Consider the following 55,164-nt stretch of genomic DNA (forward strand, 5'->3'; position numbering starts at 1 on the left):
CCGAATGCCACGACATTGACGATCGACTACGAAGCCCTGCAGCAGGCTGCGGCCTTCCAGTCGCTGTTCGAACTGCGCGGCATTCTCGAAGTCGAGGCGGCGGCCCTTGCCGCCAAGCGCCGGACCGGCGACGACCTGACGGCGATGAAGGATGCGCTGGTGACGATGCGTGATGCACCCTACGGCAGCGTCATGTGGCTTAAGACCGATCTCGAATTCCATAAAACCGTCGCTGCGGCGACGGGCAATCTCTACATGGTCCAATTCCTGATGTTCGTTTCCGAGCGGGTGCGCGAAAGCATTCTGGCCTCCGGCAACCAGCAGCGTTCCGAAGATCTGGCGGCCGTGACCCTCGGCGAGCATCAACGCATTCTCGATGCCATCGAAGCGGGCGACGGCGACGAAGCCCGTGATGCCATGCGGGCGCACCTCCATGGTGCCGCAAACCGCGTCGGGCTGGCCGGAGAACAACCCGAATAATCTGTTGAGGACATGACATGACTGGAAGACTTGAGGGAAAAACCGCTGTCGTGACGGCAGCCGGGCAGGGGATGGGACGTGCCACGGTGCTCGCCTTCCTGCGTGAAGGCGCGCGCGTCTGCGCCACCGATATCGATGCCGCAAAGCTCGATACGCTGCGCGATCAGGCGGGCGTTAGCGCACGCAAACTCGATGTGCTGAACCCGGCGGAGATCAGCGCCTTCGCCAAGGAGATCGATGCGCCGGACATTCTCTTCAACTGCGCCGGTTTCGTGCATCACGGCTCGATACTCGATTGCGACGAGGATGCCTTCGACTTTTCCGTCAACCTGAACATCCGCGCCATGTACCGGATGATCCGCGCCTTCCTGCCGGGCATGATCGCCCGCGGCGGCGGCTCGATCGTCAACATGGCGTCTGTTGCCTCGACCGTCATCGCTGCGCCGAACCGGTTCATCTACGGCACCACCAAGGCTGCGGTGATCGGGCTGACGAAATCGGTGGCGCTCGATTATGTCGGCCAGGGCATCCGCGCCAACGCGATCTGCCCCGGCACCGTCGAAAGCCCGTCGCTGCAGGACCGCATGCGGGCGCTCGGCGATTACGATCAGGCCCGCGCCAGCTTCATCGCCCGCCAGCCGATGGGACGCCTCGGTACGCCCGAGGAAGTCGCCGACCTCGTCGTCTACCTCGCCAGCAAGGAATCGGCCTTCATGACCGGCAATGCCATCGTCATCGATGGCGGCTGGGCGAACGCCTGAAGACACATCTTGAAAAACGGACAATCGATATGAAGCTTCTGAGATACGGTGAGCGCGGCGCCGAAAAGCCCGGCATTCTCGACAGGAACGGCAAGGTCAGGGACCTCAGCGGTCATGTCGGCGACATATCAGGTGACAGCCTGACGGCTGCGGGTCTGGCAAAAATCGCCGCGATCGACATCGAGAGCCTGCCCCTCGCTGCCGAGACCGGCCGGTATGGCCCCTGCGTCTCGCGCACCGGCAAGTTCATCTGCGTCGGCCTGAACTATGCAGACCACGCTGCCGAGACCGGTGCGGCCATTCCCGAAGAGCCGATCCTGTTCATGAAGGCCACCAGCGCCATCACCGGCCCGAACGACAACGTCATCATCCCGCGCAAGTCGAAGAAGACCGACTGGGAAGTCGAGCTCGGCATCGTCATCGGCGACGAGGCCCGCTATGTTTCGGAAGCCGACGCGATGAAACATGTTGCCGGCTACTGCCTGATCAACGACGTTTCGGAGCGCGAATTTCAGGCCGAGCGCGGCGGGCAGTGGACCAAGGGGAAGTCGGCCGACAGCTTTGGCCCAATCGGCCCATGGATGGTAACGCGCGACGAGATCGCCGATCCGCAAGACCTGAAGATGTGGCTGTCCGTCGATGGCACGATGCGCCAGAACGGCTCGACGAAGACGATGATCTTCGGCGTCTCCTTCCTCGTTCACTACATCTCGCAGTTCATGAGCCTGCAGCCGGGCGATATCATCTCGACGGGCACGCCGCCGGGCGTCGGCCTCGGCATGAAGCCGCCGCTGTTCCTGAAGGCCGGGCAGACGATAAAGCTCGGCATCGACGGTCTCGGCGAGCAGACGCAGCTGACTGTGGACGCTGCCTGAGAAAGCCTCGGGGAGCCGCTCGACGGCTCCCTGATCAGCGAAGCTTCATGACACCAAGCATGCGGAGCACCGCGCAGGCGGCGCCGTAGCCGTTGTCGATATTGGTGACGACGATGCCCGGCGCGCAGCTGGCCAGCATGGCGTTGAGTGCGGTGCGGCCCTCTTCGGCCGCGCCATAGCCGACCGAGGTCGGCACGCAGATCAGGCTGCCGCCGTACAGACCGCCGAGAACGCTTGCGAGCGCCGCGTCCATGCCGGCAACGGCGATGACCACGGGAAAGCGGCGGATCTCCTCGATCCTGTCCATCAGCCGCCAGAGCCCGGCAACCCCGACATCGATGATGACGGATGCCTCGACGCCTGCGTGGCGAAGGGTCCGCTCGGCTTCCCGGGCGGCCGGTGCGTCCGAGGTTCCGGCTGCGACGATCGCGACGGTTTGGGTCAAGGATACCGGCGGAACCGGGCCGAAAAATGCGGTTTGCGACAGCGGGCACCAGTCCGTGGCGGGCTTCAATTCACTCGGGAGCGCCGCGAACTTCTGGTCGTCGAGGCGCGTGAGCAGCAGACCGGCATCCCGCTCGCTGGCGCTTCGAAGGATCGCCGCAATCTGCTGCGGCGTCTTGCCCGCACAGAATACGGCTTCGCTGAGGCCGATGCGCTCGGCCCGGGCGAAATCGAAGACGGCATCGCCGGTCATGGCCTGGCACCGACGAAAGCGCTGCCATTGCGGTATGGCTCGAAGGTCAGCGGACCGTTCCTGTAGGCGCCGGGCAGCATGCCGCGCAGGTCGTTGCCGACGTCGTTCATTGCCGTTGCCAGTGCCAGCGCATCGCGATCAAGCTCGATGGCGATGCCGCTGCGCCTGATGCGGCAGCGGACGGTTTGAGGTCTGAGCGTCTCGGTCAGGAACGTCTCGATCCGGTGCACGGCCTCCAGCATTTCCGGCTCGATGGCGATCGTGGTTTCGATCCGGCTGGAGAGGCAGGGGGAGGCCGGCAGCTCCGACAGCGCGCCGAGGCCCGCGTCGCGCGCCAGCTGGCGCACAGCCTGCTTGCCGATACCGGCCTCGACGAAGGGATGGCGGACGGAGAAATTCTTGGCCGCCTCAAGCCCCGGCCGGTACTCGCCGAGATCGTCGAGATTGGTCCCCGACAGCAGCTGACGGTTCGACCGGGCGGCGATGGCACCGTAGAGATTGCCCTTGCAGAAGAAGCAGCGGTTGACGGGGTTCCGGAGATAATCCGGATCGGATAATTCGCCGGCATCGATAATCTCGAGGTCAAAGCCCTCGCTGTCCGCCAGCATCCTGACGCGTTCGGTGGCCTCTCCGGGGACCGCCGCCGAGACCGCGTGCATGATGTTGACGCGTGCGGGTCCGAGAAGCCGGGTTGCAATGACCGCCAGCGTCAGCGAATCGATACCGCCGCTGACCGCGATCGAGACGTCGCCGAGCGAGGCGAGACATTCCTCCAGAGCCTTTCTCACAACAGGTCTCCTCTCTTTTGTTTCAACAGCCCCTCCAGAAGACTCCTCAGGCTGTTGCGTGCCGCGACACCCGGGGTGGATGTCAGGTTGTCGGCTTCGAGCTTGGCGGTGCGGCCCGAGGGGCGGTCGACGAGCTTGAAGGCGTAGATCTTTCCTGCGTGCTCGACCGTTTCCTGCTCGCGGCTCAGCGTCATCCGCTCAGCCGTCGTGGCGCGCACGCCGATGGTTGTCGTTTCGTCGAGCATGGCGGCGGCGACATCCCTGCTTTTCGATGGGTCGGCAAGCACCCGGAGATGGGTCATCATCCGGCCCTTCTTGCCGAAGACCGGCATCTGGACGACGTCGCGCACATCCGGCCGGTTACGCAGCCGGTCGACGGCCTGGGCGATGTCTTCGCCAGTCTGGTCGTCGATCTCGCATTCGAGCACCGCCACCGTGCCGTTGAAGCCTGATACCTCGTCGCGGCGCTCGAAGGCCAGGAGCCGCAGGCAGTTGCTGATGCCGGGGAGCGGCTTGGTGCCGAAGCCATGGCTTGATGCCTTCAGGACCCTTCGGCCGGGTGCGGTCTTTGTCCCGCAAAGATAAGCAAGGATAGCGGCACCCGTTGGCGTCACGCGCTCGCCGCCGATCCCGTCATCGATGACATCGAAATCCTTTAGCAGGTGCACGGTCGCCGGCGCCGGAACCGGGAGCAGTCCATGCGAGGTCTTCACCCGGCCGCTTCCGAGCGGGACCGGACCAACGCTCCAATGCGCTGCGCCGAGTTGCGTTATCAGCCAGGCGGCAGAGACGATGTCGGCGATCGAATCCCAGGCGCCAACCTCGTGAAAGGCAATGTCTTCGGGTGTCGTGCCGTGGACCTTGGCTTCGGCTTCCGCCAGCTTTTCGAAGATGCCGGTCGCGTGGCGGATGGTGTCTCCGCCGAGCGCCGAACGGCTCAGGGCATCGCGGATGTCCCGCCAGGCGACGTGATGGTGATGCCCTGCATGGCTGTGATCGTGCTCCGCATGACCGTGATCATGATGATGGTGGCCGTGATGGTCATGATGATGGTGATCATGCGGGTGATCCGTCCCATGCTCAGTATGATGCACCTTGAAGCGGCTGCCGGTCAGCACGCCGTCGTGATGCGCCACAAGTTCGCACCCGACGTCTTCGATCAGCGGGCAGCGTTTCAGCGCCGCCTGCAAGCCGGTATTCAGGTCCGGCCTGAGATCGAGCAGGGCTGCGACGAACATGTCGCCTGCAATGCCGCCGACGGGGTCGAGGTGAATTTCCAGCACGGTCATCCGCCCTGTTTTCCGTCCGCTGCTTCAGTCAGCGAGACACCGTTTGCAGCCGCGATGACATCCGAAAGGGCCGGCACGAAGGATTGGCCATGGCCAGCGGCGACCGCCGTCGCAAAGCTGTTGCGCACGGCTGCGCCGACCGGATTTACCGCCTGAAGCGCTTGGGCCAGCGATGCCAGATAGGACATGTCCTTCAATGCGTTGGCCATGGCAAAGCGCTGAGCGTTTTCGTTGCGGTTCAACACGAATTCGAAGAAGGCCTGGTAGAAACCGCAATCCATGCGGCTGCCGCGCAGCACGCTGTCGAATACCTGAGGCGTCAACCCGGCCTTCGCGGCGATCATCAATGCTTCCGAATAGATCGCCGAGTAACCCATCGACACGAAGTTGTTGAGCAGCTTCATCGTGTGCCCGGTGCCAGCAGGGCCGGTCTCGATGATGCGGGCGGCGAAGGCTTCGAGGATCGGCCGGGCGCGGGCAATGCCATCGGCAGAGCCTCCCGCCATCACATCCAGCTTGCCTTCGGCTGCTTCCTTCGGCGTTCTGGCGAGTGGCGCATCGACGAGCGTGATGCCCTGCTCGGAAAGTTCGGCAGCGAGCTTGATCGTCACGGCGGGGTTGGAGGTCGAGCAGTCGATCAAAAGCATCCGCCTTCCGGAGGCGAGCAGGCCATCTGGACCGGACAGGAGTTGCTGAACTTCCTCGGAACCGGTGACGCAGAGCACCACCACATCCGATGCCAGCGCCAGTGCCTTGGGCGTCGCCGCTTCGCTGGCGCCCTGCGCCTTCAACTGCTCGACGGCCTCGCGCTTTCTGTGGGCCATGACGGTCAGCGGCCAGCCTTTCGACAGCAGATTGGCCGCCATGCCTGATCCCATTGCACCGAGACCGATGAAGCCGATTTTCTCTTTCATTCTTTCCTCCCCGTTCGTTCTGGTTATCCCCGCCGGGCGGGCTTTTGCTTTTTGTGCTGGTATGCGGTAGCAACGGCATTATTCCCCGGCCGCCGCCTGACGGCGAGAATGGACGTCGCGACAGCATGAAGGACAGGGACAACGCCGTTTTCAACACCATCCCGCAGACGCCGAATCTGCGCAGCGGGCTGGCTGACAGCCTGATCGCCCAGATCGAGTCCGGCGATCTGAAGCCCGGCCAGCGGCTGCCGACCGAGCAGGCGATCATGGAAGCGACGGGCGTCAGCCGCACGATCGTGCGTGAGGCGCTTGCGACGTTGCGTGCGAAAGGCTTGATTACGACCCGCCAGGGGCTCGGCGCCTTCGTTTCCAACGATCCGACGCCGCGTTCCTTTTCGATCATCCCCAACGATCTGGAATCGATCGACGAGGTGCTGCGGGTTCTCGAATTGCGCCTCGGCATCGAATATGAGGCTGCCGGTCTCGCGGCGCTCCGGCGCACGCCGGAGGATATCGTCCGCATGCAGGACCGGCTCGATGCGCTGGACCGGGCGATAGCCGAAGGCGGCTATGGCGCCGAGGAAGACTTTGCCTTCCATCGCTCGATCCTCGTTGCGACGCAGAATTCCTATTACGGACGGCTGTTCGACACGTTCGGCAATGCGATGGTGCCGCGCCAGTGGGCCCGGCTCGACAAGATGACGGCGGCCGGGCGCGAGCAGCATGCCGAGCGGATGCGCAAGGAGCACCATGCGATTTTCGCCGCGATCCGCGACGGCAACGAAGCGGCCGCCCGCAAGGCGCTGCGCAATCACCTGTCGAAGAGCACCGCGCGCTTCGAAGAGTTGCGCGACGCCAACCTTCATCGTTAAGCACTCACGCCGCATATCGAGGCACGACATAAGGCCCCTCCGGGATGATGGCGACATCGGCATCGCCGTTGGCGCTGATGCTGCGGGCGATTGCCGTCTCGATATCGTCGATCATGCCGACGCCTGTCAGCGTCCGGTCGTCGCCCGAAAGACCGGTCGTATAGAGCTCGACGCTGCCGAGCCGCATCGGCTTCAACTGCATCTCCGTCTGCCACTCGTCGATCTCTGCTAGGCTCTTTGCCGTCAGCGTCGCCAGGAACCGATCGGGTCCGAGCTCGACCAGTCTTGCCTGCGCCTCGCGGAATTCCGGTGAACCGAAGCCTTCCGAACATTCCGACGCGATGATCAGCGTGCCGCCGGGCTTCAGGATATCGAGCGGCGTCACCATGCCCTTGATGGTCTGATAGTAGGTCTTGTCGAGCGGATAGCCGGCCGAAGAGGTGATGACGGTGGAGAACTTCCGGTCGAGAGGGATCTGTGTCGCGCCGCTGACGAAATCGACCGCCGCCTGATGGCTGGCGATGATCTCGCCGAAGGTGACGCAGACGAGATCGCGATCCTCATCCAGCACGGTATTCAACGCATAGACCTCACCGAGCATCCGGACGATTTCCAGCTGCTCCTCGTGCAGTGGATTGCCGATCAGATTGCATTGGACGGCCAGCGGGTCTTCCATGAAGCGTGCCGAGTGGAATGTCCGGATCGTCTCGTGATGGGCAACGCCCGGGGCAATGACCTTTCGTCCGCCCGACCAGCCTGCCATGAAATGCGGCTCGACAAGGCCGGTGGCGATCCTGAGATCGGCCTCGGCAAACAGCCGATCGAGCTTGACCGGCGTGTTCCGCGTCTTGGTGAAGCCGAAATCGATATGGGCGTCCTCGTCTCTGGCATAGTGGTTTTCGACGCGGACATTTTCGAGCACCCAGGGATCGCCGACCAGTTCGGCCAGCTCATCGCCGAGATTCGGCCGGTGCAGGCCGGTGGCGACCAGCACCGAAATCTTCTCCTGCGGAATGCCCGACGCGATCATCGTCTCGATCATCGGGCGCAGAAACAGCCGGTTCGGCACCGGCCGGGTGATGTCGCAGATCAGAATGCAGGCGCTTTGGCGGTTCTTTGCAAGGTCAGCAAGAGGTTTGGAGGCAACCGGATGGCGCAGCGCCTCGATCACCGCCGCCTTGCCATCGGCGAGTTTCGGCAGTTGCTGCTTGCGGATCACCGTCGGCCGGGCGCCCGGCGGAAGCGTGATGTCGAGATGGCCGCGGCCGTAGGAAAGAGCGATCGTGTCCATCGTCACACCTGCTCCGCCACGCCGCCGAGATAGAGCTCGCGCATCAGCGACATGTCCTTGAGTTCTGCGATCGGCCCCGACGTCGCGATGCGGCCGTTCTGCATCAGATAGCCGCGGGTGGCGACGGAAAGCGCCAGGCCGGCATTCTGCTCGACCAGTAGAACGGAGGCGTTGAAGGTCTTGCCGATGTCGAGAATGATCGTCTGGATTTCCTTGACGAGCAGCGGGGAAAGCCCGAGCGACGGCTCGTCGAGCAGCAGCACGCGGGGTCTCGCCATCAGGCCGCGGGCGATCGCCAGCATCTGCTGCTGGCCGCCGCTCAGCGAGCCGCCCTTCTGCTGCCGCTTGGTGGCAAGGATCGGGAAGAAGCGCTCCATCGTCTTGACGTCGGCTTCGACAGCGTCGGTGTCACGCCGCGCATAGGCGCCAAGACGCAGGTTTTCCTCGACGGTCATGTCGCCGAAGATCCGCCGTCCTTCCGGCACGAGAACCACACCGCGCTTGGCCATGATATCGGGCGTACGGCCCGTCACGTTTTCGCCGGCGAAGCTGATCGTTCCCGCGCGCGGTTTGACGAGGCCGACGATGGTGCGCAGCAAAGTCGATTTGCCAGCGCCGTTCGGGCCGAGAATGGTGATCACCTCGTTCTCGCCGAGCGTGACGGAGACATCGCGGTTGACGACCGTTGGGCCATACCCTGTTGTTACATTGGAAACATCGAGCAGGTTCACAGCGCACCTCCGAGATAGACTTCGAGCACCTTCGGATTGGAAAGAACGTCCTGTGTCGGCCCGTCGGCGATCTTCGAGCCGAAATCGAGGACGACCAGCCGCTTGCAGAGCATCTGCATCAGCTTCATGTCGTGATCGATGACGCAGACGCTGATGCCGTGGGCCGGGAACTGCTTGACCAGCCCGACCAGCGTTGCGGTTTCCTTGTCGTTCAGGCCTGCCGCCGGCTCATCAAGCAGGATTAGCGAGGGCCGCGTGGCGAGCGCCAGCGCGATGCCGAGGAGACGCAGATTGCCGAAGGGCAAAACGCCGGCGCGCTCATTTGCGAGCGCCGTCAGTCCGACGAAATCGAGCAGGGCGGCGGGCGTTGTCCAGGGATAGGGTCGGCTCGTCTTGCGCGCATGCTCGCAGGCGATCTGGACGTTTTCCCAGACGGTGAGGCCCGGAAAGGCCATGGCCTGCTGGAAGGTGTAGCCGATACCGGCGCCCGACACTTCATGGGCGGCGAGACTGGTGATATCCCGCCCGCGCCAGCGGACATGCCCCTCGGTCGGCCGGTAGACGCCGGTGATGACGTTGAAGAGCGTCGTCTTGCCGGAACCGTTCGGGCCGACGATGCCGAGGATCTCGCCCTCTTCGATCGACAGGTCGACACCGGATAGTGCTGTGACGCCGCCGAACTGCTTCTTCAGTCCGCTGATCTCAAGAATGGCGTTCATCGGCCTGCCTCCGAAGCATGCGTGGCAGTTGCCGCCTGGCGCGACGCCTGCTTTTGCGCCGGGCCGCGAACGAGCCTGTTCCAGCCGTCGATGAGGCCGGCGATCAGGCCGTTCGGGAGCAGCAGGATGACGGCGATCAGGCAGACGCCGTAGAGGATTCGGGATTCGACGGGATCGAGGTTCAGGACCTCAGGCAGGAAGGAGACGAGAATGCCGCCGGCGATCGGCCCGAGCAGCAGGCGCGCGCCGCCGATCATCACCATCAGCGCCAAATAGATGCTCGGGAAGGAGGAGAACTGGCTGGGCGAGATGTGCCGCAGGAAATAGGCGAGCAGCACGCCCGAGACACCGGCAAAGACGCCGCTGACGATGAAGGCGCCGATCTTGTGGCGGCCGACATTGATGCCGAGCGAGGCGGCCAGTTTCTCGTTTTCGCGGATGGCGCGCAGCGTCCGGCCATAGGGCGAGTTGATGATCCCCCAGCTGGCGATGGCGCTGAGTGCCACGAAGGCCAGCACGACGAAATAATAGGGGACGAGATCATCGAGACGCATGCCGAAGAAGCTGACCGGCAATTGCAGGTCGAGCCCAGTCGCGGCACCGGTGAAATCACCGCCATTTGTCAGAACGATGGTCAGCAGCTGGCCGAAGGCGAAGGTCATGATGACGAAGTGGTGGCCGGAGACGCGCAGCGAGGGGACGCCGATGATGGCCGCGAAGGCGGCAGCGGCGATGCCGCCAAGCGGCAGTGCCACCCAGAAGCTGATGCCGGTATCGCGGGCAAGCAGCGCCGCCGCATAGGCGCCGACGCCGACAAGGGCCGCATGGCCCATGGAGAGGATACCGGTCTGGCCGAACAGCACCGAGAGGCCATAGAGCGCGACGATGTTGATGCCGGCCGAGATCGCCAGCGACAGCATACGGTTGCTGGCGCCAAGCGTCGGGACGAAGGCAAGGATCGCCAGCACGACCAGAGCCGGTATCAGTGAGCGGAGCGACGAAAGTGAATTGTTCATAGCATGTGCCTTTCGCGCGTCAGGCCATTTTCGGGCCGCTCGTGCCGCCGAACAGTCCATTCGGGCGGAAGAGCAGAACCAGGATCATCAGGGCGAAGGAATAGGCGTCTGTCCAGGCGGAGAAGCCGTAGCCGGCGCTGAAGCCTTCGACGATGCCGAGAATCAGGCCGGCGACGACAGCACCGGTCAGGTTTCCGAGGCCGCCGATCAGCGCCACGGCAAAACCCTTCATCACCATGGTGCCGCCGGTGAACGGCGTGATCGGGAAGAGGGCGATGAGCAACGCGCCGCCGAGACCGGCAAGGGCGCTGCCGAGCACGAAGACACCGGTGATGTAGCGACGGACCGGGATGCCCATCAGTGCAGCCGTATCGCGATCATCGACGGCGGCGCGCAGCGCGCGTCCATAGCGGCTGCGGGTGACCATGGCGAAGGTCAGTGCCACGACCGCGATGGTGACGAGAATGACCATGACGCGAACCGAGGCGATGCGGACGCCGCCGATATCCCAGATGCCGGTCAGCGGGCGTGGAATGCTCTTCTGGTTCGGATCGTAGAAGAAGATGACGATGTGCTGCAGCACGACGATCAGCCCGAGCGAGACGATGAAGCCATTGGTCGGCCGCGTCAGCGTGAAGCGAAACAGCCCGCGTTCAAGCACGAAGCCCATGACGCCGACGGCAAGGACGGCGAGCACGAGAGCGATGAAGAATCCGAGGCCGGCTTGCACGGCAAGCCAAGTGACGATGCTGCCGACCATCAGGAATTCGCCATGCGCGAAATTGATGATGCCGGTCAGGCCGAAGATCAAGGTGACCCCGACGGCGATCAGCGTGATGACGCTCGCGATCGACAGGCCGTTGAGGATTTGCTGAATGAGAATGTCCACAGCTCTGTTCCGCTGTTACGGGGACTGCGCGTCAGGCGCGTCCGCTTTCAATGACGAAAGTCCCGCCGGCGCAGGGGGCCGGCGGGAGGCGCATCGGCAGTTTATTCCGCGGGGGCTTCGGCGGGTGGCTGCTGCATCGCGCAGGAGATGTCGCCGCCCGGTGCTGCAGCGCAGACCTCGGTTGCGTGCGTCACCTGATGGCTCTTGTTGAAGGAGAGGTCATCGGAAACCACGCCCTTGTGATGGAGCGATTCCAGGGCTGCGACGGTCTTGTCCGGATCGAGCGAACCGGCCTTGGTCCAGGCTTCGGCGAGCATATGGACATAGTCGTAGTAGAGCAGCGAGACCGAGGAAGTTACGCCCTTCGGTGCGCCGGCAGCGAAGTAGGCCTTGAAATAGGTCTTCGCATTGGCGTTGGAAGATTCACCCCAGCAGATCGGCACGCAGCTCATGGCGACCGGCACGTCGGCGGTCAGGCCTCGTTCCTTCCAGATGCCCGGGTCGACGCCGAACAGGAAGTAGCTGGGGGCAACGCCGAGTTCGAGCGCCTGCGGCAGGGCCGTCAGCGTCGAGTCGCCGTTGTACCAGAAGTGCACGACGTCAGGGTTCAGGCTCTTGGCGCGCGTCAGGAACGGCGAGAAGTCGGTGGTGTCGGGCGGATAGGAGATGACTTCAGGCACTTCCTGTCCTTCGGCCTTCAGTGCCTTGACGTAATAGGAGGTCAGGAACTGGCCGGTCGCGTCATTGCCGACGATGACCACAGACTTTTTCAGCGGGTGGCCGACGAGCGGGGTCAGCAGGCTGAGAACGCCGCGGGCCGTTGAGCCGGAGCGCTGGAATTCCTGCGGCTCGGACTGGAAGAGGTAATGGTCTTCGGCGCCGGGGGCGACGGACTGCGGGTTCAGGATTTTTGCCAGCGTGCTGTTGCCGGCAAACTGGATCACCTTGGCAGGCTGGGTGATCTTGGTCATCGCCAATGTAAAGTCGTGGGTTTCCGAACCGAAGATCGCCGAAACCTTTTCATCGCGAACCAGTTCCTGGGTCGCGGCAATGGCGGTGGAGATGTCTGTGCGGTCGTCGCGCTTCACCATCTCGACCTTGTAGGTCTTGTCACCAACCTTGACGCCTCCCGCGTCGTTGATTTCCTTGACCGCTAGGCCAACGCCCGCCGGCAAGGTGTGACCGGCCGAGACGAAAGCGCCGGATTCTGCGGCCACGACACCGATCTTGATCGTGTCTTCAGCCGATGCCATTTGCAGTGACGCGCCGAGGCTAAGCGCTAGAGAAATGCCTCCCAAAACAAGTGATCGCACGGTCTCATCCTCCCGATGCAGATTTTGCGTACTTACCGGGTTGTCGTACAACCCTGTTTTCTGATAATTGGGTTGACGGAGAATGTCAAGCAAGTCTAACCAGACAGTACCGGCCCGCCGGTCACCGCAAATCAGGGAGTGAGAGATGCGAACGAAGGAGTTCGGCCGGACAGGCCGCAAGGTCAGCGAGATCGGATTTGGCGCGTGGGCGATTGGCGCCGCATGGGGAGAGGTCAACGATACGGAGGCGCTCGCCGCCCTGCACGCCGCTCTCGACACCGGCGTCACCTTTATCGACACGGCCGATGTCTATGGCGACGGCCATTCGGAACGCCTGATCGCCAAGGTGATGAAGGAACGCGGCGGCGAACGCCCGTTCATCGCTACCAAGGCCGGTCGCCGCCTGCCCGAACAGTCCGTCGAAGGCTATAGCGCGGAGAACCTGAACGGCTGGATCGATCGCAGCCTCAAGAACCTTGAGACCGATTGCCTCGATCTCGTCCAGCTGCATTGCCCGCCGACGGATCTCTACTATCACCCTGAAGTTTTCGGACGTCTGGACCGGCTGGTGGAGCAGGGCAAGATCCGCAATTACGGCGTCAGCGTCGAGCGCGTCGAGGAAGCGCTGAAGGCGATCGAATATTCCGGCGTCGTCAGTGTCCAGATCATTTTCAACGCCTTCCGCCAGCGCCCGATCGAGCATTTCTTCAAGCAGGCGGAGGAAAAGAAGGTGGCGATCATCGCCCGCGTGCCGCTGGCAAGCGGGCTGCTGTCGGGCAAGTTCAAGAAGGACACCAAGTTCGAGAGCAATGACCACCGGCTCTTCAACCGCAACGGCGAAGCCTTCGATGTCGGCGAGACCTTCTCCGGCGTACCCTATGAGGTCGGTCTGGAGGCGGTCGAAAAGGTTCGTCCCCTGGTCTCCGGCGATACGACCATGGCGAAATTCGCGCTCCGCTGGATCCTGATGTTCGACGCCGTCACGCTCCCCATTCCGGGCGCCCGCAATCCGGCGCAGGCGAGCTCCAATGCCGAGGCCGCCAGCTTGCCGGCGATTTCCGACAGCGCGATGCGGGAGATCAGGTCGATCTACGACACCTACATCAAGCAATATGTTCATCAGCGCTGGTAGGGAGCGTCAACCATGACAAGCCCGATCATCGATTCCCATCATCACTTCTGGGATCCCAAAAGCGGTGGCGATTATGGCTGGCTGAGCGGCCCCTTCGAACCGATCAACCGCGTGTTCGAGCCGGACGACCTGCGCCCGGCTCTACAGAAGAATGGCGTCAACGGAACCGTTCTGGTGCAGACCTGGAACGATCTCGGCGAGACCTGGGATTTCATCAGGACGGCGGAGGCGACGGATTTCGTCGCCGGCGTCGTCGGCTGGGTGGATCTGACCGATCCGAAACTCGTCCAGACGCTTGCCGAACTGCAATCGTCGCCTCAGGGCAAGTGGCTGGTCGGCGTCCGGCACCTTATCCAGACGGAAAGTGACCCGAACTGGCTGCTGCGCGATGACGTGAAGAAGGGCCTGGAAGCTGTCGAGGCTGCCGGGCTCGTCTATGACCTCGTGCCGAACCTGCCGCAACTGCCCTCCTGCATCGCGACAGTGGAAGCCTTCCCTGAAACGCGCTTCGTGCTCGACCACATCTCGAAGCCAGAAATCCGCAATGGCGGTTTCGACGAATGGGCGGTGCTGATCCGCCAGTTCAAAGGGCAACGTGACCACGTCTGGTGCAAGGTCTCCGGCATGGTGACGGAAGCCAACTGGCAGAGCTGGACGCCTGAGGACCTGAAGCCCTACGTCCATGAAGTGCTCGATGTCTTCGGCACCGATCGCTGCATGTTCGGCACCGACTGGCCGGTTTGCCTGGTAGCGGCAAGCTACGACCGTGTCGTCGAGGCGCTGCAGGAATGCCTCAAGGATCTGTCGAGCGCCGAGCGGGAGCGGATCTTCGGACTGAACGCGATCGAGGTCTACCGGCTTCCAGGCTTTGGGGAGGACCGGGCATGACGGCGGTTATGACTTCGAGCAAGATCGGCTTTGCCTCCCGCCTCGGCTTCGGCGCGAGCGGCATCGGAACGCTCTACCGGGATGTGACCGAGGCGCAGGCGGCCGATGTTCTGGCTGCCGCCTTTGACGGCGGGATGCGCTATTTCGACACCGCGCCGCTCTATGGCCACGGTCTCAGCGAATTGCGCCTTGGCACCTTCCTGCGAACCATCGATCGCAAGACCGTCACGGTCTCCACCAAGGCCGGCCGCTATATGGCGCCGCCCTATGGCGAGAAGGTCGATTACGGTCTGTGGGCCTCGCCGCTGCGCCTCAAGCCGTTCTTCGACTACAGCTATGCCGGAACGATGCGTTCGCTCGAGCAATCGGCAAACCGGCTCGGCATTGCCGATTTCGATCTGGTCTATATCCATGATGTCGATCGCTTCACCCATGGGGATGCCTATGAGCGGCGTTTCAACGAGGCCGTCGAAGGCTGCTACCGGGCGCTCGACGATCTCAGAAAGGCCGGTCACATCAAGGCGATCGGCGTCGGCGTCAATGAGAGCGATGTTGCAACACGGTTCATGAAGGCCTGCGCGCTCGACGCTGTCATGATGGCCGGGCGCTATACCCTGCTCGACCGGGCGGCTGAAGCCGACCTGCTGCCGGAAGCTGCTCATCGGGGTGTCGAGATTGTCGTCGCCGGGGTGTTCAATTCGGGCATTCTCGCCACGGGTCCGGGCAATTCAGGCACGACCTTCGATTACGGTGCTCCGCCGGAGGAAGTCGTCGCCCGGGCCAAGCGGATCGAGGCGATCTGCGAGCGTCACGGCGTCCCCCTGCAGGCGGCAGCGATCCAGTTCGCCTTCCGCAATCCACACGTCTCCGCCGCCGTTCTCGGCATGAGCCGGCCGGAGCGCATTGCGCAGAATCTCGATTGGGCGAAGCTGCCGATCCCTGATGCCCTGTGGCAGGAAACCGACGCGCTGTTCGAGCGCGAACGCTAGGACAGAGCGCCCGCGCAAACCGCGCGGGTGCCTTTCAGCGCCTTGTGGTGCCGACCCGCGAGAGCAGGATGACGGGCAGGAGGCTGACGAGGACGATTGCGAGAGCGGCGATCGATGCCTCCTCGTATGTTCCCCTCGCTGCCTCGCCGTAGAGATGCGTGGCGAAAGTCTCGACATTCAGCGGGCGCAGCAGCAGGGTCGCCGGCAGTTCCTTGACGCAATCCACGAAGACCAGCAGCGCAGCGGCGGCAATCGCCGTCTTCGACAGCGGCAGATGCACGAGGCGGAAGGTGCCTGATGGTGTCTGGCCAAGTGTGCGCGAGGCGTGGTCGAGCGTGACAGGAATGCGCGCCAGTCCGGCGTCGATGCCGCCCGCCGAAATCGCCAGGAAGCGAACCGCCAGCGCATAGACGAGGGCCGCTCCCGATCCCATGAAGAACAATCCGGTGACGACGCCCAACCATTGAGTACCGGCATGAAAGATCATCCTGTCCGCACTGCCGAGGACGATCAGCACGCCGATCGCCACGACTGTTCCCGGTGCGGCATAGCCGGTTGCCGCAATCCGCATCAGCAAGGATGAGCCTGCACCCGGCCATAGACGGCCGGCATAGGCAAGCAGAAGGCCGAGAAGGATGACCGCGGCGGTGGCGACCGAGGCGAAGAGCACTGTGTATCCGGCTTCACTGAGGAAATTGGCGGAAACCCCGGCGAAGCGGAAGCGCTTCCAGGCCTCCGAGGCCAGATAGACAGCCGGCGCCGCGAAGCCGAGGATAACAGGCAGGAAGCCGAGAGCAGAGAGAAGGAGACCCTTGGACGGAGAGACCTTTTGCGGCTGCAGGCCGCGGCTGCGGCGGCTGTCGGTTGCGTAGCGCTGATTGCGCCGGGCCCAGCGCTCGATGGCAATCAGGGCTACGACGATGAAAAACAGTGCCAGCGCGATCTGCGATGCGCCGGGCAGGTCGGTGCGGGTGATCCAGGTCGTGTAGATCGAGACCGTCAGGGTCCGCACGCCCAGAAATTCGGCGGCGCCGACGTCGTTCAGTGTTTCCATCAATGCCAGGCTGACGCCGACGGCAACGGCCGGGCGGGCAAGCGGCAGGGCGATATGCCAGAAGACGCCGCGCCTGCTAATGCCGAGCATCCGTCCCGCTTCGATGAGATTGGCCGACTGCGTCAGGAACATCGCCCGGACAGGAATATAGACATAGGGATAAAGCACCATGCCGAGCAGCAGGATGCAGCCCGTCATCGAACGGATATCGGGCAAGCGGAACTGCCGTGGGCTCTCATAGCCGAGCAGCCAGCGGATCGCGCCCTGCACGGAGCCGATCGGATGCAGGATATCGAGATAGGCGTAGGCGATGATATAGGTCGGCACCGCGAGCGGTAGCAGCAGCGCCCATTCCAGCACGCGGCGGCCGGGAAAGTCGTAGGCTGTCACCAGCCAAGCCGTCAGCGTACCAATTGCCGCCGTCATCAGGCCGACCCCGCCGAGCAGGATCACCGTATCCGCAAGGGCGACCGGCAGGATCGTCGAAAACAGATGGCTCCAGAGCGACGGCGAGCCTTTGAACGCTTCGAAGGCGAGGCCGCCGAAGGGCAGGATGACGAGAAACGCAACAAGCCCGGCTCCGGAAAGCCAGGCGCTGACCGGCCGCCTTGCGGGGCGATCTGCCACTGATGTCAGGGACATGCAATCATCCGAACGGAAAGGGGCGCCCGCAGGTGCAGCCGCCCCGATCGCCTTAGTTGTCGAAACCGACCTTGTCGACGAGCGCGCTCGCCTCCTTGCGGTAGCCGACAATTTCGGCCAGCGGCTTGCTGTCGATCTTCAATTCGCCGAAGGAGGCGATGATCGGATCGACAGAGGCGCCGGCCTTGACCGGATACTCGTAATTGGCTTCGGCATAGATCTTCTGGGCCTCGTCGGAGACGAGATATTCCAGAAGCTTCACGGCTTCTTCCTTGTTTGGCGCATGCTTGGCAACGGCCGCACCGGAGATGTTGACCTGCGTGCCGCCGTTCTTGAAGGTCGGCAGGACCACCTTGATCGCCTCACCCCACTTGACCTGGTCTTCGCCGCCCTTTCCGGAGCGCATCAGACCGACATAGTAGGAGTTGGCAATGGCGATGTCGCAGACGCCGCCGAGGATATCCTTTGCGCCGTCGCGGTCACCACCGGCCGCCTTGCGGGCGAGGTTGTCCTTGATGCCGGAAAGCCACTTTTCGGTTTCGGCTTCGCCGTAATGGGCGATATAATCCGCAAACAGCGCCGTGTTGTACGGATGCTGGCCAGAGCGGATGCAGATCTTGCCCTTCCACTTGGGATCGGCGAGATCCTCGTAGTTGAAGGCCGTCAGATCGACATCCTTGGCGGCATAGAGCACGCGGGCGCGCATCGACAGGCCGAACCAGTAGCCCTTCGCATCGCGAAGCTGTTCTGGAATGGCGGCGTTGAGCGTTGCGGACTCGATCGGCTGGGTGACGCCCTTTTCGGCGAGATCCACCAGATTGCCGGCATCGACGGCCATCAGGATATCTGCCGGAGAGGCAGCACCTTCGCTTGCCACACGTTCGGCAAGACCGTCCTTGAGAAACACGGTGTTGACCTTGGTGCCGGTCTTCGCCGTGTAGGCTTCCAGAAGCGGCGCGATCAGCGCCGGCTCACGTGTCGTGTAGAGATTGAGCTCGGCGGCCGAAACGGTGACCGGAAGAGCGCACAGAGAAAAAGCGGCGAATGCCGCGGACATTTTGGTTTGCATCATACTACCCCCGTAAATGACTGCGCTCCGTAGCTGCAGTTCTTGAGGGGGATAGTCAAGTTTAAGTCGCCGCCATCACGGCTTCGTGATGGCGTTCTCACCCGTTCAGGCGAAGGCGAGCACCCGTTCGGGAGCGATCGAGATTCGCACGCTCTGCGCATCGTCCGGCAGGCGCCGCATGGTGCGGGTCCGGATCGGAGCCTGGAGACCCTCGACATCGAGCGTCAGTTCCTCGATTTCCCCCTGGAAGGAGCGCCTGATGATGCGGGCCGGCAGGTCACCTTCATCGACCGAGACCGTGATATCCTGGAAGCGCACATAGACGGTGCCGCTTTCCTCGTCGCGCAGGTCGAGCCCATGCGCGAAGCTGCCGATTGCCGTTTCCATGCGGCCGTTCCTGCTGATGCCGGGAATCTTGTTCGCCAGCGAAAAGAATTCGGCGGCATAGGCGCAGTTCGGCCGGTCGTGGAGATCGTAGCCGGTTCCCACCTGAACGATCTCACCCGCCCGCATCAGCACCACCCGGTCGCCCGCCGACAGCGCCTCCTGCGGATCATGGGTGACGATGATGGCGGTGGTGCCGAGTGTTCTCAGAAGTGCGATCGTCTCGGTGCGGACCTGCTCGCGCAGCCCCTGGTCGAGGTTGGAGAATGGCTCGTCCATCAGCAGGATGCGCGGCCGCGGCGCCAGCGCCCGGGCAAGTGCCACGCGCTGCTGCTCGCCGCCAGAGAGCATATGCGGGTAGCGGTCCGTCAGATGGCCGATCCCGGCAATGCTGATGACTTCCGCCGCCATCGCTGCCGCTTCGGCCTTTGGCCGCCTGCGCAGACCGAAGAGAATGTTCTGCATCGCCGTCAGATGCGGAAAGAGGGCATAGTCCTGGAAGACGAAACCGATCTTGCGTTCTTCCGGCTCGACGAAGCGGTCCGGCCCGGACACCATCTCGCCCTCCAGCACCACTGCTCCGCCATCCGGCCGCTCGATGCCTGCGATCACCCGGAGAAGCGTGGACTTGCCGCAGCCGGAATGGCCGACCAGGGTGACGATCTCGCCACGGGCGACGGTCAGCGACAGGCCGGCAAGTGCTGCCTGGGCGCCGAAGCTGCGGCGGATCGCTGATATCTCGAGCGCGGGTGAAGAGGCCTTGTCCTGCATGCGGGTCCTTGGAAGCTTGGTTCGAACCGCCTTACTTTAGGGAGCCCAAGGCCCGCGTACAACCACCGCCCGAAATCCCGCGTTCAACGCCAGTCTTCGGAGGCGCAGCAAAAATGGCGCAGGCGCGCAAATTTTAGGCATTGGCGTACCGCTCTTGGCCAAAGCGGGCTGTGCCGGACGCAGAAGTTGCGATAGATGCTGTGCTAGCGAACGCCACCGGGAGGATTTCACCCGGTCCCGAACGCTTCCATTTCTTCATCACATGACCGCAGCAGGCAAGGAATCCTGTTGCAGGAGGATATATTCATGGCCGTAGTGAGCGAAACCGCGCCGCGTTTCCAGAAGACGACAATGTCGATCCTGATGGCAGTCAGCTTCTGCCACATGCTGAACGATATCATGCAGTCGCTTCTTGCGTCGCTATATCCGCTCTTCAAGGCCAATTATAACCTCGACTTCGTACAGATCGGCCTGCTGACGATGACCTTCCAGGTCACCGCGTCGCTGCTGCAGCCTTTCGTCGGCATCTTCACCGACCGCTGGCCGATGCCCTATTCGCTGCCAGTCGGCATGGCCAGCACCTTCTGCGGCCTGATCCTGCTGGGCAATGCCGGCAGTTTCGAGCTGCTGCTCGTTGCGGCAAGCCTCATCGGCTTCGGCTCCGCCGTCTTCCATCCGGAGTCCTCGCGCGTCGCGCGGCTGGCCTCCGGCGGCCGTCACGGCTTTGCACAGTCCTTCTTCCAGGTGGGCGGCAATGCCGGTCAGGCGATCGGCCCGCTGATCGCCGCGTTCATCGTCTTCCCGCTCGGCCAGCACAGCGTTTCCTGGCTATCGGGCATCGCGCTGATCGGCATGATCGTGCTCGGCTGGGTCGGCAACTGGTACATGAGCCACCGCCGCCAGAATGCCGGCAAGCCGGCCGTCAGCCGCACCCTGCCGTTGCCGCAGAACAAGGTGGTGATCGCGCTGCTGATCCTCGTGCTTCTGACCGCGACGAAGAACGTCTACATGGCAAGTATCTCGAGCTACTTCACCTTCTATGTCATCGACCGTTTCCAGCTCGGCGTGCAGCAGGCGCAGCTGATGCTATTCCTGTTCCTGGGCTCGGTTGCCGTCGGCACCTTCCTCGGCGGCCCGATCGGCGATCGTCTCGGCGCCCGTTTCGTCATCTGGTTCTCGATCCTCGGCGTCATTCCCTTCGCGCTGATGCTGCCCTATGCCAACCTCTTCTGGACATGCGTTCTCAGCGTCGTCATCGGCCTGATCTTCGCTTCGGCCTTCTCGGCGATCGTCGTCTTCGCGCAGGAGCTGGTGCCGGGCCGCGTCGGGCTGATTGCCGGGGTGTTCTTCGGCTTCGCCTTCGGCGCCGGTGGTCTCGGCGCCGCCTTCCTCGGCGATTTCGCCGATAGCCACGGCATCGAGTTCATCTACAAGATCTGCTCCTATCTGCCGCTGCTCGGCCTGCTGACGATCTTCCTGCCGAAGATCCCCAGACACGCGCACGGGTGACCGGGCACGCGGAAGCGTGACGGGAAGGCTCGTGTAAATTATCCTAAGGCCCTATCGCGCCGCATGCATTCCTGGTGATAGCGTGCGGCGCAATGACATGCCGGAGGATGACATGACGAAGAAGACCGTGGCCGATTGGCAGGCGCTTGCCGCGAAGGAGCTGAAGGCTTCTCCGGATGTGCTTGTCTGGCACACGCCTGAGGGCATCGACGTCAAGCCGCTCTATACGGCCGAGGATATCGCGGGCGCCGGTCATCTGGACAGCATTCCGGGCTTTGCTCCCTTCACCCGCGGACCGCGGGCGACGATGTATGCCGGACGCCCCTGGACCATCCGCCAATATGCCGGCTTCTCGACCGCCGAAGCCTCCAATGCCTTCTACCGCAAGGCGCTTGCCGCCGGTCAGCAGGGCGTCTCGGTTGCCTTCGATCTGGCCACCCATCGCGGCTATGACAGCGATCATCCGCGCGTCGAAGGAGATGTCGGCAAGGCCGGCGTGGCGATCGACAGCGTCGAGGACATGAAGATCCTGTTCGACGGCATCCCGCTGGAGAAGATCTCGGTGTCGATGACGATGAACGGCGCCGTCATCCCGATCCTCGCCTCCTTCATCGTCGCCGGGGAAGAGCAGGGTGTTTCGCGCGCGGCTCTGTCCGGCACCATCCAGAACGACATCCTCAAGGAGTTCATGGTCCGCAACACCTATATCTATCCGCCCGAGCCCTCGATGCGGATCGTTGCCGATATCATCGAGTATACAGCGCGCGAGATGCCGAAGTTCAATTCGATCTCGATCTCCGGCTATCACATGCAGGAGGCCGGTGCGACGCTGGTGCAGGAGCTTGCCTTCACGCTGGCCGATGGCCGCGAATATGTGCGGGCGGCCATCGCCAAGGGTCTCGACGTCGACGAATTCGCCGGACGCCTCTCCTTCTTCTTCGCCATCGGCATGAACTTCTTCATGGAGGCGGCAAAGCTGCGTGCCGCCCGTCTGCTATGGACGAAGATCATGGAGGAGTTCCAGCCGAAGAAGGCCTCGTCGCTGATGCTGCGCACCCATTGCCAGACGTCGGGTGTCTCGCTGCAGGAGCAGGATCCCTATAACAACATCATCAGGACCGCCTTCGAGGCGATGTCGGCCGTGCTCGGCGGCACGCAGTCGCTGCACACCAATTCCTTCGACGAGGCGATCGCCCTGCCGACGGAATTCTCGGCCCGCATCGCCCGCAACACCCAGCTGATCCTGCAGCACGAGACGGGGGTGACCAAGGTCGTCGATCCCCTGGCTGGTTCCTATTATGTCGAGAGCCTCACAAAGGAATTGGCCGACAAGGCCTGGGCGCTGATCGAGGAGGTCGAGGCGCTCGGCGGCATGACCAAGGCCGTCAACGAAGGCCTGCCGAAGCGGCTGATCGAGGAAGCCGCGACGCGCCGTCAGGCCGCTGTCGACAAGGGCGACGAAGTGATCGTCGGCGTCAACAAATACCGGCTCGAGACCGAGGAAGAGCTCGACATCCTGGCGATCGACAATGCGGCTGTGCGGACCGCGCAGGTCAAGCGCATCGAGGACACGCGCCGCCGCCGTGATGGCGTCAAGGTTGCCGAAACCCTGAAAGCCCTTGCAGACATCGCCCGCACCGGAGAGGGAAACCTGCTTGCCGCCGCAGTCGAGGCAGCGCGGGCGCGCGCCACCGTCGGTGAAATCTCCGATGCGATGCGCGCGTCCTTCGGCGATCATGCGGCGGTACCCGAGGTGATCAGGGACGTCTATGGCGAGGCCTATCGCGATCAGCCGGAGCTTGCCGTGCTGAAGGGCCGCATGGCGGATGTGACGGAGAGCCTCGGGCGCAAGCCGAAGATCATGGTCGCCAAGCTCGGCCAGGACGGCCATGACCGCGGTGCGAAAGTCATCTCTTCGGCCTTCGGCGATGTCGGCTTCGACGTGCTGGCCGGGCCGCTGTTCCAGACGCCCGATGAGGCGGCCGGGATGGCGATCGGCGAGAAGGTCAACGTCATCGGCGTCTCGTCGCTGGCGGCTGGTCACAAGACGCTGCTGCCGCAGCTGGTCGAGGCGCTGAAGGCAAAGGGTGGCGGCGATGTCATCGTCGTCTGCGGCGGGGTCATTCCGCGCCAGGACTATCAGTTCCTCACCGACCACGGCGTCGCCGCCGTCTTCGGGCCGGGGACGAATGTGCTCGATGCCGCAAACTCCGTGCTGGATCTGCTGCAGGGCATCAGGCGAAATACCTGATGCTACCGGCCGGGGCCGTTACCGCCCCGGAATCGCCACCCGCATTTCGATGAAGCGGAAGATCCGGCCGAAGACCGCACCCATCAACAGATAGAGCGTACCGGCGATCAGGAAGGTTTCGAAGGGCGCGTAGGTGCGGGCGACGAAGACGCGGGCGGCACCGGTCATTTCCATCACGGTCACGGCGCTGGCGAGCGTCGAGCCCTTCATGACCAGCACCAGTTCGTTGGCGATCGCCGGAAGGATGGCACGGTAGGCCTGCGGCAGGATGATCTTCAGCAATAGCACCACGCGATGCAGCCCGAGCGCCTGTCCTGCCTCCCACTGACCTGCCGGGAGTTGGCGGATCGCACCGGCCAGCAGCTCGGCGGAATAGGCGGCCGAATTCAGGCCGATTGCGAAGATGGCGCAATAGATGGGGCTGCGCAGCACCGGCCACAGGAAGCCGTGGCGGATCAGATCGATCTGGCCGAGGCCGTAATAGACGATGAACAGCTGGACCAGCAGCGGGCTGCCGCGGATCAGGAACGTATAGGTCGAGACCGGCACGCGCAGAGAACGGCGCGAGGAGGTCACCGCCAAAGCCAGCGGCAGGGCCAGAACCTGGCCGAGCGCGAAGCTCGCCACGGTGATCAGGACGGTGAGGATGAAGCCGTCCTTGACGGTCAGAAACGCCGGAAGAAACAGATCGAAGGAGAGCATGGTCACCTCATATGCGGCGTGAGGCGCAGCTCATACGCCTTCAGGAGAAGGGACGAGATGCCGGTGATGGCAACATAGAGGCCGGCAGCGGCCAGATAGAAGGCGAGTGGTTGATGCGTCGCGCCGGCGGCGACCACCGATTTGCGCATCAGCTCCTCAAGGCCGACGACCGAGACGAGGGCACTTTCCTTGAGGATCACCAGCCACTGGTTTCCAAGGCCGGGAAGGGCGCGCACCATCATCTGCGGCAGGATGACGAGAAGGAAGGCGCGGGGCTTGCGCAGCCCGAGCGACAGTGCTGCCTCCCACTGTCCCTGCGAGACGCTGAGCAGAGCGCCGCGCAGGATTTCGGTTAGGTATGCGGCGGCAACGACCGACAGCGACACGACACCCGCGGTCAACGCATCGACTTCGACATAGCGGCCGATCATCTTGGTCAGCAGCACCGTGCCGCCATAGAAGACCAGGAAGATGACCAGCAGTTCGGGTAGGCCGCGGATCAGCCCGACATAGCCCATAATGATCTTGCGCGTCAGCGGACTGCCATAGACGGCGAGCGGCGCAAGGGCTGCGGCGATGACGAAGCCCGCGACGAAGCTGGCGACGCCAACGATCAGGGTGGTCAACAGCCCCTGCAGAAGCTGTCCGTGATATTGGACGAGGGCATCAAGCATCTGCGGCAGCCTCCCGGGTCACTGCGCTCTCGCAAAGGGCCGCGAAAAACTCGGCGGAAAAGCCGATCATGTTCTCGAAATGGGAGACTAGGATATTCTCGTCCGGAGAGTGCAGCATCGCGCCGTGATGCGTCAGGCCGGCGCCGAACAGGGTGGCGCCGAATTTGTGGACGAAAGGATGCGCAAGCCCCGAGGCGGCCGAACTCGGCTGGATCACCGCTGGCCGCCCGAACCATTTTTCCAGCAGTGCCGCCCCCAGATCGACGGCGGGATGCGACGGGTCGCTTCTGACGCCGAGAACCTCGGCATCGAGGATTTTCATCTCGACGTCGTCAAATCCCTTCGCGTCCAGGTGACGGCGCAGCAATGCGGCGATCTCTACCGGGTGCTGGCCCGGTGCCAGCCGGAAATCGAGCTTGGCCATTCCGGTGCAGGGCAGAACGGTCTTTGCCCCTTCGCCGTCATAGCCGCCGTGAAAGCCGTTGACGTTCAGGCAGGGTTCGAAATTCAGGTGCTCGTAGAACGTATCAGCATCGACGCCATCGAGCAGGCGCTGTCCGCCGGTTTCGGCCTGCAGGCTTTCGAGCGGGAAAGGCGGGGTCGCGGCAAGCGCGCGGCTGCGGACATCCGGCGCCATAACGTCGTCATAAAAGCCGTCGATCAGGATGCGGCCGGAAGCGTCTCGCAGCGAGGCAATGGCGGCCGCAAGGCGCCAGAGCGGATTATCGAAGATAGCGCCAAGGCTCGAATGCAGGTCGGCCCGCGCCGTGCGGCATTCGAGCTCGACCGCGAGGATGCCCTTGAAGCCCATAAGAATGATCGGGCGGCCTGACTTGTCGACTTCGCCGAATTCCCACCAGCAGAGGTCGGCCCTGGTGTCCGGGAAGCGGCTGTCGAGGAAGCGGGTCAGCGACGGGCTGCCGATCTCCTCTTCGCCTTCGACGATCCAGATCAGCTTGAACGGCAGGGCGCCGGGATGGGCTTGGCGGAAAAGATTCCAACCGGCTATGCGGCTGATGAACTCGCCCTTGTCGTCGGCCGATCCCCGGCCGTAGAGGCGGCCATCGCGCTCGGTGAGCACGAAGGGCGGATCAGTCCAGAGGGCGACCGGGTCTTCCGGCTGCACGTCGTAGTGATTGTAGATGACAAGCGTGAACGGTCCATCGCCGGTCTCGCCGACGACGAACGGGCCGACATCGCCCTTGTGCTGCCCTGTGCTGAAACCGGCTTCGGCAAGAAGGCGCTCGACCTCGTCCGCGCAGGCCTCCATGCCTTCGCCACGGGCGCTGACGGATGGAATGGCCACCAGGGCGGACAGATCGTTCCTGGCTGCCGCCAGGATGTCGGGTGAAATGCGCATGGTCTCTCCTGGAAGGGGAGGCGGGCATGCCGCCTCCCGCATGCCATTATTTCTTGGAGGCGTCGTAGCCGAACCACTTCTCGGAAATGGTCTTGACCGTACCGTCCTTCAGCATCGCTTCGACGGCGCCGTCGACCTTGGTCTTCAGCTCGGCCTTGCCCTTGCCCATGGCAACGCCCTGGCCCTTGCCGAATTCGGCAAAGTCGGCGCTGGTCAGCAGCGGACCTGCATAGGCGAGCTTGTCGGCGCCGCGATCCTTGATGAGCGGCTCCCAGGCGGAACGCTCCATCAGGCCGGCATCGATGCGGCCAGCGACGAGGTCGTCGGCAACTTGGTCGGGACGGTCGTAGACCCGTACGTCGGCATCCGGGAAATGGGCGCGGATCACCTGCTCGTGGGTCGAGCCGGACTGAACGCCGATCGAAGCCTTGGCGAGGGCCTTGGTGAGATCGGCGGCAGACTTGGCCGAGGCTGCATCGCTGCCTGGCGCGGTGACGATCGCGTTCGGAGCGTCGGCATAGGCGGCCGAGAAATCGACCTTCTGCGAGCGTTCGTCGTTGATCGACACGCCCGAGATGACGAGGTCGAACTTGCCGACCTGAAGACCCGGCAGCAGGCCGTCATAGGCCTGGTTCTGCCAGTTGCAGGTGGCGGCGATGCGCTTGCAGATCTCGTCACCGACATCCTTGTCGAAGCCGATGATGTTGCCGCTGGCATCGACCGATTCCCACGGCGGGTAATCGGCGCTGGTGCCGATGCGAAGCTCGTCGGCAAAGGCGGTGCCCGCGAGAAGCGAAAGCGAGAGCACTGTCAAAAGTCGTTTCATGGAAATTCCCCTTTTGTTTGGAAACGGACTCAATCCGCCGCCCGCAACCGGGCGGCTGGAATTCTTGGGTTTTCGAGGAGATCAGGCGGCCGAAACGGCGGCCTCCTTCAGGAATTGCGAAATGCGCTTCAGGCCCTCGTGGAGTACCGCTTCGCCATTCGTGTAGCCGATGCGCAGGTAGCCCTCCATGTCCATGGCGCTGCCCGGCGTCAGCATGACGCCCTTCTGTTCGAGAAGGCGAAGGCAGAAGTCCTCGGAGGAGATCGGCAGATCGTATTTCAGCAGGGCCGTGGTGCCGGATTTCGGCTTGATCCAAGAAATCAGCGGCTCGGCATCGACCCAGTCCGAGAGGATGGAGAGACCGCTGCGGGTGATATGATGGCTACGCTTCAGGATCTTGTCGCGATTTTCGAGCGCGATCGCCGCAAAGTGGTCGTCGAGGCGGCCGACGCTGATCGTGTTGTAGTCGCGATGAACGGAAACCGCATGTATCAAATCTTCCGGACCGGCAATCCAGCCGAGACGCAATCCGGCCAGCGAATAGGTCTTCGACATGCTGCCGGTGCTGATGCCCTTTTCGTAGAGATCGGCGATCGAGGCGGTCATGCCGTCTGCGCCTTCCTGATCCGTGCCGCGATAGACTTCGTCGCAGAGGATCCAGGCGCCGCAAGCACGGGCAATCTCGACGATCTTTTCGAGATAGGCGCGGTCCATCAGCGAACCGGTCGGGTTGTTCGGGTTGTTGATGGCGATCAGCTTGGTGCCCGGGGTCGCCAGCTTCTTCAGCTCTTCGAGATCGGGCAGGAAGCCGGTCTTTTCGGTGAGCTTTAGGATCTGGATGTCGGCGCCGATGCTCTCGGGGATCGAGTAGTGCTGCTGGTAGGTCGGCAGCACGGAGATGACGCGATCGCCCTTTTCGACGAGGGTCAGGTGAACGAGTGCGTTGGCGCCTATCGCGCCGTGGGTGATTACGGTATTCTCGAGCTTCTGGCGCTCGTAGAGGCCGGCAACCAGGTTGCGCAGCCGCACGCTGCCTTCGATCTCGCCATAGGTGAGCTTCAGCGGCAGCAATTCGGCGGCGATATCCGTCTTGCCTGCCATGTCGAGCAATTCGCCGACGGTCAGCGATTCGACGCAGGTCTCGGCGAGGTTCAGCTCGCAGACGTTCTCGTATTTGTTCATCCAAATCTCGACGCCGAAATTGCGGATCTTCATGTCATTCTCCTGGCTATTGCTTGTGTCTTAGGCGCGGGCGGCGGCGAGCAGGGCGACGGCGGCCGCAACGTCTTCGAGGCCAAGGCCGATCGAGCGGAAGAAGGCCGGGCGTTCGCAGCTCGGAGCCTTGGCTCTGCCAGCCAGCAGTTCGGGCAGGTCGCCGCAAAGCGCGTCAGCACTCCATTGTCCGGCGGCGGCAGCCAGTTTCATTTCGCCTGCTGATGCCGGTGTCGTCGCGCGGTAATCGCAATAGACGTCGAAGCCCTGTAGGGCCGCGGGATCGACCTCGTGGGCATTGGCGGCATTGGTGCTGATCGAGGTCACGACGGCCGATTTCGACAGCGACTTAACGTCTATGACGGGCTTGCCCGAGGAAGTGCAAAGCAGCACCACGTCGGCGCCCGCTACGGCGGCATTGGCATCGGCGTATTGGCTGACCGCAACGCCACTGGCGATCGTCGCAGGAATGTCCTTGCGGCTGGCGACGTTCGGTGATGCGATGCGCACCTCTTTCCAGGCGCGGATCGTTTCCGCATAGCGTAGATGGGCAAGCGCCACCGGGCCGGAGCCGACGATGGTGAGCACCGACGCATCTGAAGGCGCCAGGACATCGGCGGCGATGACCGATGTCGCCGCGGTGCGCTCGGTGGTCAGCTTCTTGGAATCGCAGAGCAGTACCGGCGTGCCCGTTTCCATCGACATCAGCAGCGTCCAGGCCGTGACCAGCGCCTTGCCGTCGCCGGGGATGTAGGGGGAAAGCTTGGCGCCGAAGACCTTCTCGCCCGAGAGCACGCCGAGATAGGTGATGAAGTCGCCGGCATCGCGCGGGAAAAGGCTGAGCGTCTGCGGCGGCTGAACGGCATCGCCATCTGCCAGCGAGCGGAACATGCGCTCCAGCACCGAGCGGACGTCCACTTTCGGAAGAAGAGCGGTGATATCGGCTTCGTGGAGAACGATTGGCTGTTGCGACATGAATGACCTCGCCTTTAAATGCGGGGCAGACGGCCGCGCGCAAACATCCGTTCCCGCGTAGGTGCCCCACGCACGGCTGAAATCGCTGTTGAATAGTCTGCCCATCAAGAGTAAAAGGAGCCTATGAGCAATATATTGCACAGTCAAGTGCGTCGCGATGTCCTAGCGCATGTTTCCGGCAATCTTCGCAGGCATCGTCAGGCCTCCGGCATGAGCCAGGTGGCGCTGGCTGAAGCATCGGGGATCAGCAGGCGGATGATCGTCGCCGTCGAAGCCGGTGATGCGAATATCAGTCTCTCCAGCCTCGACAAGCTGGCGGCGGCAATGGGCGTCGGGTTCGTCGATCTGGTGCGTGATCCCGACCGCAGCTCCTCTGCCGATATCAACGAGGTGACCTGGCGCGGAAACGGCCCGGCAAGCGCCGGCGTTCTGCTCGGCACTGCGCCTGCGGCCCACGAGACACAGATGTGGCTCTGGTCGCTCGAAGGCGGCGAGCGCTATGACGCGGAACCGGACCCGCAGGGCTGGCACGAAATGATCTTCGTCACGGAAGGCGTGCTGACTCTTACCGTCGGCGGCGCCGAGAAGGACTACCCGGCAGGGACTTTTGCGATTTACAGCTCGGCCCAGGACTATTCCTACGCGAACCGGCAGACCGGGATCGTGAAGTTCATCCGCAACGTGGTGTCATAGACCCTCACCGGCTAGAATTCTTCGACGATGACGCCATCGCGAACGCCCAAGCATCTGCATTTTTGGTGTTGCGGCGAACGGTCGATGATGCCCCAAGCAGGTTGCCCCTCGGCGGTCATAAAGGAAGCAACGTAAAGTCCATTGGCGAAAGAAATCGATAGTTCTGGAAGCCGTCCGTAGATCGAGATGTCTTGAACCGTCTGTCCGATCAGCGTCTGAAATATCTCCTTCCAATTATCTTCATCGCTCCAGCTTCCGCACAGGATGGACTCCTCGTTCTCAATTCGCCAACTCCACTCGATTATGACCGTATAGTCGCCCTGTGGATTGGCAGCAGACCCATCTCGTTTCACCTTTGGCGATAAGCGGCCAAACTCCAGAAAAATAGCAGAGCCATGCCCCCGCCAAAGCGCAGACAAGGGCTGTGAGACAAGCGTGGAGCGATACGTCTCAAAAATTGCTGACGGCAGCGTCAAAGTATCCTCCAGCCTTATGGAGCGTGAAAGCTTCCCGGCGAAAATGAACTTTGTCAACAAGACTAGGCGGCGGCAATCAGAAGCTCTCGTCGGCAACGTCATCGCGAAGACCGTCCTGATCGCGTACCAGGTTTTTCTTGAAATGGGCGATGAAGCCCTTGATGACCGGCGATGGCTCGACCTTGCGGTAGGCGATCGCCAGATCCGATGTCACCGAGCATCCTTTCAGCCTGGTGTAGGTAATGCCCGGAAGCTGGACGCATTGGAACGAGCGCGGCACCAGCGCAACGCCGACGCCGAGCACGACCATGCTGGCGATCGTTATGAAATCCCGGCCGGAACTGTTGATGTGAGGCTCGAAACCGGCTTCGCGGCAGGCGGCGATCGTGTTGCGGTGAAAGCCGGTATCGGCAGGTTGGCGCGGCGTGATGAACACTTCCGGGGAGAGTGATTTCAGGGAAACGGATGCGGCACTCGCGTGTCGATGGCCGGCAGGCAGGGCCACGACGAAATCTTCGCGCACCGCGACTTCGGCTGCCAAACCCGGCGGAAGCGAGATCGGTGGCCGGATGAAGCCGAGATCGAGCGTCTTGTCGGCGATCTTTTCGAGTTGCTGGCGCATCTCGATCTCGATCAGCTGGAATTCGACACCGGGGCTCGCGGCCTTGAACTTCGAAAGCGCATCGCCGAGCACGCCGGAATAGGCAGCCGAGGCGACATAGCCGACCGAGACCCGCTCCAGATCGCCGCGCGCGGCGCGGTGAACGGCGTCAATCGCGTTCTCCGCCTGACCGAGAACGCGGCGGCCCTGTTCGGCGAGCTCAAGTCCCGGCCGCGTCAGCCGCACCGCGCGGCGGCTGCGATCGAGCAGGGCTACGCCGAGCAGGGCTTCGAGCTTGATGATCTGCTGGCTGAGGCCGGGCTGGGCAATACCCAGCCGGGCCGCCGCACGCTCGAAATTCTGCTCTTCGGCAAGCGCAACGAAATATCGGAGATGCCTGAGCTCGAGCGCGGAGCTATTCGCCAATTGCCACCTGTTTTCAGAACCAGCGCTTATGAAAAACGCTCATTGCCTTATTGGATCAAAAAAACGAAAGCGTCTAGTAACGTGACTGAAATTGTCAAGTTTTAGGCGGGTCGTCCCGTCCTCGTCTCCATGAGGTTGCCGTGCGCGTGAAGAATCTATCGCTTGTCCTGCTGTCCACCGTTTGCGGGGCAGCGCTCCTTCCGGCAGCCGCGGTCGCGCAGGATGCGCAGACCGTGACCGAGCTCGCGCCGATCACCGTCCAGGGCCGGGCGAAGCAGGACCCGAATGCGCCGGTGAAGGGTTTCGTTGCAAGGACGAGTTCGACGGCGACCAAGACCGGAACGCCGATTCTCGAAACCCAGCAGTCGATCTCCGTCATCACCGCGGACCAGCTGAAGGCGCAGGATGCCGAAACCGTAAGCCAGGCTCTCGACTACATGCCCGGTGTCGTCAGCCAGCCGGGCGGGTCCGATCCGCGTTTCGATGCGCCGCGCATCCGTGGGTTCGATGGCCGTCAGTCGCAATATCTGAACGGCCTGAGACTGATGCGGACGGCAGGCGCGCCGGCGATCGATCCCTATCAGCTCGAGCGTATCGAAGTGCTGCGCGGCCCGGCCTCCGTGATGTTCGGCCAGGGCAATCCGGGCGGCATCATCAACCTGATCAGCAAGCGGCCGACCTTCGACCGCTTTGGCGAGGTGGGCCTGCAGATCGGCAGCTACGATACCTATGGCACCTATTTCGATGCCGGCGGCCCGGTCAGCGACGCGTCGGATTTCGCCTACCGTGTAACTGGCCTGGCAAGAACCGCGAGCGCCCAGGTCGATCAGCTCGACAACGACCGTTATTTCATCGCCCCTGCCGTCACCTGGCAGCCCGATGAAGACACCAAGCTGACGATCCTGACCAGCGTGCAGCACGACAATCCGAGCACGCCGTCGGGCGTGCCTGCGCTGTTTGCCAACACGCTCAGCCCGGACTTCTATGTCGGCGACAAGAGCTTCGACCATTCCAACCGGACGCTGACCAATCTCGGCTATGAGTTCGAGCACAAGCTGAACGACACCTGGACCTTCCGCCAGAATGTCCGCTACTCGAATTTCGATTGGGATTATCAGGCGCTGGGGATGTCAACGACCGTCGCGAACGTAGCCTATGGTCCGGGTGTGGGCGCCGATGGTCACTCAATCCTGCGCAATGCGACTTTCCAGGACGAACTGCTTAACACTTTCAATGTGGACAATAGTCTGCTGGGAGAGTTCGAGACCGGTGATCTGGAGCACAAGCTTCTGATCGGCTTGGACTATCGCTATTTCAGCAACAATGCGCGCACCCGGTTCTTCCGGGCAACGCCGCTCGATATCCTGAATCCCACTTATGGTGGACCGATCAGCCTGCTGTCCCGTACGACGGACACGCTGGTGGACACGGACCTCAGTCAAGTCGGTATCTATGTTCAGGACGAGATGGCCTACAACAATTGGCGGGCGACATTTGGCCTGAGACAGGATTGGGCAAGTACGGATGGCACCACGACGAATTTCCTGCCTGCAACGCGGGCGGTCAGATCTCTCGATCGCGATGACCAAAAGCTGACGGGACGCGTCGGGCTGGGCTATGTCTTCGACAATGGTATCGCACCATATGTCAGCTACAGCACTTCGTTTGAGCCGGTTGCGCCCACGTCAACCTTTTCCGATGTCCGTCCCACGGAAGGCAAGCAGGTCGAAATCGGCGTGAAGTATCAGCCCGAAGGCTGGGACGGATTTTTCTCTGCGGCGGTCTACGATCTGCGTCAGCAAAATGTCCTGCAGACGGTTGGCGGCGTCACCAGTCAGATCGGTGAAGTTCATGCCAAAGGCGTCGAGCTCGAAGGAGTGACGAGCTTGGCGGATGGCCTCAATCTCCGAGCGGCCTACACCTATACGGATACAGACACGATCGCCCCCGGAATGCTGACGAACCGCCTCCCACTGGACGGTGTTCCGGAGCATGCCGCCAGCATCTGGATGGATTACAGCTTTGCAGAAGGCTCCCCGCTTGAAGGCGTCGGCATCGGCGCGGGTGTTCGCTATGTAGGCCAGCGCTATGGATATGCAAGCTACGGTACCCCCGCAGTCCTGCACACCTACGACCTCGACGGAGTCACCCTCTTCGATGCGGCACTCACCTACAAGAAAGAAGGCGTCACCGCCTCGCTTAACCTTCGAAATCTGGCTGACAAGGAATATATCGCCAGCTGCAGCTCGTTTGGCTGCACCTATGGCGATGGCCGGACGGTGATGGGCAAGCTGACCTTCAACTGGTGAGGAAACGGCGAAGCCGCGCCCGCACGCTTACGGCGTTGGCTGGCCGCCGAAGAAGTTGAAATAGCCCCAGGCGGCCGCAAAGAGCACCAGGATGGTCAGGACCACGATGAGCTTGCGCAGCGCCGGATTGATCTGGCGCGGCGGCTTCGGCTTGTTCGGTTTCTTAAACTTGATGACGTTGTCGTTCATGCTGCTCTTCTAACCCGATTGCGGCGCCAAGCACAATTGCCGCTCACAACAAGCCGCGCCTTGCGAGACTTTTGAAGAGGGCCGAGATGCCGAATGTCCAGGGCGGGCATTGCGTCGACAGGCGCACGGTGTTGCTAAGTGTTCCAAGCCCGGCCGAAGAGATCTCCACCACATCGCCGAGCTTGTGGGTGAAGCCCTGGTTCTTGGCGTCGCGGTCCTGGGTCGGGGCAAAGAGGGTTCCGAGAAACAGCATGAAGCCATCGGGATACTGGTGGTGCGCGCCGCAGGTCTGCTTGACGAGATCAGTCGGATCGCGGCTGATCTTCGACATCGAGCTCTTGCCGTGCAGAACGAAGCCGTCCTCGCCTGTTACCTTGAGGTCAAGCTCGGCCTTGCGCATGTCGTCGATTGTGTAACTGTCGTCGAACAGGCGGATGAAAGGGCCGATCGAGCAGGATGCGTTGTTGTCCTTCGCCTTGCCGAGCAGCAGCGCCGAGCGGCCCTCGACATCGCGCAGGTTGACGTCGTTGCCGAGTGTCGCGCCTTTGATCTCGGCGCGGCTGTTGACCGCCAGCACGATCTCGGGCTCCGGATTGTTCCAGGTGGAGATCGGGTGCAAACCGACATCGGCGCCCCAGCCGACCGACGACAGAACCGGTGCCTTGGTGAACACCTCGGCATCGGGACCAATGCCGACTTCGAGATATTGTGACCACATGCCTTCATCGATCAGCGCCTGCTTGACCTTGGCGGCCTCGGGCGAGCCCGCCTTGATATTCGCAAGGCTGCCGCCGATCAGCGCGCCAACGCGATCGCGGATCGAAGCGGCGCGGTCAGGGTTGCCGGCCGCCTTCTCCTCGATGACGCGCTCGATCATCGACTGGGCGAAAGTGACGCCGCAGGCCTTGATCGCCTGAAGATCGGCAGGCGCCAGCAGATAGGGCTTGCTCGTATCCGGAGCGCCGGTGCTGTTTGCGGCGATTGCCTCCAGCGTCCCGGCAGGCGTCCCGGCGGCCGCGCGGACGAAACCTGCAGGATCGGCCAGTTCCAGCAGCGCGCTCAGCGTCGGCACGTCTTTGGAAGTGATATCGATGAGCTGCCCGTCGCGGATCGTCACGATCGACGGGCCACCGGCCTCAAGGTTCCAGATGCGGCCGACGAAGAGGCCGTTTGCGGAAGCGGCGTCGAGAAGCTGGGACATGGTAACCCCTCCAATGCTGATGAGCGATTGCTCATGGAAATTGCGGAAAATTGCCGCCCTCCAGCAGCGCCGGAAATCGATCATATTCGGCCAGCGCGGGCAAGGCTGATCACCGGAAAAACTGACTGCACGTTTCGTTGAAGGCTAGATTTCGGACTTGCGGCCCGGTTGCAGAGGCGTAGGTTCGGCAGCGATTTTTCATCCGCCTGCCGGGGAGAGGAGGCCCCGCCTGCAATGCTGAAATCCTTCGAACACGTCGGCATGACGGTCAGCGACATGGATCGCACCGTCGATTTCTACTGTAGCCTGCTAGGCCTCAGACTTCATCTTCGGAAAAAGCAGCCGGATGGCTCCGATCTCGTATTTCTGGATGCAGGCGGCGGCATGCTGGAGATCGTCGCGCCGCCAGGCGGCGCAGCCAGAGCCGCGGATGTGCCTGACGGCACCGCGGGTATGCGCCATCTGACCTTCCTGTTCGACAGCGTCGACGAGACTTTCGCAAAGCTTGAAGCCGCCGGCGTCGAGGTGAAGGAGCGGCCGCGTCTCGCCTTCAATTCCGAGGTGCTGCACAAGATCGCCTTCTTGCGCGACCCCGACGGCATCATCATCGAGCTTGCCGAGCGCAAGGAGTAGAACACGCACATTCTTTCGGCCTGATCTTGCTGCTGATAGTGCAAGTAAATCCGCTCAAATTTCGTCCGCGCAAGTAACGACTCTGTAAGCCCGCTCTGGCAGTCTTCCCGGAGATTATTTTGCTTATTTCAGTTGGACATATCATGAGCCGTACGAAGGACGATTGGATCAATCAGCGTGCCTATGCCATCTGGGAGGAAGAGGGCCGCCCGCACGATCGGGGCGGTGCTCACTGGCAGCAGGCGATGGCGGAATACGAGCAGCTCGAACGAACGCGCGCATCGACCGACGGCAGTGAGCTGATCGACATGTTGCGCCGCACCGGCCGCCTGATGCGGGCTGCTGAAAACGACGCGTTTCGTGTCGTCCGGCCGGAACAGAAGCCGGTCCGGAAGATCGGCAAACGCGCCTAGATTTACAGCTCCAGCAGCGCATAGGTCTTGCCGGTCGGTTTTTCGATATGGGCGGCAACATTATAGACCGGCGCTCCGCCAGGTGTGCGGCCCTCGTATGTGCCGCGATGGGCATGGCCGTGGACGACCGCATTGACCTTGAAGCGGTCGATGGTTTCCGCCAGACGCGAAGATCCGAGAAACGGGTAGATCTCCAGCGGCTCGCCGACGACGGTCTCGGCGATCGGCGCATAGTGGAGGATCACCATCGATCTGTCGGCGCGCACCTGGCGCATGGCATTTTCAAGCCGCATCGATTCCTCGACGCTTTCGGCGACCATCGCCTTGATGGCGTTCTCGCCGAAGGAGCCGAGCATATGCCGGCCGAAGCCGCCGGCAAAACCTTTGACGCCGACGAAGCCGACGCCCGCTATCTCCGCCGCCTGGCCGTTCAGCAGTTTCACCCCGGCATCGGTCAGGATCTGGGTCACGTCCTCGACAGACCCGCTCTCGTGGTCATGGTTGCCGAGAACGGCAACGACGGGAACCGTGCAGCTGCGCAGATCGGCAGCGAGAAGCTCAGCTTCCTTGGGCTTGCCGAGATCGGTGAGGTCTCCTGCCATGACGAGAACATCGGCAACACCGGAGACCTCGGCAAAAAGCTCCTTGTAGGATTTGGCGCCGTCTTCCTTCACATGCAGGTCGGCGACGGCGGCGACGCGGATCTTCCTTCTCGTCTCAGCCATCGGCTTCCTCCCATTCGCCGCGCGGCTGTCCCTCGCCGCCCACATCGGCAAAACCCCATTCCTTGACGTCGATCTCGAAATCGACGCGCGAATACATCCGTCCGCGGCAGATGCGCATCTGCGGCAGCGGCAGCTCGCGCTGGGCCGCAAGGCGCTCCAGCAGCTCGTCGATCAGCCATTGCGGGATCTTGTCGCGCTCGGTTGGGTAGATCCACCGGAAGTTCAGGATCGCAATCAGCAGCACTTCCCAGTGCACTTCCATATAGCCGAGCAGCTTGCGCCAATCGATCTTGTCGTGGGCGCGCAGGATCACATGGGCAATATCTGCGCCGTCATAGCGGTGGCGCAGCTGTACGAAGAATTTCGACCAAAGCAGCTCTGTCGGGCTGATGATCCAGACCGGACAACCGCACATCTCCACCTGACGCGCATCCTTGAACCAGTCGTCGCCGACAGGCATCGTGCCGTTGGACGACGCAAAAATGACATCGAAGAAATGCTTGCCCTTGAAGACCTTGCCGAGCCAGCGCTCATCCTCGACTTCGACGGCGTAACCCTTGTCTTTGAAATGCCCAAGGATGCGGCCGTAGTCACCGGCCTTGCAGAAGATGTCGAAATCCTTCGTCTGCCGCTGGATGCCGGTGTAGGCGCAGACAGCATAGGTACCGGCGACCAGAAACGGGATCTTGCAATCGACAAGCTCACGCACGGCTTCGGCGACGAACGGTTCCGCATCCGGGTCGATCAGCTGCGGAACCGCCCGCGCTTTCATCATCGCGGCATTCGGCTTGGTTTTCTTGCTGGCTGCGGTCGTGGCGTTCATCGTCCATTCCTTCGTCAGAGACTGCCGTTCGCAAGCCGCATGGTCGGGTCGGGATCGATTACATTACCTGTTCGAGACGCACAGGCGGACGGCGCTTCGCAGCCATCAGCAGATCGAGTTCGATCGAGGAGGGGCCGAAGCGCACGAAGAGGTCTTCAGCCTGATCGTCTTCGAGGCCGTATTTCTTGGCAAATTCCGGAAGGCTATACGGGCGGCCGCGCAAAGTACGGCCACGGCGCTCGGTTTCTCGGATCTGTGTCATAAGGTATTCTCCCCAGGCTCGTTGAGCATGAAGAACCGATAGAACGCTTAAAAGTTCCGCTTTTCGGAAACGTGAAGGTTTTGGTTGTGCCGCGGAGACGATGGCCTGCGGCGTTCCGAAACATGCCAGATATCGGTATGGAGACGCTCCGGTCACGAAAAAATATCCGCCATTCAACGGATCGTTTGCTTTCAATGTCAGCGCTTTACCCTTATCTTGGGACATCCTTGTCGATATCATAGGCTCCTTTTGTTAGTCGAAATCACTATCGTGGTCCTGCTTACCGTTCTGAACGGTGTGCTCGCCATGTCCGAACTTGCTGTCGTTTCTTCCCGCCCCGCCCGTCTTAAAGTTCTCGCCGATCACGGCAGCCTGGGGGCCACCCAGGCCATCAGACTTGCCGAAAATCCCGGACGCTTCCTGTCCACCGTGCAGATCGGCATCACGCTGGTCGGCGTGCTCTCGGGCGCCTTTTCCGGCGCCACGCTCGGCGGACGCCTGACGCAGTGGCTGTCGGAGCAGGGCGTTGGCCCGGCGCTGTCGGATGCGCTCGGCGTTGGCACCGTGGTCGTCGCCATCACCTACCTGTCGCTGATCGTCGGCGAGCTCGTGCCGAAGCAGATTGCGCTGCGCGAACCGGAAGCGGTTGCAGCCAAGGTGGCGCCTGCGATGGTCGTGCTCTCCAAATTTGCGCTGCCGCTCGTCTGGCTGCTCGATGCATCGGGCAAGCTGGTGCTGAAGCTGCTTGGCCAGTCCGGCAAGGTCAGCGACGGCGTGACCGACGAAGAGATCAAGACGGTCCTCGCCGAAGCGCAGAGCGCCGGCGTGATCGAAAGCGAAGAATCGGCGATGATTTCGGGCGTCATGCGCCTTGCCGACCGCACGGCCCGCGCCCTGATGACGCCGCGCCGCGATGTCGAGGTCGTCGATGTCGATGATACCCCGGAAGAGATCCGCACCCTGCTGCATGCGACGCGCCGCTCGCGTCTGCCGGTTCGCCGCGGCAGCTCCGACGAAGTCTTTGGTGTCCTGTTCGTCAAGGACTATTACGACGCCATGAATGCCAACGGCCATGCCGATATCCAGGCGCTGGCCCATGAAGTTCCGGTCATTTCGGATCTATCGACCGCAACGCATGCGATCCAGGCGATCCGCAAATCGCCCGTTCACATGGTTCTCGTCTATGACGAGTATGGCCATTTCGAAGGCGTCATCTCGTCCGGCGACATCATGGAAGCGATCATGGGCGCGTTGCTGGAAGGTCCTTCGGAAGAACAGGCAATCGTTCGCCGCACCGATGGCTCCTATCTGGTATCCGGCTGGACGCCGATCGACGAATTCGCCGAGTTCATGAGCTTCAAGCTCGACGACGACATCGAGTTCCAGACTGTCGCCGGTCTCATTCTCGAAGAGCTGAAGCACCTGCCGGAGCTCGGTGAGAGCTTCGTCAAGAATGGCTGGCGCTTCGAGGTCGTCGATCTCGATGGCCGCCGCGTCGATAAGATTCTCGTGTCGGCCGAGGCCGATGAGGGAGAAGCACGGTCGGCGTGATGCCGGCCGCCTGTGGAAATCTTACCCGGCTTACGGCGCTGCTTCCCGTCTGCGCAAAAGGCAGCTAGGTTCCTGCAACCCTGAATGCAGGAAGCCTTGATGCAGGACATGCGGACATTGATTGCAAAGCCTGCCGCGGTGGCGATCGTGCTGTTTGCGCGCGCCATCACCGCGGTGCGTGCCATCTGGTCGGGCGAAGGCCTGCCGCCGCGGCGCTGCGTCTATTTTGCCAATCACTCCAGCCATGGCGATTTCATTCTCGTCTGGGCGGTGCTGCCGCCCAGAATGCGCGCCGAAACACGGCCGGTGGCCGGTGCCGAATATTGGCTGAAATCCAGGCTCAGTACCTTCATCGGCCGCGATGTCTTCAATTCGGTGCTGATCCAGCGGGACCGCGAGAACCGGACGCAGGATCCGATTGCGCAGATGGCCGACGCCATCGACAGCGGCTCGTCGCTGATCGTCTTCCCCGAGGGCACGCGAAATCAGACAGAAGAGCCGTTGCTGCCGTTCAAGAGCGGCATCTTTCATCTGGCCGAAGCGCGGCCGGATATCGATTTCGTGCCTGTCTGGATCAACAATCTGAACCGCGTCATGCCGAAGGGAGAAATCGTGCCGATACCGCTGATCTGCACCGTGACGTTCGGCAGCCCGATGCAGCTGGAGAGAGGCGAGACGAAGGAAGATTTTCTTGAGCGTCTGCGCGCCGCGATGCTGGCGCTGTCGCCGAAAACGGCCGGAGCTGGCGAATGAACGGGGCGCAACACGATCTGATCACCCTGGTTCTCGGCATTTTCGGTGTGCTGATCCTGGCATCCGCCATCGGCTATGTGCTGCACCGGAAGCTGTCGCCCGACGGTTCCAACAGCGCCATCGAAAACCTGAACGCCCGCATCAAGGCCTGGTGGATCATGGTGATCTTCATCGGCATCGCCTTTCTGGCCGGGCGGGCAGGGGTCATCATTCTCTTCGCCTTTTGCTCCTTTGCGGCGCTGCGCGAATTCATCACACTGACCAATACCAAGCGGGCCGATCACTGGGCGCTCGCCTCGGCCTTCTTCGTCGTTCTGCCGATCCAGTATTATCTGCTCTGGGCCGAGGAATACGGCATCTATTCGATCTTCGTGCCTGTTTACGCTTTCCTGCTGATGCCGATTATTTCGGTGTTGCGCGGCGATACCGAGCGCTTCCTGATCCGAATCGCCGAAGTCCAATGGGCGCTGATGATCTGCGTCTTCTGCGCCTCGCACGTGCCGGCGCTGCTGACACTGACGATCCCCGGATATGAGGGCCGCAACGTCCTGCTGATCGCCTTCCTCGTCATCGTCGTGCAGCTGTCCGACGTGCTGCAATATGTCTGGGGCAAGCTCTTCGGCCGCACCAAGATTGCTCCGAAACTCTCGCCCTCAAAGACTGTCGAAGGCTTCATCGGCGGCATTGCCAGCGCCACGCTGATCGGTGCTTCGCTCTGGTGGATCACCCCGTTCACGCCCTTCCAGGCGGGCCTCCTGGCGCTCATCATCACCCTGATGGGCTTCTTCGGCGGGCTCGTCATGTCGGCGATCAAGCGCGACCGCGGCGTCAAGGATTGGGGCCACATCATCGAGGGCCACGGTGGCCTGATCGACCGGCTCGATTCCGTCGTCTTCTCGGCGCCGATCTTCTTCCATCTCGTTCGTTACTGGTGGTCGCTGACATGAGCGGCCTCGTCGCGCGGCTTGGCCGAAGCAGCGCCGTGCATGTAGCCTTTGCCTTTCTCGCCATGGGAGGCTGGGCGCTTTTCGCCAACCGTGCCTATCCGCTGCCAGCCATGCTGATGGCGGGCGCCGTGCAGGGCACGCTCTCTGCCTGTCTGACGCTGTTTCTGAAACGGGCGGTCGAGGCGCTGTCCAACCTGTTTTCCGGTGGCGTCCGTCTCGTCGCGCCGCCGCTGATTGCTTGCCTGGGGTCGGCGACCATCCTCGTCGCCTTCCATATGCTGAGCGGCACGCCCGAAATCCTGAAGACCATCGCCGTGCCGCTTGCCGTTTCCACCAGCTATGCGGCGATCTACAATTATTCGATCTCAAGAGGGAGAACTGCGCCGTGACCGAGGCCGGAGACCGCCGTCCGCTGACGAGCCGCAATACACGGTGGGCGCAGGCGATCGCCCGCTGGCTGGCGCAAAAGTCAGTCACGCCGAACCAGATCTCGCAGGCGAGCATTGCGGCCGCGGCGCTGGCCGGACTGTTCTTCTATTTCGCGGGACAGGATACCGGCACCCAGCGGATCGTCTTCCTGCTCCTCGCAGCACTGTCCTGCCAGCTTCGTCTGCTTTGCAATCTGTTCGACGGCATGGTCGCGGTCGAGGGCGGCAAGGCTGCGGCCGATGGCCCCTTCTGGAACGAGTTTCCGGATCGCGCCGCCGATATCCTGATTTTCGCGGGTGTCGGCCTCGGCATCGGCTTTGCCGGCCTTGGCTGGGCGGCGGCCGCCTTTGCGGTTCTCACCGCCTATGTCCGCGAGCTTGGCCGTGCCTGCGGGCAAGGCGCCGATTTCTCTGGCCCGATGGCCAAGCAGCACCGCATGGCAACCGTCACGGCGGCAGCCGTCCTGTCGGTCTTCGAACCACTGCTCGGCCTGCACAACGATGTTCTGTGTGCCGCGCTCTGGATCGTGGCCGTCGGCGCGGCCATCACCGCGTTGCGGCGCGGCCGCAACCTCGTTCAGGCAATGAAGCGCGGCGGCTGACGCGTCAGTCCTTTGACAGCAAGGCCATGACGGCAGCGCGATCAGGTGCGCCGAGGCGACCGCCGAAGACCGTGCATTTGAGCGCGGCGGCAGCCGAACCCAGCCGGATTGCATCTTCGGGTCCGGCGCCCTCGGCAATCGCCAGGGCATAGCTTCCGTGGAAAACATCGCCCGCCGCCAGCGTATCGACGGCCTTCACCCGAAAGGCTGGAACATGAGCGACGGCGTCTTCCTGCCGGTTCCACCAATAGCAGCCGCGTTCTCCTGCAGTCACGGCGACCAGGGCATTCGGATAGCGCTCGCGAAGGATCGGCACCATTGCAGCAGGGTCGTCGCATGCGCAGAGCAGACGCGCGGCGGGTTCCGAAAAAAGCAGATGATCGCCCTCTTTCGCCAGCATATCCAGTGTCTCTGCAGGCGCGACGTCGCCGTCGAAGATGGCGGGTTTGCCAGCCTGGCGGGCTGCCTGCAGTACCTTTTTGGCCAGCCCGGGCCAACGCACATCCACCATAACCGCATCGAAGATTGAGAGATCGGCGGGCGTCACATCCCGCACTACGTCGTGCAGCTGCTTGTCGTAGAAGGGAACGATGAGCCGCTCGCCATCATCGTCGATGAGAATACTTGAGACTGCTGAGCGTGCGCCCGGTACGAGCGTCATCCCTTCCACGTCTATGCCTGCCTGCTGCAGATCGGAGATGATCTGATGCCCGGCGGGGTCATCGCCGGTGGCGGCCCAGAGGCTTGCCATGCCGCCCAGCCTGACAATCGCATAGGCGGCGCTCGAGGCCATACCCTCGGCAACCTGCAGCATTTCGTAGGGAAGCACCTTGCCCGGCTTTTCCGGGATCGATCGCACCCTGAACAGCGTGTCGAGCACGGCTGCGCCAACGCAAAGCACATGGCGGCGGCCGGTGGATGGAGGAGATGACAGGTTCAAGGCTGCGGTCACTCGTTTGGTTGAATTGTCCTGCCTAGCCACCCTTGACCGCGCCTGAGGTCAATCCGGCAACGATCTGTCTCTGCGCAAACATCGTCAGCACCAGCACCGGCAAGGTGACGATCAGCGCGGCAGCGGCCAGCGGCCCCCAGCTCACCTGCTCGAAGGACAGCATGTTATAGACCGCAACCGGCAGCGTTCTCGTTTCGCGGCTTGCGAGCACGATACCGAAGACGAAGTTGTTCCACGAGAAGATCACGGACAGGATGAAGGCGACGACGATGCCGGGCCTGGCGATCGGCAGCGCCACCAGGCGGAACACCTGCCAGGCCGTCGCGCCATCGATGCTGGCTGCCTCCTCCAGCTCCTTTGGCGTCGTCTCGAAATAGCCGATCATGATCCAGACAACGATCGGCACGGTGACCACGAGATGGATGATGATCTGCGGCCAGAGCGTCCCGAGCAGGTTCAGCCATTGAAACAACAGGAACAGTGGGATGAGGAAGGAAAGACCCGGCGTCATGCGGGCGATCATGATCACCATCGCCGAGCGCTCCGCCTTCAGCCGGGCGATGCCGTAGCCGGCGGGTACGCCGATCAGAAGGGCCAGCAATGTCGCGCCGCCGGTGACCAGGATCGAATTCCAGAAATATAGGAAGAAATTGTTTTCCTGAAACACCTGGAGATAGTTCGACCAGGCGAAGCGTTCCGGGATCAGGATCGGCGGATAGGCGCCGTTGTCGATTTCGTATTTCAGCGATAGCGAGATCATCCAGAGGAAGAACAGGATGACCGGCGAGACCATCACCAGGGCGACGAAGAAAAGGCCGATGCGGTCGAGCGTCTTGCGCTTCATCATCGTGTCTCCGTATCCGACCAGTTGGCGCGCTGACGGACCATCATCAAAACGAAGGACAGGACGACGATGATGACGAAGAAGATCACGGCCATCGCCGAAGCGTATCCGATGTCGTAGTAGGAGAAGGCGGTGTTGTAGAGATAGATGTTGATCGTCTCCGACGCCGTGCCGGGCCCACCCTGCGTCATCGCATAGATGATGTCGAAGCTCTTGACGGCGTCGATCGAGCGGATGATGACGCCGATCATCAGGAAGGGCGCAATCATCGGAAGCGTCAGATAGCGGAATTTCTGCCAGACATTGGCGCCGTCGATCTCGGCACTTTCATATGGTTCGCGCGGCACGGCGGCCAGACCACCAAGCACGATCAGCATGATCAGCGGCGTCCACTGCCAGGTCTCGACCAGCACCAGCGAAGGAATGACGCTCTTCTGGTTGTAGATCCATTCCTGCGGGCCGATGCCAGCGAGCGACAGAAGATAATTGAGCACACCGAGCTGCGGATGGAACATCATGGTCCAGACGAGCGCAATGGCAACAGGCGTCGCCATCATCGGCATGACGAAAATGCCGCGCAGCAGGCCTCGGAGCGGAAATTGCGCGTCGAAGATCAGTGCGGCCAGTGTTCCGAAGAACAGGGGGGCGACGACGGCAAGCAGCGTGTAAACAGCCGTGTGCCAGAGCGACTCCCAGAAACGGAAGTCGGTGAACAGCCGGATATAATTGTCCAGGCCGGCAAAGACGACGGCCTGGCCAAGTGTCCAGCTATTCACGCTCATCCACAGCGTGAAAACCCACGGAAAGACGATGACCGCGGCAATAACGATCAGTGCCGGGATCACGAAGGGCCAATAGTTCGGAGCAAGCCTGTTCGGCTTGCTCCTCGCTTTTGCGTCACGTCCGCTCCGCGCGGTTTCCATGCTCACGGATGCCATTATCCCTCGCTTCGTGCCAGGACCGGTTCGAACTGAGCGGTTGCCGTCTTCAGCTCGGCCGCCGGATCGGCGCCGCCGATCATGTTGGTGAGGCCGACGCCATAGATGTCGCGGAACTCCGTGACCGGAATGATGACCGGCAGGGCGAGCTGCGAAACCTTGGCGGAGCCTGCAACGGCATCGACCCAGGCGCTCGGCATCTTGACGCCTTCGCGAACCTTCGGATCCTCGAGCACGGAGTTGCGAAACGGAACGCCGGCACCAGCCTGGAGCAGGCGGGCACCCATTTCCTTGGAGATCACCCACTGGCAGAAGAGGTAGGCGGCTTCCTTGTTCTTGCTTGCGGCAACAACACCGATGCCGTCTCCCGTCGTCGCCGCTGCCTGCGCCTTCGGGCCTTTCGGCATGACGCCATAGCCGACCTTGCCGACGACGCGGGACTTTTCCGGGTTTTCGATCGGCGGTGCGAAGCCGACGCCATCGAGCCACATGCCGATCTTGCCCTGCAGGAAGGCAGACTGCGCTTCGGCCCAGTTGAAGCCCGAGACGCCGACCGGCGCTGCGTTCGTCATCAGCTGCTGGTACATCTTGGCGGCAGCCACGGCATCATCGGAGGTCGTCCGCAGCTTGCCGTCCGGGCCGAGCGGCGTCGTGCCGTAGCCCAGCATCAGCGTCGTCCAGACCGGTACGTTGGCATTCTTCAGGCCGCGGGCGACGAAACCATAAGTGTTGCTGCTCTTGTCGGTCAGGGCCTCGGCAGCGCTGACCATCTCCTCGAAGGTCGCCGGGTAGGATAGGCCCTTCTTCTCGAAAAGTTCCTTGTTCCAGTAGACGATCCAGTAGTCGACCGAGAAGGGAAGCGAGCGCAGCTTACCCTCGGAATCCTTGGCGAAGGTCATGCCGGCCTCGGCAAAATCGCTTTCCACCAGCGATGGGTCGGTAAGCGAGGGATCATTGAGGAAGCCGCTGATATCGGCCAGCCAGCCGCCCTTTTCGAACTGGCGCTTCTGGACATGGTAGCTGAGGTGCACGACGTCAAAGCTCGGCTTGCCGGAGCTGAGTTCGATGGTGGTCTTCTGGCGTTGCTGCTGTTCGGGCGTCGCCTCGGCATTGACCTTGATGCCGGTCAGTGTCTCGAATTCGCTGAGGTATTTGAGGATCGTTTCGCTGCGCGGGCTCTTGACTAGGTTGACCTCGAGCGTCGTTCCCGCGAAGCGCTTCCAGTCGACCGCCGCCGAGGCCGGCTTGACGCCCAGGATGCCGGCCGCGCCGACTGCGGCAGATCCCGCCAGAAAGCTGCGGCGGGTGGGATTGATGAATGAAGATGCCATGCTGTTACTCCTCCTCCTTTGTGCCCTGCGATCTCCTCACCGCGGGCGGTCGTCTATAGTCTCAGCGCACGGCTTCGCGCGTGATTGATATGTGCTGCGAGGGCATTGACCGCCTCGTCCACATTGCGCCGTTCGATGGCCTCCAGCACCTTGAGGTGCTCGCCCATGACAGGACCGACGCGGCCGTCGATGCGGAAGCGCTCCTGGCTGATCAAGCGCATCTTGATCGAGTTGACGCGGTAGGCGTTGGAAATGATCGTGTTGCCGAGCGCGTCGATAAAGGCGTCGTGCATGCCCCAGTCGACCGCCTGGGCATGGACTTCGAGCTCATGCGTTGCGTTGCCGCTCTCGATCGCCGCGACAATGTCGCGATGCTCGGCGAGCATGGCCGCAACGGTCGCGTCGGAGGCCGTCTGCGTGAACAGGGCGACGGCCTCCTTCTCGAGAAACAGGCGAAGCTGGAACGCTTCGCGGATCAGGTTGAGGTCGATATGGGCAATCTGCAGGCCGCGCTGCGGCACCGTCTTGATCAGCCCCTCCGCCTCCAGACGCGGGATGAGCTCCCTGATGGCGCCGAGCGTCAGTCCTGTGAGTTCGACCAGCCGGCGTTGGGAGACGAATTGCCCGGGACGGACGTCGCGCGCCAGCAGATGCCGGGTAAAGCTCTCATAGGCTTTCTCCCGTAGCGTCGGCTGCTCGTCGGCTCCATCCATAGGCTTCTCCTCGTACATTTCGCTCAGGCCGCCTTGGTGCGAAACAGGCTTTCGAAGGCAGAAGCGAGTTCGCGTCTGCCGCCGGCGGAAATTGACGTCAAAGGCGGACGGACTGCAAGCCATGTTTCATCGTTTGTCATGGTTGCCACCATGACTTTTACGGCGGGTGTCACGGGATGCTTCAGGAGCTCTGCAACGAAACGTTCGACGCGCGTATCGTCCTTGCCATCGACCGCCATGGCGCGGACCTCGAGCGGCGCGAAATTCGCCATGCCCGAAATCGCTCCCTGGCCGCCCAGCCGCACGCCCTTGGCGAGATGGCGCTCGTCGCCGATCAGGATGATCAGGTCGCCATGGGTCTTCAGCAGCGTTTCGGTGTAGGGCCAGTCGCCGGAGGAATCCTTGACGCCGGTGACGATCGCCGGGAAGGCAGTCCTGAGGCGGCCGATCAGATCGATGCTGAGGGCAACCATCGTCACCGAGGGAATGTTGTAGACCAGCACATCGCGCGCTTTGTCGCCCACCTGCGCGAAGACGTCGGCATACCAGGCAAAAAGCCCATCGTCGCTGACGTTCTTGAAGTAGGACGGCGGGGCAAGCAGGATGTTGCGCACGCCTTTCGAGAGTGCCTGCGCCATCTGATGGGCGGCATCCTCGGCGGCATCGACAAGCACACCGGCAACGATCTGCGACGGTTCGATCCCTGCTTCCATGAAGGCATCGAGGATCCGTGCGCGCTCTTGGGTGCCGATCGAGGCGCCTTCGCCGGTCGTGCCGAACAGCGTGACGCTGGCGCAGCCGTCTGCGAGACTCCGCCTTGCCTGCTTCACCATGACATCGGCCGCAATCGCGCCACTGCTTTTGAAAGGCGTCGCCAGAGCGACCGACAAACCAAATCCCGCCACCATTTTCTCTCCTGAAGTCAGTAATTAGAGAGCTAACATGTTAGTAATTTACTGTAAACCTGTTTGTTGTAAATGAGTGTCGGGCGTGAAGCGGCTTTTGACGGGCCGATAGGGCGCCTGCGGAAAAAAGATTGATCCGGTGCGCGTGCCCCCTTACTCGATAGGTGAGAGACAAGGATTTCCGCGATGACCGAAACAGACCCGGCCTCCGTTCCCGAGCGCAAGCGCGGCTCAGGCGTGAAGATGGTCTACGAACTGCTGCGCGACGAGATCCTCGATCTGGTCCTGCCGCCGGGTAGTCCCATCGATGAAGTGCAGTTGGCCGAGCGTTTCAAGATGTCGCGCACGCCGATTCGCGAGGCGCTTGTCCGGCTCTCGGGAGAGGGGTTGATCGATACGCTGCCGAACCGCTCGACGATGGTGGCGAATATCGACTTCCTCAATCTACACACCTTCTTCGATGCGCTTGTCTTGATGTACCGGGTGACGACGCGGCTCGCGGCTCAATATCAACGCCCCGAGGACCTTGTGGCGATCCGCGCCGCGCAGGCCCGCTTTACCGCCGCCGCCGAGGCTGGCGATGCGCTGGCGATGATCGCCACCAATGCGGCGTTGCATGCGGCAATCGCCGAGGCTGGACGCAACCCCTATTATATCAGCCTGTTCAACCGGCTGCTCGACGAGGGCCGACGTATCCTCAGGCTCTATTATCAATCCTACGGCGACCGTCTGCCGCAGCAGTTCGTCGACGAGCACGAGGATATGATTGCTGCGATCGAGGCGCGGGATATCGATGCCGCCGACAGGCTGGCCAAGGCGCATGCCGAGCAGATCGTGGCGCAGATCCAGGCGTTGTTTTCGCGAAACCAGCGGCACGATATCGATTTGTGAGACGTCGGCGATTTCTTGTCGACAAATAAAATACAAAGTGCTAGATGATATATCAGAGCTTGAGGCGCTGATACGTCCGCGCCCGTGCTGCCCCGATCATTCGCTATCCGCTGAAGGAGTTTGACATGAAGGCCAAGATCTTTTCCGGCGTCATCCCGGCGCTCATGACCCCCTGCAAGAAGGACCGGACCCCGGACTTCGACGCGCTGGTGCGCAAGGGCAAGCAGCTGATCGCCGACGGCATGTCGGCCGTCGTCTATTGCGGCTCTATGGGTGACTGGCCGCTGCTCAGCGACGCGCAGCGCATGGAAGGCGTCGAGCGCTTGGTCAAGGCCGGCATTCCCGTCATCGTCGGCACGGGTGCGGTGAACACCGCCTCGGCCGTTGCCCATGCGGCGCACGCCCAGAAGGTCGGCGCCCACGGCCTGATGGTCATCCCGCGCGTGCTCTCGCGCGGCTCGGTCATCGCCGCCCAGAAGGCGCACTTCAAGGCGATCCTGTCGGCAGCCCCGGATCTTCCGGCTGTCATCTACAACAGCCCCTATTATGGCTTCGCCACCCGCGCCGACCTGTTCTTCGCGCTGCGCGCCGAACATTCCAACCTCGTCGGCTTCAAGGAATTCGGCGGCCCGGCAGACATGCGCTACGCGGCCGAGAACATCACCAGCCGTGACGACGGCGTTTCGCTGATGATCGGTGTCGACACTGCCGTCTTCCACGGCTTCGTCAATTGCGGCGCCACCGGCGCCATCACCGGCATCGGCAACGTCCTGCCAAAGGAAGTCATCACGCTCTGCAACCTGTCGCAGGCCGCGGCGAAGGGCGACGTCGATGCGCGTCAGCGGGCTCTGGAGCTGGAACAGGCTCTCGCCGTCCTCTCCTCCTTCGATGAAGGTCCGGATCTCGTCTTGTTCTTCAAGCACATGATGGTGCTGAAGGGCGACGAGGAATACACGCTGCATTTCAACGAGAGCGACACCCTCAACGACAGCCAGCGCGGCTATGTCGAGAGCCAGTTCAAGCTGTTCAACAGCTGGTACGGCGAGTGGAGCAAGCTTCCGGGCGCGGTTGCAAAGTATAAGGCTTGAGACTTTTCTAGGTCTGAGTTTTGAGGCGGCTGGAGGCAACTCCGGCCGCTTTTGTTTTGAGCGGTTGTCTTTACGTCTCCCTCATTCCTCTGCTCGTCACAGGAATCCAGTCACCGCGCGTCTGCGCGGTGGGAAGAGTCTTTTCGGCCCAAGGGCTTGGGCGGGCTGGATCCCTGTGACAAGCACAGGGATGAGGGGAGTTTGCGGAGCGCTGCCCGCTTCAATATGCCAAGTCGGCGTTGGCGCTGAAGTGCAGGCGTCGCCTACTTAACCAACCGAATCCAACCCAAGCGCAAGCTGCCGGTCGAGCTGCTCTATCTCCGCCTTCGTCAACACAATCCCCTCAGCAAGCGACTTAACCCGCGCCGTATAGCGGCGTTGCGAGGGAAGGCGAGCGCCCTGGCCAGCGATGGCCTCGAAGAGAACTTCGGCGCGGGCGAACGGGTCTCCGGCGCGACCTGATGCAAAGGCCTGTGGCGAGAAGGCAAGCACCAGTTCGCCGTGGCGCGGCGCCAGGGTCGTGGTGCCAAGATAGTCGAGCACTTCGGGGCTGGTGAGGTCGCCGATCATGATACCGGCCAGCAGTTCGACCATTGTGCTGATCGCCGAACCCTTATGGCCGCCGAAGGGCAGCATGGCGCCGGCGAGTGCGGCTTCAGGCTCGATCGTCGGTTCGCCATCGGCGTCGATCGCCCATCCCTCCGGCAGTTTCTTGCCGGCGCGGCGGTGAAGCTCGATCTCGCCACGGGCGGCGACCGAGGTGGCGAAATCATAGACGTAGGGCGTCTTGTCCGGGCGCGGCCAGCCGAAGGCGAGCGGATTGGTGCCGAGCAGCGGCTTGTTGCCGCCAGCCGGCGCCACCGTTGCGTAGCTTGGGCACATGACGATTGCTGCGAGGCCTTCGGCTGCGACAGCCTCGACCTCCGGCCAGAGAGCCGAGAAATGCGTGCAGTCGTTGATAACGAGCGCCGCGAGGCCGGAGGCGCGGGCACGTTCTGCCAGCAGCGGCAGACCAAGCTCGAAGGCCGGATTGGCAAAGCCGCCCTTGGCGTCCACCTTGACGATTGCCGAGCCATCACGCTGGGCGAGTACCTCAGGCACGGCATCGGGTGTCACCTTGCCGGCCTTGATGGTGCGCAGCACGCCCTCGATACGGTAGATTCCGTGCGACTTGCAGGCATCACGTTCGCCGGCGGTGATGACGCGGGTGACCGCCTCGGCCTGGACGCCGTTCATGCCGGCCTTCCTGAAAATGGCGACGACGCGTGCCTGCAGTTCGCCGGCCGTGAAAATCGAAGTGTCAGTCATCAATGCGGCTCCTCAGCCCTTGGCCCCGAGTTGCTGATCGACCAGCGCCAGCCAATAGTTGACCCCGTGGATGATCGCCTCGTCGTTGAAATCATAGGCGGGGTTGTGCAGGTCCGCACTATCGCCGTTGCCGAGCCAGATGAAGGCGCCGGGGCGCTTCTCCAGCATGTAGGAGAAATCTTCCGAGCCCATGGTCTGCGGGTAGTCGTCGTTCACGCGCCCCTTGCCGGCCACGCGTTCGGCTGCGGCGACCGCGACCCTGGTCTTTGCCACATCGTTGACGGTGACCGGGTAGCCGGGGCGCCAGTCGATCTGGGCCTCGGCGGAAAACACCTTGGCGGTCATCGTCACCACCTCGCGGAAGCGCGCTTCGACGGCCTTGCGCGTCTCCGGCTGCATCGTGCGGATGGTGCCGCCGATCTGGACGGCCGCCGGGATGACGTTGAGCGCCCGGTCATTGCCGCCGTTGACATAGGTGATCGAAAGAACCACCGGATCGAAGGGATCGATGAAGCGCGACGTGATCGACTGCAGCGCGGTGATCATATGCGCCATGACGATGACCGGGTCGTGGCTGAGATGTGGCGAGGCTGCGTGGCCACCTTTGCCGTTGATGGTGATGATGAAACGGTCGCCGCCTGCCATGATCGGGCCGCTGCGGATGGCAAAGGAGCCGACAGCAAGGCCGGGCTCGTTATGCATGCCATAGACTTCCTCGATGCCGAAGCGTTCGAGCACGCCTTCCTCGATCATTACCCGGCCGCCGCCGCCGCCCTCTTCTGCCGGCTGGAAGATGAGCACGGCCTTGCCGGCGAAGTTGCGGTTGGCGGCGAGATGTTTGGCAGTGGCGAGCAGCATGGCGGTGTGGCCGTCGTGGCCGCAGGCATGCATCATGTTCTCGACCTTGGAGGCATGCGGCAGGTTGGTCTGTTCCGACATCGGCAGCGCATCCATGTCGCAGCGCAACGCAATCGTCTTGCCGGCGCCGAGCTTGCCGTTGATGACCGCGACAACGCCGGATTTCGCCAGGCCGCTGACCACCTCGTCGCAGCCGAAGGATGTCAGCTTGCCGATGACGAGCGCTGATGTCACGGGCAGATCGAAAAGCAGTTCCGGATGCTGATGAATGGTACGGCGCCAGCCCTTTGCCTCTTCGGCAAGGGCGGCGAGGGACGGATCGGATGTCATGGAGCCTCCAGGAAACGCATTCGCTTGACTGTCAGCAAGGGCATAGCCCGGCATCAGGCCGTTTTCCAGAACGCAGTCAATTAAAGCTGGACTTTTTCGCCATCTCACCCAATTGGGGGCGGCAGAATCGTTATGAATAATCAATTCTATTCTGATCGGCGGATGGGACAATCGATGTATCGCGAAGAAACAATTCCTGGACTTGTCATAAAGCTCGTCTCGGTTGCTAATAAAGTGACGGATCTTTCAGATGTGGGAAAGAGAGATCTGGTGAAGGATACCGTCTCCCGGGTTGAGACCATCTGCGAATTGCTTGATGATGACAAAGACAATCTCCGCGTGATCGCGGATGAGTTGTGGGATGCTGTGGTCGATCTTGGTGCCGGCAAGAGCACAAACGCCCAGCTGCGCGCAGCACTCCTTGGTCTGGCGGCCGCTGCCGCGGATCTGCATGGCGCCTCCAGGGATGGCGCTGCGCTATCACCCGCGCAGGATGTGCCGGTTCGCATCATTCATTAGTCCTGTCTGCGCTCGCCTGCATAAATTAGCGCCACCGAACGCTTGACATCGCGGCCGTTAAGGCCGAAGCCGCCTGCGGCATCGATCATGCCGCAGGCGCGAGGAAATACCCGATAATGAAACCGAATTCAGCCACGGCGGCCGCCGGCAATATCGTCATGACCGGCATCGTCTTCATGCTGATCGGCGATCTGCTTTTCGCGCTCAATGACGCGATGGGCAAATGGCTGGTGGCGAGCTTTGCCGTCGGGCAGGTCTTGGTCATCCGCTCGCTCGGCGCTTTCTTCGTGCTCGGCCCGATGATCGTCCGCCAGGGTCCGCGGGCGCTTTTCAATGTGGAGCAGAAACGCCTGCAGCTGATGCGCGTCTGCATGGCCACATTTGACGTCGGGCTGTTCTATGCGGCCGTTGCCTATCTGCCGCTGGCCGACGTCATGACCTTCTATATGGCCGGGCCGATCTATGTTGCCGCACTTTCGCATTTCTTCCTCGGCGAGAAGATCGGCTGGCGGCGCTGGCTTGCCGTTTTCATCGGTTTCGTTGGTGTCGTAATCGCGCTACGGCCATCGACGGCGATGCTCTCACTGCCATCAATCTTCGGCCTCGTCGGCAGCTTCGCCTTCGCGCTGACCCTTGTTATGAACCGCTATCTGCGCTCCACCAGCGATACGACCCTGGTGACGTGGCAGACGATCGCCGCCCTTGCAACCGGCATCGTGCTGGTCGTGCTAACCGGTGACTGGCGAAACGTGACGCTTATCGATCTCGGCGGCATGCTGCTTCTCGGCGTTGTCGCCACCTGCGCGCATCTGCTGATCACCCGCGCGTTGAAGCTGGCGCCCGCCTCGCTGCTGGCGCCGCTGCAATACACGCTGCTACTCTGGGCGATCGTGCTCGGCTACGTCTTTTTCAACGATGTGCCGGATACGCAGATTATTGTCGGCGCCGCCATCATCGTCTTCGCCGGGCTGTTCATCTTCCACCGCAAGAATATCAAGGGCACCGTGCCTGCCGAAGCCGTGCCGCCGGATGGCCACTAGCTCTCAGTGCCCTCCAGGTGCCGCATCCTGCTTGAGATCGATGCGCCGAAGGATCAGCGCTAGCGGCACCATCAGCGCTGAGATCACCATCAGGACGTGGAAGACGTCGATATAGGCAAGATAGCTCGCTTGGGTCTGCACTTGATGGCCGATCCAGCCCATCGCCTGCGACTGCGCATCGAGCAGGCTTGAGCCGCGACCGGCGAAGAATTGCGTCGCTTGATTGAACGCGTTCGTATAGCCGGGTTCCGACGGAATGACATGCTCGACCAGCCGGCTCTGGTGCCATTGCTCGCGGTGGGCCAGCACATTGGAGGCGATCGAGACGCCGATCGAGCCGCCGGTATTGCGCGCCGCGTTGATCAGCGCGGAGGCCTGGTCAGTCTGATCGGGCCGCAGACCGTCATAGGATGCGGCGGTGATCGGAATGAAGATCAGCGGCAGGCCGAGGCCGAGATAAAGCCGCGACCATACGAAGAAGCCGAAGTTCAGATCGGCATTCAGCCGCGACATGTCCCACATCGCCAGCGCGATGATCGCCATGCCGATGGCGATCAGATATTTCGGCTGGACCATCGATGTCAGGCGTCCGGCGGCAAACATCATCATCATCGTCACAAGGCCGCCGGGCGACAGGGCAAAGCCGGCCCAGGTCGCGGTGTAACCGAAATTGGTCTGCAGCACCTGCGGCACGAATTGCGTCGTGGCAATCAGGATCGCGCCGGTTGCCAGCATGACGATGACGCAGGCGCCGAACTGGCGGCTGGCAAGCAGCCGGACATCGATCACAGGATTTCGATGGGTCATCAGCCACGGGATGGCAAAGGCAAGGGCCAGCAGGCAGACTGCGGCCGTGGCGATGATGAAGTTCGAGCCGAACCAATCCTCCGTCTGCCCGCGGTCGAGCGCCAGTTCCAGCGCGCCGAGGAATGTTGCGACCAGTAGGAAGCCGGTAATGTCAAAACGCGTGCCTTTGCTGCGCATCTCCGCGCGCTCCCTGCGAAGCGATTCCGGCTCCTGCACCAGCATGTACACGAGGATGAAGGCGAAGACGCCGACCGGTCCGTTGATCAGGAAGCACCAGTGCCAGGAGAAATTGTCGGAGAGATAGCCGCCGAGCGTCGGGCCGATCACCGGGGCGACGACGACGGCGACGCCGAACATCGCGAAGGCTTGGCCGCGCTTGGAGGGCGGGAAGGAGTCGGCGAGGATCGACTGCGATATCGGCACCATGCCACCACCGGCAAAGCCCTGGATCATCCGGAAAACCAGCAGCGACTCGAGATTCCAAGCAAGGCCGCAGCAGATCGAGGCGACGGTGAAGGTGGCAAGGCAGAGCAGA

57 protein-coding genes (2 of these 57 cut by a window edge) are annotated in these 55,164 nt (G+C 62.4%); 22 read left to right on the top strand and 35 right to left on the bottom strand.

All coding sequences use genetic code 11. The features are described from left to right. The 3 genes in view from AC1DJO_RS04935 to AC1DJO_RS04945 are tightly spaced (at most 29 nt apart) and all read left to right on the top strand, a layout consistent with a single transcriptional unit that may run on beyond the window. Window positions 1-480, top strand: partial view of a FadR/GntR family transcriptional regulator gene (locus tag AC1DJO_RS04935; RefSeq protein WP_112388741.1) — the 3' portion only. 240 nt of this gene lie to the left of the window's left edge; 480 of the gene's 720 nt are visible here — the last part of the coding sequence; its start codon lies beyond the left edge, outside the window; it ends in the stop codon at window positions 478-480. A 17-nt stretch (window positions 481-497) separates the two neighbouring features. Then, on the top strand, window positions 498-1,241 hold the full coding sequence (locus AC1DJO_RS04940) for an SDR family oxidoreductase (RefSeq protein ID WP_112388740.1): 744 nt from the start codon (window positions 498-500) through the stop codon (window positions 1,239-1,241). Window positions 1,242-1,270: 29 nt separating this feature from the next. After that, window positions 1,271-2,116, top strand: a complete 846-nt coding sequence (locus AC1DJO_RS04945) for a fumarylacetoacetate hydrolase family protein (protein ID WP_112388739.1) — start codon at window positions 1,271-1,273, stop codon at window positions 2,114-2,116. A 34-nt stretch (window positions 2,117-2,150) separates the two neighbouring features. Here the strand turns inward: AC1DJO_RS04945 and larB are convergent, their stop codons facing one another. From larB to AC1DJO_RS04965, 4 genes are read right to left on the bottom strand one after another with little or no spacing between them, the layout of a single operon-like run. After that, window positions 2,151-2,813: a nickel pincer cofactor biosynthesis protein LarB gene (larB, locus tag AC1DJO_RS04950; RefSeq protein ID WP_112388738.1), complete on the bottom strand. Its 663-nt coding sequence runs from the start codon at window positions 2,811-2,813 to the stop codon at window positions 2,151-2,153. After that, a complete protein-coding gene (larE, locus tag AC1DJO_RS04955; protein WP_112388737.1) occupies window positions 2,810-3,601 on the bottom strand; it encodes an ATP-dependent sacrificial sulfur transferase LarE in 792 nt (263 codons plus the stop codon). The genes larB and larE overlap by 4 nt, the downstream gene beginning before the upstream one ends. Beyond that, window positions 3,598-4,884 carry a nickel pincer cofactor biosynthesis protein LarC gene (gene larC, locus AC1DJO_RS04960; RefSeq protein ID WP_405049564.1) on the bottom strand — a complete coding sequence of 429 codons (1,287 nt, stop codon included), beginning with the start codon at window positions 4,882-4,884 and terminating at the stop codon, window positions 3,598-3,600. Before larC ends, larE begins: the two co-directional genes overlap by 4 nt. Before the next feature lie 2 nt (window positions 4,885-4,886). Further along, window positions 4,887-5,831 (bottom strand): NAD(P)-dependent oxidoreductase, encoded by a 945-nt coding sequence (locus AC1DJO_RS04965; protein WP_310291263.1) that lies wholly within the window; start codon window positions 5,829-5,831, stop codon window positions 4,887-4,889. 98 nt (window positions 5,832-5,929) lie between these two features. Here AC1DJO_RS04965 and AC1DJO_RS04970 point away from each other — a divergent pair, with 98 nt between their 5' ends. Further along, entirely contained in the window at window positions 5,930-6,676 is a 747-nt protein-coding gene (locus tag AC1DJO_RS04970) for a FadR/GntR family transcriptional regulator (protein WP_112388735.1), read from the top strand. A 4-nt stretch (window positions 6,677-6,680) separates the two neighbouring features. Here AC1DJO_RS04970 and AC1DJO_RS04975 read toward each other — a convergent pair whose 3' ends face one another. From AC1DJO_RS04975 to AC1DJO_RS05000, 6 genes are all read right to left on the bottom strand, one after another. Next, the gene (locus AC1DJO_RS04975) at window positions 6,681-7,967 is read right to left on the bottom strand and encodes a nickel-dependent lactate racemase family protein (protein WP_310290729.1); all 1,287 of its coding nucleotides are present in this window, start codon (window positions 7,965-7,967) and stop codon (window positions 6,681-6,683) included. A 2-nt stretch (window positions 7,968-7,969) separates the two neighbouring features. After that, complete coding sequence (locus AC1DJO_RS04980; protein ID WP_112388733.1) at window positions 7,970-8,698, bottom strand: ABC transporter ATP-binding protein; 729 nt, start codon at window positions 8,696-8,698, stop codon at window positions 7,970-7,972. Further along, complete coding sequence (locus AC1DJO_RS04985) at window positions 8,695-9,417, bottom strand: ABC transporter ATP-binding protein (protein ID WP_112388732.1); 723 nt, start codon at window positions 9,415-9,417, stop codon at window positions 8,695-8,697. Before AC1DJO_RS04985 ends, AC1DJO_RS04980 begins: the two co-directional genes overlap by 4 nt. Continuing rightward, window positions 9,414-10,433 carry a branched-chain amino acid ABC transporter permease gene (locus tag AC1DJO_RS04990; protein ID WP_112388731.1) on the bottom strand — a complete coding sequence of 340 codons (1,020 nt, stop codon included), beginning with the start codon at window positions 10,431-10,433 and terminating at the stop codon, window positions 9,414-9,416. Before AC1DJO_RS04990 ends, AC1DJO_RS04985 begins: the two co-directional genes overlap by 4 nt. 19 nt (window positions 10,434-10,452) lie before the next feature. Continuing rightward, the gene (locus tag AC1DJO_RS04995) at window positions 10,453-11,322 is read right to left on the bottom strand and encodes a branched-chain amino acid ABC transporter permease (RefSeq protein WP_112388730.1); all 870 of its coding nucleotides are present in this window, start codon (window positions 11,320-11,322) and stop codon (window positions 10,453-10,455) included. A 101-nt stretch (window positions 11,323-11,423) separates the two neighbouring features. Then, window positions 11,424-12,635: an ABC transporter substrate-binding protein gene (locus AC1DJO_RS05000; protein WP_112388729.1), complete on the bottom strand. Its 1,212-nt coding sequence runs from the start codon at window positions 12,633-12,635 to the stop codon at window positions 11,424-11,426. A 145-nt stretch (window positions 12,636-12,780) separates the two neighbouring features. On the opposite strand from AC1DJO_RS05000, the gene AC1DJO_RS05005 reads away from it, so the two are divergent. The 3 genes from AC1DJO_RS05005 to AC1DJO_RS05015 are packed head-to-tail and all read left to right on the top strand — an operon-like array spanning window position 12,781 to window position 15,644. Next, complete coding sequence (locus AC1DJO_RS05005) at window positions 12,781-13,767, top strand: aldo/keto reductase (RefSeq protein ID WP_112388728.1); 987 nt, start codon at window positions 12,781-12,783, stop codon at window positions 13,765-13,767. Window positions 13,768-13,779: 12 nt separating this feature from the next. Further along, window positions 13,780-14,655: an amidohydrolase family protein gene (locus AC1DJO_RS05010; protein WP_112388727.1), complete on the top strand. Its 876-nt coding sequence runs from the start codon at window positions 13,780-13,782 to the stop codon at window positions 14,653-14,655. Continuing rightward, window positions 14,652-15,644, top strand: coding sequence for an aldo/keto reductase (locus tag AC1DJO_RS05015; protein ID WP_162698699.1), 993 nt, complete (start codon window positions 14,652-14,654; stop codon window positions 15,642-15,644). Before AC1DJO_RS05010 ends, AC1DJO_RS05015 begins: the two co-directional genes overlap by 4 nt. 34 nt (window positions 15,645-15,678) lie before the next feature. Here the strand turns inward: AC1DJO_RS05015 and AC1DJO_RS05020 are convergent, their stop codons facing one another. The 3 genes from AC1DJO_RS05020 to AC1DJO_RS05030 all read right to left on the bottom strand — a co-directional run bounded on the left by AC1DJO_RS05020 (window position 15,679) and on the right by AC1DJO_RS05030 (window position 19,564). Then, window positions 15,679-17,340, bottom strand: a complete 1,662-nt coding sequence (locus AC1DJO_RS05020; protein ID WP_112388725.1) for an ABC transporter permease — start codon at window positions 17,338-17,340, stop codon at window positions 15,679-15,681. Window positions 17,341-17,392: 52 nt separating this feature from the next. After that, window positions 17,393-18,397 (bottom strand): extracellular solute-binding protein, encoded by a 1,005-nt coding sequence (locus AC1DJO_RS05025; RefSeq protein WP_162698698.1) that lies wholly within the window; start codon window positions 18,395-18,397, stop codon window positions 17,393-17,395. Window positions 18,398-18,514: 117 nt separating this feature from the next. Further along, complete coding sequence (locus tag AC1DJO_RS05030; RefSeq protein WP_112388724.1) at window positions 18,515-19,564, bottom strand: ABC transporter ATP-binding protein; 1,050 nt, start codon at window positions 19,562-19,564, stop codon at window positions 18,515-18,517. Window positions 19,565-19,870: 306 nt separating this feature from the next. On the opposite strand from AC1DJO_RS05030, the gene AC1DJO_RS05035 reads away from it, so the two are divergent. Together AC1DJO_RS05035 and scpA are read left to right on the top strand one after the other, a co-directional pair. Then, window positions 19,871-21,073 carry an MFS transporter gene (locus tag AC1DJO_RS05035; protein WP_112388723.1) on the top strand — a complete coding sequence of 401 codons (1,203 nt, stop codon included), beginning with the start codon at window positions 19,871-19,873 and terminating at the stop codon, window positions 21,071-21,073. 112 nt (window positions 21,074-21,185) lie between these two features. Beyond that, window positions 21,186-23,324, top strand: a complete 2,139-nt coding sequence (gene scpA / locus AC1DJO_RS05040) for a methylmalonyl-CoA mutase (protein WP_112388722.1) — start codon at window positions 21,186-21,188, stop codon at window positions 23,322-23,324. A gap of 18 nt (window positions 23,325-23,342) precedes the next feature. On the opposite strand, the gene AC1DJO_RS05045 is transcribed toward scpA, so the two are convergent. The 6 genes from AC1DJO_RS05045 to AC1DJO_RS05070 all read right to left on the bottom strand — a co-directional run bounded on the left by AC1DJO_RS05045 (window position 23,343) and on the right by AC1DJO_RS05070 (window position 29,073). Beyond that, complete coding sequence (locus tag AC1DJO_RS05045) at window positions 23,343-24,026, bottom strand: ABC transporter permease (RefSeq protein ID WP_112388721.1); 684 nt, start codon at window positions 24,024-24,026, stop codon at window positions 23,343-23,345. Between the two features lie 2 nt (window positions 24,027-24,028). Beyond that, window positions 24,029-24,700 (bottom strand): ABC transporter permease subunit, encoded by a 672-nt coding sequence (locus tag AC1DJO_RS05050; protein ID WP_112388720.1) that lies wholly within the window; start codon window positions 24,698-24,700, stop codon window positions 24,029-24,031. Beyond that, complete coding sequence (locus tag AC1DJO_RS05055) at window positions 24,693-26,060, bottom strand: M20/M25/M40 family metallo-hydrolase (RefSeq protein WP_112388719.1); 1,368 nt, start codon at window positions 26,058-26,060, stop codon at window positions 24,693-24,695. The genes AC1DJO_RS05050 and AC1DJO_RS05055 overlap by 8 nt, the downstream gene beginning before the upstream one ends. Before the next feature lie 46 nt (window positions 26,061-26,106). Then, on the bottom strand, window positions 26,107-26,886 hold the full coding sequence (locus AC1DJO_RS05060; RefSeq protein WP_112388718.1) for a transporter substrate-binding domain-containing protein: 780 nt from the start codon (window positions 26,884-26,886) through the stop codon (window positions 26,107-26,109). 81 nt (window positions 26,887-26,967) lie between these two features. Then, window positions 26,968-28,101 carry an aminotransferase gene (locus AC1DJO_RS05065; protein WP_112388717.1) on the bottom strand — a complete coding sequence of 378 codons (1,134 nt, stop codon included), beginning with the start codon at window positions 28,099-28,101 and terminating at the stop codon, window positions 26,968-26,970. A gap of 27 nt (window positions 28,102-28,128) precedes the next feature. After that, entirely contained in the window at window positions 28,129-29,073 is a 945-nt protein-coding gene (locus AC1DJO_RS05070; RefSeq protein ID WP_112388716.1) for an ornithine cyclodeaminase family protein, read from the bottom strand. A 123-nt stretch (window positions 29,074-29,196) separates the two neighbouring features. Between AC1DJO_RS05070 and AC1DJO_RS05075 the strand changes: the two genes are divergently transcribed. Next, on the top strand, window positions 29,197-29,766 hold the full coding sequence (locus tag AC1DJO_RS05075) for a helix-turn-helix domain-containing protein (protein ID WP_112444400.1): 570 nt from the start codon (window positions 29,197-29,199) through the stop codon (window positions 29,764-29,766). An 11-nt stretch (window positions 29,767-29,777) separates the two neighbouring features. On the opposite strand, the gene AC1DJO_RS05080 is transcribed toward AC1DJO_RS05075, so the two are convergent. Together AC1DJO_RS05080 and AC1DJO_RS05085 are read right to left on the bottom strand one after the other, a co-directional pair. Next, window positions 29,778-30,242 carry a hypothetical protein gene (locus tag AC1DJO_RS05080; protein ID WP_477831168.1) on the bottom strand — a complete coding sequence of 155 codons (465 nt, stop codon included), beginning with the start codon at window positions 30,240-30,242 and terminating at the stop codon, window positions 29,778-29,780. Between the two features lie 76 nt (window positions 30,243-30,318). Next, the gene (locus tag AC1DJO_RS05085; RefSeq protein ID WP_112388714.1) at window positions 30,319-31,269 is read right to left on the bottom strand and encodes a LysR substrate-binding domain-containing protein; all 951 of its coding nucleotides are present in this window, start codon (window positions 31,267-31,269) and stop codon (window positions 30,319-30,321) included. 140 nt (window positions 31,270-31,409) lie between these two features. Here AC1DJO_RS05085 and AC1DJO_RS05090 point away from each other — a divergent pair, with 140 nt between their 5' ends. Further along, window positions 31,410-33,578: a TonB-dependent siderophore receptor gene (locus AC1DJO_RS05090; protein ID WP_112388713.1), complete on the top strand. Its 2,169-nt coding sequence runs from the start codon at window positions 31,410-31,412 to the stop codon at window positions 33,576-33,578. 27 nt (window positions 33,579-33,605) lie between these two features. On the opposite strand, the gene AC1DJO_RS05095 is transcribed toward AC1DJO_RS05090, so the two are convergent. Then, on the bottom strand, window positions 33,606-33,767 hold the full coding sequence (locus tag AC1DJO_RS05095) for a hypothetical protein (RefSeq protein WP_310290753.1): 162 nt from the start codon (window positions 33,765-33,767) through the stop codon (window positions 33,606-33,608). Window positions 33,768-33,810: 43 nt separating this feature from the next. Next, complete coding sequence (locus AC1DJO_RS05100) at window positions 33,811-34,968, bottom strand: fumarylacetoacetate hydrolase family protein (protein ID WP_112388712.1); 1,158 nt, start codon at window positions 34,966-34,968, stop codon at window positions 33,811-33,813. A 234-nt stretch (window positions 34,969-35,202) separates the two neighbouring features. Here AC1DJO_RS05100 and AC1DJO_RS05105 point away from each other — a divergent pair, with 234 nt between their 5' ends. Then, window positions 35,203-35,601 (top strand): VOC family protein, encoded by a 399-nt coding sequence (locus AC1DJO_RS05105; protein ID WP_112388711.1) that lies wholly within the window; start codon window positions 35,203-35,205, stop codon window positions 35,599-35,601. A 143-nt stretch (window positions 35,602-35,744) separates the two neighbouring features. Beyond that, on the top strand, window positions 35,745-36,014 hold the full coding sequence (locus AC1DJO_RS05110) for a DUF2934 domain-containing protein (RefSeq protein ID WP_112388710.1): 270 nt from the start codon (window positions 35,745-35,747) through the stop codon (window positions 36,012-36,014). A gap of 2 nt (window positions 36,015-36,016) precedes the next feature. Here the strand turns inward: AC1DJO_RS05110 and AC1DJO_RS05115 are convergent, their stop codons facing one another. From AC1DJO_RS05115 to AC1DJO_RS05125, 3 genes are all read right to left on the bottom strand, one after another. Then, complete coding sequence (locus AC1DJO_RS05115; RefSeq protein WP_112388709.1) at window positions 36,017-36,739, bottom strand: metallophosphoesterase family protein; 723 nt, start codon at window positions 36,737-36,739, stop codon at window positions 36,017-36,019. Then, the gene (locus tag AC1DJO_RS05120; RefSeq protein WP_112444412.1) at window positions 36,732-37,511 is read right to left on the bottom strand and encodes a nucleotidyltransferase family protein; all 780 of its coding nucleotides are present in this window, start codon (window positions 37,509-37,511) and stop codon (window positions 36,732-36,734) included. The genes AC1DJO_RS05115 and AC1DJO_RS05120 overlap by 8 nt, the downstream gene beginning before the upstream one ends. A 109-nt stretch (window positions 37,512-37,620) precedes the next feature. Then, window positions 37,621-37,824 (bottom strand): hypothetical protein, encoded by a 204-nt coding sequence (locus tag AC1DJO_RS05125; RefSeq protein WP_112388708.1) that lies wholly within the window; start codon window positions 37,822-37,824, stop codon window positions 37,621-37,623. Between the two features lie 249 nt (window positions 37,825-38,073). Here AC1DJO_RS05125 and AC1DJO_RS05130 point away from each other — a divergent pair, with 249 nt between their 5' ends. The 5 genes from AC1DJO_RS05130 (at window position 38,074) to AC1DJO_RS05150 (ending at window position 42,105) form a co-directional block, all read left to right on the top strand. Beyond that, window positions 38,074-39,375 carry a hemolysin family protein gene (locus AC1DJO_RS05130; protein WP_112388707.1) on the top strand — a complete coding sequence of 434 codons (1,302 nt, stop codon included), beginning with the start codon at window positions 38,074-38,076 and terminating at the stop codon, window positions 39,373-39,375. 108 nt (window positions 39,376-39,483) lie between these two features. Further along, window positions 39,484-40,128, top strand: coding sequence for a lysophospholipid acyltransferase family protein (locus AC1DJO_RS05135; RefSeq protein WP_112389036.1), 645 nt, complete (start codon window positions 39,484-39,486; stop codon window positions 40,126-40,128). After that, window positions 40,125-41,075, top strand: coding sequence for a phosphatidate cytidylyltransferase (locus AC1DJO_RS05140; protein ID WP_112388706.1), 951 nt, complete (start codon window positions 40,125-40,127; stop codon window positions 41,073-41,075). Before AC1DJO_RS05135 ends, AC1DJO_RS05140 begins: the two co-directional genes overlap by 4 nt. Then, the gene (locus tag AC1DJO_RS05145) at window positions 41,072-41,464 is read left to right on the top strand and encodes a hypothetical protein (protein WP_112389035.1); all 393 of its coding nucleotides are present in this window, start codon (window positions 41,072-41,074) and stop codon (window positions 41,462-41,464) included. The genes AC1DJO_RS05140 and AC1DJO_RS05145 overlap by 4 nt, the downstream gene beginning before the upstream one ends. Then, on the top strand, window positions 41,461-42,105 hold the full coding sequence (locus tag AC1DJO_RS05150; protein ID WP_112388705.1) for a CDP-alcohol phosphatidyltransferase family protein: 645 nt from the start codon (window positions 41,461-41,463) through the stop codon (window positions 42,103-42,105). The genes AC1DJO_RS05145 and AC1DJO_RS05150 overlap by 4 nt, the downstream gene beginning before the upstream one ends. A gap of 4 nt (window positions 42,106-42,109) precedes the next feature. Here the strand turns inward: AC1DJO_RS05150 and AC1DJO_RS05155 are convergent, their stop codons facing one another. From AC1DJO_RS05155 to AC1DJO_RS05180, 6 genes are read right to left on the bottom strand one after another with little or no spacing between them, the layout of a single operon-like run. Beyond that, the gene (locus AC1DJO_RS05155) at window positions 42,110-43,057 is read right to left on the bottom strand and encodes a sugar kinase (protein ID WP_477941557.1); all 948 of its coding nucleotides are present in this window, start codon (window positions 43,055-43,057) and stop codon (window positions 42,110-42,112) included. A gap of 22 nt (window positions 43,058-43,079) precedes the next feature. Beyond that, entirely contained in the window at window positions 43,080-43,901 is an 822-nt protein-coding gene (locus tag AC1DJO_RS05160) for a carbohydrate ABC transporter permease (RefSeq protein WP_162698697.1), read from the bottom strand. Beyond that, window positions 43,901-44,839, bottom strand: a complete 939-nt coding sequence (locus AC1DJO_RS05165; RefSeq protein WP_112388703.1) for a carbohydrate ABC transporter permease — start codon at window positions 44,837-44,839, stop codon at window positions 43,901-43,903. The genes AC1DJO_RS05160 and AC1DJO_RS05165 overlap by 1 nt, the downstream gene beginning before the upstream one ends. Next, a complete protein-coding gene (locus tag AC1DJO_RS05170) occupies window positions 44,839-46,170 on the bottom strand; it encodes an ABC transporter substrate-binding protein (RefSeq protein WP_112388702.1) in 1,332 nt (443 codons plus the stop codon). Before AC1DJO_RS05170 ends, AC1DJO_RS05165 begins: the two co-directional genes overlap by 1 nt. A 53-nt stretch (window positions 46,171-46,223) precedes the next feature. Next, entirely contained in the window at window positions 46,224-46,883 is a 660-nt protein-coding gene (locus AC1DJO_RS05175) for a GntR family transcriptional regulator (protein WP_112388701.1), read from the bottom strand. Between the two features lie 23 nt (window positions 46,884-46,906). Further along, complete coding sequence (locus tag AC1DJO_RS05180) at window positions 46,907-47,791, bottom strand: dihydrodipicolinate synthase family protein (RefSeq protein WP_112388700.1); 885 nt, start codon at window positions 47,789-47,791, stop codon at window positions 46,907-46,909. A gap of 183 nt (window positions 47,792-47,974) precedes the next feature. On the opposite strand from AC1DJO_RS05180, the gene AC1DJO_RS05185 reads away from it, so the two are divergent. After that, window positions 47,975-48,679, top strand: coding sequence for a GntR family transcriptional regulator (locus AC1DJO_RS05185; protein ID WP_112388699.1), 705 nt, complete (start codon window positions 47,975-47,977; stop codon window positions 48,677-48,679). A 125-nt stretch (window positions 48,680-48,804) separates the two neighbouring features. Further along, entirely contained in the window at window positions 48,805-49,767 is a 963-nt protein-coding gene (locus tag AC1DJO_RS05190) for a dihydrodipicolinate synthase family protein (RefSeq protein ID WP_112388698.1), read from the top strand. 267 nt (window positions 49,768-50,034) lie between these two features. Here AC1DJO_RS05190 and AC1DJO_RS05195 read toward each other — a convergent pair whose 3' ends face one another. Both AC1DJO_RS05195 and AC1DJO_RS05200 read right to left on the bottom strand, forming a co-directional pair. After that, window positions 50,035-51,075, bottom strand: coding sequence for an Ldh family oxidoreductase (locus AC1DJO_RS05195; RefSeq protein WP_112388697.1), 1,041 nt, complete (start codon window positions 51,073-51,075; stop codon window positions 50,035-50,037). A 12-nt stretch (window positions 51,076-51,087) separates the two neighbouring features. After that, window positions 51,088-52,263 carry a M20 aminoacylase family protein gene (locus AC1DJO_RS05200; protein WP_112389033.1) on the bottom strand — a complete coding sequence of 392 codons (1,176 nt, stop codon included), beginning with the start codon at window positions 52,261-52,263 and terminating at the stop codon, window positions 51,088-51,090. Window positions 52,264-52,395: 132 nt separating this feature from the next. On the opposite strand from AC1DJO_RS05200, the gene AC1DJO_RS05205 reads away from it, so the two are divergent. Together AC1DJO_RS05205 and AC1DJO_RS05210 are read left to right on the top strand one after the other, a co-directional pair. Beyond that, window positions 52,396-52,782: a hypothetical protein gene (locus AC1DJO_RS05205; RefSeq protein WP_148194275.1), complete on the top strand. Its 387-nt coding sequence runs from the start codon at window positions 52,396-52,398 to the stop codon at window positions 52,780-52,782. Window positions 52,783-52,898: 116 nt separating this feature from the next. After that, window positions 52,899-53,822: a DMT family transporter gene (locus AC1DJO_RS05210; RefSeq protein ID WP_112388695.1), complete on the top strand. Its 924-nt coding sequence runs from the start codon at window positions 52,899-52,901 to the stop codon at window positions 53,820-53,822. Between the two features lie 3 nt (window positions 53,823-53,825). On the opposite strand, the gene AC1DJO_RS05215 is transcribed toward AC1DJO_RS05210, so the two are convergent. Further along, on the bottom strand, window positions 53,826-55,164 hold the 3' portion of the coding sequence (locus tag AC1DJO_RS05215) for a DHA2 family efflux MFS transporter permease subunit (protein WP_112538242.1). 272 nt of this gene lie beyond the right edge of the window; the window shows 1,339 of its 1,611 coding nt (coding positions 273-1,611); its start codon lies off the right edge, out of view — the gene reads right to left on this strand; it ends in the stop codon at window positions 53,826-53,828.

The organism is Rhizobium sp. 05N430 (assembly GCF_056396985.1).

Excerpts from the sequence above, each read along its gene's own strand:
- AC1DJO_RS05095 (WP_310290753.1), bottom strand. The coding sequence starts at position 33,767 with ATGAACGACAACGTCATCAAGTTTAAGAAACCGAACAAGCCGAAGCCG.
- AC1DJO_RS05110 (WP_112388710.1), top strand. The coding sequence starts at position 35,745 with ATGAGCCGTACGAAGGACGATTGGATCAATCAGCGTGCCTATGCCATC.
- AC1DJO_RS04940 (WP_112388740.1), top strand. The coding sequence starts at position 498 with ATGACTGGAAGACTTGAGGGAAAAACCGCTGTCGTGACGGCAGCCGGG.
- AC1DJO_RS05135 (WP_112389036.1), top strand. The coding sequence starts at position 39,484 with ATGCGGACATTGATTGCAAAGCCTGCCGCGGTGGCGATCGTGCTGTTT.
- AC1DJO_RS05165 (WP_112388703.1), bottom strand. The coding sequence starts at position 44,839 with ATGGCATCCGTGAGCATGGAAACCGCGCGGAGCGGACGTGACGCAAAA.
- AC1DJO_RS04975 (WP_310290729.1), bottom strand. The coding sequence starts at position 7,967 with ATGGACACGATCGCTCTTTCCTACGGCCGCGGCCATCTCGACATCACG.
- AC1DJO_RS04945 (WP_112388739.1), top strand. The coding sequence starts at position 1,271 with ATGAAGCTTCTGAGATACGGTGAGCGCGGCGCCGAAAAGCCCGGCATT.
- AC1DJO_RS05060 (WP_112388718.1), bottom strand. The coding sequence starts at position 26,886 with ATGAAACGACTTTTGACAGTGCTCTCGCTTTCGCTTCTCGCGGGCACC.
- AC1DJO_RS05105 (WP_112388711.1), top strand. The coding sequence starts at position 35,203 with ATGCTGAAATCCTTCGAACACGTCGGCATGACGGTCAGCGACATGGAT.
- AC1DJO_RS04970 (WP_112388735.1), top strand. The coding sequence starts at position 5,930 with ATGAAGGACAGGGACAACGCCGTTTTCAACACCATCCCGCAGACGCCG.
- AC1DJO_RS05025 (WP_162698698.1), bottom strand. The coding sequence starts at position 18,397 with ATGTCCGCGGCATTCGCCGCTTTTTCTCTGTGCGCTCTTCCGGTCACC.
- AC1DJO_RS05055 (WP_112388719.1), bottom strand. The coding sequence starts at position 26,060 with ATGCGCATTTCACCCGACATCCTGGCGGCAGCCAGGAACGATCTGTCC.
- AC1DJO_RS05205 (WP_148194275.1), top strand. The coding sequence starts at position 52,396 with ATGAATAATCAATTCTATTCTGATCGGCGGATGGGACAATCGATGTAT.
- AC1DJO_RS04990 (WP_112388731.1), bottom strand. The coding sequence starts at position 10,433 with ATGAACAATTCACTTTCGTCGCTCCGCTCACTGATACCGGCTCTGGTC.
- AC1DJO_RS05065 (WP_112388717.1), bottom strand. The coding sequence starts at position 28,101 with ATGAAGATCCGCAATTTCGGCGTCGAGATTTGGATGAACAAATACGAG.
- larB (WP_112388738.1), bottom strand. The coding sequence starts at position 2,813 with ATGACCGGCGATGCCGTCTTCGATTTCGCCCGGGCCGAGCGCATCGGC.
- AC1DJO_RS05075 (WP_112444400.1), top strand. The coding sequence starts at position 29,197 with ATGAGCAATATATTGCACAGTCAAGTGCGTCGCGATGTCCTAGCGCAT.
- AC1DJO_RS05005 (WP_112388728.1), top strand. The coding sequence starts at position 12,781 with ATGCGAACGAAGGAGTTCGGCCGGACAGGCCGCAAGGTCAGCGAGATC.
- AC1DJO_RS05180 (WP_112388700.1), bottom strand. The coding sequence starts at position 47,791 with ATGGTGGCGGGATTTGGTTTGTCGGTCGCTCTGGCGACGCCTTTCAAA.
- AC1DJO_RS05145 (WP_112389035.1), top strand. The coding sequence starts at position 41,072 with ATGAGCGGCCTCGTCGCGCGGCTTGGCCGAAGCAGCGCCGTGCATGTA.
- scpA (WP_112388722.1), top strand. The coding sequence starts at position 21,186 with ATGACGAAGAAGACCGTGGCCGATTGGCAGGCGCTTGCCGCGAAGGAG.
- AC1DJO_RS05045 (WP_112388721.1), bottom strand. The coding sequence starts at position 24,026 with ATGCTCTCCTTCGATCTGTTTCTTCCGGCGTTTCTGACCGTCAAGGAC.
- AC1DJO_RS05190 (WP_112388698.1), top strand. The coding sequence starts at position 48,805 with ATGAAGGCCAAGATCTTTTCCGGCGTCATCCCGGCGCTCATGACCCCC.
- AC1DJO_RS05125 (WP_112388708.1), bottom strand. The coding sequence starts at position 37,824 with ATGACACAGATCCGAGAAACCGAGCGCCGTGGCCGTACTTTGCGCGGC.
- AC1DJO_RS05185 (WP_112388699.1), top strand. The coding sequence starts at position 47,975 with ATGACCGAAACAGACCCGGCCTCCGTTCCCGAGCGCAAGCGCGGCTCA.
- AC1DJO_RS05050 (WP_112388720.1), bottom strand. The coding sequence starts at position 24,700 with ATGCTTGATGCCCTCGTCCAATATCACGGACAGCTTCTGCAGGGGCTG.
- AC1DJO_RS05200 (WP_112389033.1), bottom strand. The coding sequence starts at position 52,263 with ATGACATCCGATCCGTCCCTCGCCGCCCTTGCCGAAGAGGCAAAGGGC.
- AC1DJO_RS05160 (WP_162698697.1), bottom strand. The coding sequence starts at position 43,901 with ATGAAGCGCAAGACGCTCGACCGCATCGGCCTTTTCTTCGTCGCCCTG.
- AC1DJO_RS05195 (WP_112388697.1), bottom strand. The coding sequence starts at position 51,075 with ATGACTGACACTTCGATTTTCACGGCCGGCGAACTGCAGGCACGCGTC.
- AC1DJO_RS05020 (WP_112388725.1), bottom strand. The coding sequence starts at position 17,340 with ATGTCCCTGACATCAGTGGCAGATCGCCCCGCAAGGCGGCCGGTCAGC.
- AC1DJO_RS05100 (WP_112388712.1), bottom strand. The coding sequence starts at position 34,968 with ATGTCCCAGCTTCTCGACGCCGCTTCCGCAAACGGCCTCTTCGTCGGC.
- AC1DJO_RS05015 (WP_162698699.1), top strand. The coding sequence starts at position 14,652 with ATGACGGCGGTTATGACTTCGAGCAAGATCGGCTTTGCCTCCCGCCTC.
- AC1DJO_RS04985 (WP_112388732.1), bottom strand. The coding sequence starts at position 9,417 with ATGAACGCCATTCTTGAGATCAGCGGACTGAAGAAGCAGTTCGGCGGC.
- AC1DJO_RS05210 (WP_112388695.1), top strand. The coding sequence starts at position 52,899 with ATGAAACCGAATTCAGCCACGGCGGCCGCCGGCAATATCGTCATGACC.
- AC1DJO_RS05030 (WP_112388724.1), bottom strand. The coding sequence starts at position 19,564 with ATGCAGGACAAGGCCTCTTCACCCGCGCTCGAGATATCAGCGATCCGC.
- AC1DJO_RS05170 (WP_112388702.1), bottom strand. The coding sequence starts at position 46,170 with ATGGCATCTTCATTCATCAATCCCACCCGCCGCAGCTTTCTGGCGGGA.
- AC1DJO_RS05035 (WP_112388723.1), top strand. The coding sequence starts at position 19,871 with ATGGCCGTAGTGAGCGAAACCGCGCCGCGTTTCCAGAAGACGACAATG.
- AC1DJO_RS05140 (WP_112388706.1), top strand. The coding sequence starts at position 40,125 with ATGAACGGGGCGCAACACGATCTGATCACCCTGGTTCTCGGCATTTTC.
- AC1DJO_RS05115 (WP_112388709.1), bottom strand. The coding sequence starts at position 36,739 with ATGGCTGAGACGAGAAGGAAGATCCGCGTCGCCGCCGTCGCCGACCTG.
- AC1DJO_RS05175 (WP_112388701.1), bottom strand. The coding sequence starts at position 46,883 with ATGGATGGAGCCGACGAGCAGCCGACGCTACGGGAGAAAGCCTATGAG.
- AC1DJO_RS05010 (WP_112388727.1), top strand. The coding sequence starts at position 13,780 with ATGACAAGCCCGATCATCGATTCCCATCATCACTTCTGGGATCCCAAA.
- AC1DJO_RS05070 (WP_112388716.1), bottom strand. The coding sequence starts at position 29,073 with ATGTCGCAACAGCCAATCGTTCTCCACGAAGCCGATATCACCGCTCTT.
- AC1DJO_RS05120 (WP_112444412.1), bottom strand. The coding sequence starts at position 37,511 with ATGAAAGCGCGGGCGGTTCCGCAGCTGATCGACCCGGATGCGGAACCG.